53 protein-coding genes (2 of these 53 running past the window's edge) are annotated in these 57,671 nt (G+C 53.2%); 31 read left to right on the forward strand and 22 right to left on the reverse strand.

Features of this window, described 5'->3' with window-relative positions:
• The 4 genes from ABD931_RS15290 to ABD931_RS15305 form a co-directional block, all read left to right on the forward strand.
• Positions 1-102 carry the final stretch of an XdhC family protein gene (locus ABD931_RS15290; protein WP_345268593.1) on the forward strand. It extends 1,020 nt beyond the left edge of the window, so only the last 102 of its 1,122 coding nucleotides appear in the window; its start codon lies beyond the left edge, outside the window; it ends in the stop codon at positions 100-102.
• Between the two features lie 218 nt (positions 103-320).
• Positions 321-1,472: a DNA cytosine methyltransferase gene (locus ABD931_RS15295; protein ID WP_345268595.1), complete on the forward strand. Its 1,152-nt coding sequence runs from the start codon at positions 321-323 to the stop codon at positions 1,470-1,472.
• Positions 1,465-1,869 carry a very short patch repair endonuclease gene (locus tag ABD931_RS15300; RefSeq protein WP_345268597.1) on the forward strand — a complete coding sequence of 135 codons (405 nt, stop codon included), beginning with the start codon at positions 1,465-1,467 and terminating at the stop codon, positions 1,867-1,869. The genes ABD931_RS15295 and ABD931_RS15300 overlap by 8 nt, the downstream gene beginning before the upstream one ends.
• A gap of 1 nt (position 1,870) precedes the next feature.
• Positions 1,871-2,848 (forward strand): HNH endonuclease, encoded by a 978-nt coding sequence (locus ABD931_RS15305; protein ID WP_345268599.1) that lies wholly within the window; start codon positions 1,871-1,873, stop codon positions 2,846-2,848.
• A 73-nt stretch (positions 2,849-2,921) separates the two neighbouring features.
• Here the strand turns inward: ABD931_RS15305 and ABD931_RS15310 are convergent, their stop codons facing one another.
• Together ABD931_RS15310 and ABD931_RS15315 are read right to left on the reverse strand one after the other, a co-directional pair.
• Positions 2,922-4,928: an alpha/beta hydrolase domain-containing protein gene (locus tag ABD931_RS15310; protein ID WP_345268601.1), complete on the reverse strand. Its 2,007-nt coding sequence runs from the start codon at positions 4,926-4,928 to the stop codon at positions 2,922-2,924.
• 238 nt (positions 4,929-5,166) lie between these two features.
• The gene (locus tag ABD931_RS15315; RefSeq protein ID WP_345268603.1) at positions 5,167-6,741 is read right to left on the reverse strand and encodes a PAS domain-containing sensor histidine kinase; all 1,575 of its coding nucleotides are present in this window, start codon (positions 6,739-6,741) and stop codon (positions 5,167-5,169) included.
• Positions 6,742-6,982: 241 nt separating this feature from the next.
• On the opposite strand from ABD931_RS15315, the gene ABD931_RS15320 reads away from it, so the two are divergent.
• The 4 genes from ABD931_RS15320 (at position 6,983) to ABD931_RS15335 (ending at position 12,758) form a co-directional block, all read left to right on the forward strand.
• Positions 6,983-7,654 (forward strand): response regulator, encoded by a 672-nt coding sequence (locus tag ABD931_RS15320; RefSeq protein WP_345268605.1) that lies wholly within the window; start codon positions 6,983-6,985, stop codon positions 7,652-7,654.
• A gap of 78 nt (positions 7,655-7,732) precedes the next feature.
• A complete protein-coding gene (locus ABD931_RS15325) occupies positions 7,733-9,088 on the forward strand; it encodes a HAMP domain-containing sensor histidine kinase (protein WP_345268607.1) in 1,356 nt (451 codons plus the stop codon).
• A 75-nt stretch (positions 9,089-9,163) separates the two neighbouring features.
• Positions 9,164-10,729, forward strand: coding sequence for a M81 family metallopeptidase (locus ABD931_RS15330; protein WP_345268609.1), 1,566 nt, complete (start codon positions 9,164-9,166; stop codon positions 10,727-10,729).
• A 130-nt stretch (positions 10,730-10,859) separates the two neighbouring features.
• On the forward strand, positions 10,860-12,758 hold the full coding sequence (locus tag ABD931_RS15335) for an AAA domain-containing protein (protein WP_345268611.1): 1,899 nt from the start codon (positions 10,860-10,862) through the stop codon (positions 12,756-12,758).
• A 26-nt stretch (positions 12,759-12,784) separates the two neighbouring features.
• Here the strand turns inward: ABD931_RS15335 and ABD931_RS15340 are convergent, their stop codons facing one another.
• Positions 12,785-13,624, reverse strand: coding sequence for a ceramidase domain-containing protein (locus tag ABD931_RS15340; RefSeq protein WP_345268613.1), 840 nt, complete (start codon positions 13,622-13,624; stop codon positions 12,785-12,787).
• Positions 13,625-13,817: 193 nt separating this feature from the next.
• On the opposite strand from ABD931_RS15340, the gene ABD931_RS15345 reads away from it, so the two are divergent.
• The 4 genes from ABD931_RS15345 (at position 13,818) to ABD931_RS15360 (ending at position 19,978) form a co-directional block, all read left to right on the forward strand.
• A complete protein-coding gene (locus tag ABD931_RS15345; protein WP_345268615.1) occupies positions 13,818-14,123 on the forward strand; it encodes a hypothetical protein in 306 nt (101 codons plus the stop codon).
• 98 nt (positions 14,124-14,221) lie between these two features.
• Positions 14,222-15,301: an efflux RND transporter periplasmic adaptor subunit gene (locus ABD931_RS15350; protein WP_345268617.1), complete on the forward strand. Its 1,080-nt coding sequence runs from the start codon at positions 14,222-14,224 to the stop codon at positions 15,299-15,301.
• A 17-nt stretch (positions 15,302-15,318) separates the two neighbouring features.
• Entirely contained in the window at positions 15,319-18,540 is a 3,222-nt protein-coding gene (locus ABD931_RS15355) for an efflux RND transporter permease subunit (RefSeq protein WP_345268619.1), read from the forward strand.
• The gene (locus ABD931_RS15360) at positions 18,530-19,978 is read left to right on the forward strand and encodes a TolC family protein (RefSeq protein WP_345268622.1); all 1,449 of its coding nucleotides are present in this window, start codon (positions 18,530-18,532) and stop codon (positions 19,976-19,978) included. The genes ABD931_RS15355 and ABD931_RS15360 overlap by 11 nt, the downstream gene beginning before the upstream one ends.
• A gap of 2 nt (positions 19,979-19,980) precedes the next feature.
• Here ABD931_RS15360 and ABD931_RS15365 read toward each other — a convergent pair whose 3' ends face one another.
• Positions 19,981-21,099 (reverse strand): MBL fold metallo-hydrolase, encoded by a 1,119-nt coding sequence (locus tag ABD931_RS15365; RefSeq protein ID WP_345268624.1) that lies wholly within the window; start codon positions 21,097-21,099, stop codon positions 19,981-19,983.
• A 123-nt stretch (positions 21,100-21,222) separates the two neighbouring features.
• Between ABD931_RS15365 and ABD931_RS15370 the strand changes: the two genes are divergently transcribed.
• The 4 genes from ABD931_RS15370 (at position 21,223) to ABD931_RS15385 (ending at position 24,032) form a co-directional block, all read left to right on the forward strand.
• Positions 21,223-21,801 (forward strand): Crp/Fnr family transcriptional regulator, encoded by a 579-nt coding sequence (locus ABD931_RS15370; RefSeq protein WP_345268625.1) that lies wholly within the window; start codon positions 21,223-21,225, stop codon positions 21,799-21,801.
• Positions 21,802-21,880: 79 nt separating this feature from the next.
• Positions 21,881-22,483 carry a DinB family protein gene (locus ABD931_RS15375; protein ID WP_345268627.1) on the forward strand — a complete coding sequence of 201 codons (603 nt, stop codon included), beginning with the start codon at positions 21,881-21,883 and terminating at the stop codon, positions 22,481-22,483.
• Positions 22,484-22,571: 88 nt separating this feature from the next.
• The gene (locus tag ABD931_RS15380) at positions 22,572-23,054 is read left to right on the forward strand and encodes a GAF domain-containing protein (RefSeq protein WP_345268629.1); all 483 of its coding nucleotides are present in this window, start codon (positions 22,572-22,574) and stop codon (positions 23,052-23,054) included.
• A gap of 138 nt (positions 23,055-23,192) precedes the next feature.
• Complete coding sequence (locus ABD931_RS15385; protein ID WP_345268631.1) at positions 23,193-24,032, forward strand: DUF1206 domain-containing protein; 840 nt, start codon at positions 23,193-23,195, stop codon at positions 24,030-24,032.
• A gap of 82 nt (positions 24,033-24,114) precedes the next feature.
• Here the strand turns inward: ABD931_RS15385 and recG are convergent, their stop codons facing one another.
• From recG to ABD931_RS15415, 6 genes are all read right to left on the reverse strand, one after another.
• The gene (gene recG, locus ABD931_RS15390) at positions 24,115-26,223 is read right to left on the reverse strand and encodes an ATP-dependent DNA helicase RecG (protein ID WP_345268633.1); all 2,109 of its coding nucleotides are present in this window, start codon (positions 26,221-26,223) and stop codon (positions 24,115-24,117) included.
• Positions 26,224-26,304: 81 nt separating this feature from the next.
• Positions 26,305-27,717 (reverse strand): DUF5723 family protein, encoded by a 1,413-nt coding sequence (locus ABD931_RS15395; RefSeq protein ID WP_345268635.1) that lies wholly within the window; start codon positions 27,715-27,717, stop codon positions 26,305-26,307.
• Positions 27,718-27,926: 209 nt separating this feature from the next.
• Positions 27,927-28,529, reverse strand: a complete 603-nt coding sequence (locus ABD931_RS15400; protein ID WP_345268637.1) for a NifU family protein — start codon at positions 28,527-28,529, stop codon at positions 27,927-27,929.
• Between the two features lie 201 nt (positions 28,530-28,730).
• A complete protein-coding gene (gene rpmA / locus ABD931_RS15405; RefSeq protein ID WP_345268639.1) occupies positions 28,731-29,030 on the reverse strand; it encodes a 50S ribosomal protein L27 in 300 nt (99 codons plus the stop codon).
• Positions 29,031-29,115: 85 nt separating this feature from the next.
• Positions 29,116-29,427, reverse strand: coding sequence for a 50S ribosomal protein L21 (gene rplU, locus ABD931_RS15410; RefSeq protein ID WP_345240266.1), 312 nt, complete (start codon positions 29,425-29,427; stop codon positions 29,116-29,118).
• Between the two features lie 150 nt (positions 29,428-29,577).
• On the reverse strand, positions 29,578-30,033 hold the full coding sequence (locus ABD931_RS15415; protein WP_345268641.1) for a PaaI family thioesterase: 456 nt from the start codon (positions 30,031-30,033) through the stop codon (positions 29,578-29,580).
• Between the two features lie 132 nt (positions 30,034-30,165).
• Here ABD931_RS15415 and ABD931_RS15420 point away from each other — a divergent pair, with 132 nt between their 5' ends.
• The 4 genes from ABD931_RS15420 (at position 30,166) to nagA (ending at position 33,644) form a co-directional block, all read left to right on the forward strand.
• On the forward strand, positions 30,166-30,933 hold the full coding sequence (locus ABD931_RS15420; RefSeq protein ID WP_345268643.1) for a phosphosulfolactate synthase: 768 nt from the start codon (positions 30,166-30,168) through the stop codon (positions 30,931-30,933).
• Between the two features lie 95 nt (positions 30,934-31,028).
• Positions 31,029-31,682 carry a DedA family protein gene (locus tag ABD931_RS15425; protein ID WP_345268645.1) on the forward strand — a complete coding sequence of 218 codons (654 nt, stop codon included), beginning with the start codon at positions 31,029-31,031 and terminating at the stop codon, positions 31,680-31,682.
• A gap of 90 nt (positions 31,683-31,772) precedes the next feature.
• Entirely contained in the window at positions 31,773-32,516 is a 744-nt protein-coding gene (locus ABD931_RS15430; RefSeq protein WP_345268647.1) for a shikimate dehydrogenase family protein, read from the forward strand.
• A 12-nt stretch (positions 32,517-32,528) separates the two neighbouring features.
• Positions 32,529-33,644, forward strand: a complete 1,116-nt coding sequence (gene nagA / locus ABD931_RS15435) for an N-acetylglucosamine-6-phosphate deacetylase (RefSeq protein WP_345268649.1) — start codon at positions 32,529-32,531, stop codon at positions 33,642-33,644.
• A gap of 4 nt (positions 33,645-33,648) precedes the next feature.
• Here nagA and ABD931_RS15440 read toward each other — a convergent pair whose 3' ends face one another.
• Both ABD931_RS15440 and ABD931_RS15445 read right to left on the reverse strand, forming a co-directional pair.
• Positions 33,649-33,867 (reverse strand): cysteine-rich CWC family protein, encoded by a 219-nt coding sequence (locus ABD931_RS15440; RefSeq protein WP_345268651.1) that lies wholly within the window; start codon positions 33,865-33,867, stop codon positions 33,649-33,651.
• Positions 33,868-33,905: 38 nt separating this feature from the next.
• Positions 33,906-34,247: a hypothetical protein gene (locus ABD931_RS15445; RefSeq protein WP_345268653.1), complete on the reverse strand. Its 342-nt coding sequence runs from the start codon at positions 34,245-34,247 to the stop codon at positions 33,906-33,908.
• A 185-nt stretch (positions 34,248-34,432) separates the two neighbouring features.
• Between ABD931_RS15445 and ABD931_RS15450 the strand changes: the two genes are divergently transcribed.
• Entirely contained in the window at positions 34,433-35,416 is a 984-nt protein-coding gene (locus ABD931_RS15450; protein ID WP_345268655.1) for an alcohol dehydrogenase catalytic domain-containing protein, read from the forward strand.
• Between the two features lie 4 nt (positions 35,417-35,420).
• Here ABD931_RS15450 and ribD read toward each other — a convergent pair whose 3' ends face one another.
• Complete coding sequence (gene ribD / locus ABD931_RS15455) at positions 35,421-36,470, reverse strand: bifunctional diaminohydroxyphosphoribosylaminopyrimidine deaminase/5-amino-6-(5-phosphoribosylamino)uracil reductase RibD (RefSeq protein ID WP_345268657.1); 1,050 nt, start codon at positions 36,468-36,470, stop codon at positions 35,421-35,423.
• Positions 36,471-36,641: 171 nt separating this feature from the next.
• Here ribD and prmC point away from each other — a divergent pair, with 171 nt between their 5' ends.
• The 4 genes from prmC to ABD931_RS15475 all read left to right on the forward strand — a co-directional run bounded on the left by prmC (position 36,642) and on the right by ABD931_RS15475 (position 39,595).
• Positions 36,642-37,490, forward strand: a complete 849-nt coding sequence (prmC, locus tag ABD931_RS15460; RefSeq protein ID WP_345268659.1) for a peptide chain release factor N(5)-glutamine methyltransferase — start codon at positions 36,642-36,644, stop codon at positions 37,488-37,490.
• A gap of 82 nt (positions 37,491-37,572) precedes the next feature.
• The gene (locus ABD931_RS15465) at positions 37,573-38,547 is read left to right on the forward strand and encodes an AAA family ATPase (RefSeq protein ID WP_345268661.1); all 975 of its coding nucleotides are present in this window, start codon (positions 37,573-37,575) and stop codon (positions 38,545-38,547) included.
• 259 nt (positions 38,548-38,806) lie between these two features.
• A complete protein-coding gene (locus tag ABD931_RS15470) occupies positions 38,807-39,130 on the forward strand; it encodes a thioredoxin family protein (protein ID WP_345268663.1) in 324 nt (107 codons plus the stop codon).
• Between the two features lie 21 nt (positions 39,131-39,151).
• Positions 39,152-39,595 carry a pyridoxamine 5'-phosphate oxidase family protein gene (locus ABD931_RS15475; RefSeq protein WP_345268665.1) on the forward strand — a complete coding sequence of 148 codons (444 nt, stop codon included), beginning with the start codon at positions 39,152-39,154 and terminating at the stop codon, positions 39,593-39,595.
• 6 nt (positions 39,596-39,601) lie between these two features.
• Here the strand turns inward: ABD931_RS15475 and ABD931_RS15480 are convergent, their stop codons facing one another.
• A complete protein-coding gene (locus tag ABD931_RS15480) occupies positions 39,602-41,170 on the reverse strand; it encodes an MBOAT family O-acyltransferase (RefSeq protein ID WP_345268666.1) in 1,569 nt (522 codons plus the stop codon).
• Positions 41,171-41,394: 224 nt separating this feature from the next.
• Between ABD931_RS15480 and ABD931_RS15485 the strand changes: the two genes are divergently transcribed.
• Together ABD931_RS15485 and ABD931_RS15490 are read left to right on the forward strand one after the other, a co-directional pair.
• On the forward strand, positions 41,395-42,741 hold the full coding sequence (locus ABD931_RS15485) for a DUF58 domain-containing protein (protein WP_345268748.1): 1,347 nt from the start codon (positions 41,395-41,397) through the stop codon (positions 42,739-42,741).
• A 24-nt stretch (positions 42,742-42,765) separates the two neighbouring features.
• Complete coding sequence (locus ABD931_RS15490; RefSeq protein WP_345268667.1) at positions 42,766-44,223, forward strand: M20 family peptidase; 1,458 nt, start codon at positions 42,766-42,768, stop codon at positions 44,221-44,223.
• 68 nt (positions 44,224-44,291) lie between these two features.
• On the opposite strand, the gene ABD931_RS15495 is transcribed toward ABD931_RS15490, so the two are convergent.
• From ABD931_RS15495 to ABD931_RS15510, 4 genes are all read right to left on the reverse strand, one after another.
• Complete coding sequence (locus ABD931_RS15495; protein ID WP_345268749.1) at positions 44,292-44,510, reverse strand: hypothetical protein; 219 nt, start codon at positions 44,508-44,510, stop codon at positions 44,292-44,294.
• A 1-nt stretch (position 44,511) separates the two neighbouring features.
• Positions 44,512-45,381 carry a twin-arginine translocase subunit TatC gene (tatC, locus tag ABD931_RS15500; RefSeq protein ID WP_345268668.1) on the reverse strand — a complete coding sequence of 290 codons (870 nt, stop codon included), beginning with the start codon at positions 45,379-45,381 and terminating at the stop codon, positions 44,512-44,514.
• 96 nt (positions 45,382-45,477) lie between these two features.
• Positions 45,478-46,770, reverse strand: a complete 1,293-nt coding sequence (glyA, locus tag ABD931_RS15505; protein ID WP_345268669.1) for a serine hydroxymethyltransferase — start codon at positions 46,768-46,770, stop codon at positions 45,478-45,480.
• 90 nt (positions 46,771-46,860) lie between these two features.
• Positions 46,861-47,715 carry an AraC family transcriptional regulator gene (locus ABD931_RS15510; RefSeq protein ID WP_345268670.1) on the reverse strand — a complete coding sequence of 285 codons (855 nt, stop codon included), beginning with the start codon at positions 47,713-47,715 and terminating at the stop codon, positions 46,861-46,863.
• A 169-nt stretch (positions 47,716-47,884) separates the two neighbouring features.
• On the opposite strand from ABD931_RS15510, the gene ABD931_RS15515 reads away from it, so the two are divergent.
• Positions 47,885-48,718 (forward strand): phytanoyl-CoA dioxygenase family protein, encoded by an 834-nt coding sequence (locus tag ABD931_RS15515; RefSeq protein ID WP_345268671.1) that lies wholly within the window; start codon positions 47,885-47,887, stop codon positions 48,716-48,718.
• A gap of 154 nt (positions 48,719-48,872) precedes the next feature.
• Positions 48,873-51,017 carry a protein-disulfide reductase DsbD family protein gene (locus tag ABD931_RS15520; RefSeq protein ID WP_345268672.1) on the forward strand — a complete coding sequence of 715 codons (2,145 nt, stop codon included), beginning with the start codon at positions 48,873-48,875 and terminating at the stop codon, positions 51,015-51,017.
• Positions 51,018-51,170: 153 nt separating this feature from the next.
• On the opposite strand, the gene ABD931_RS15525 is transcribed toward ABD931_RS15520, so the two are convergent.
• Positions 51,171-51,863, reverse strand: a complete 693-nt coding sequence (locus ABD931_RS15525; protein ID WP_345268673.1) for a porin family protein — start codon at positions 51,861-51,863, stop codon at positions 51,171-51,173.
• A gap of 341 nt (positions 51,864-52,204) precedes the next feature.
• On the opposite strand from ABD931_RS15525, the gene ABD931_RS15530 reads away from it, so the two are divergent.
• A complete protein-coding gene (locus ABD931_RS15530; protein ID WP_345268674.1) occupies positions 52,205-53,017 on the forward strand; it encodes a lysophospholipid acyltransferase family protein in 813 nt (270 codons plus the stop codon).
• A 63-nt stretch (positions 53,018-53,080) separates the two neighbouring features.
• Here ABD931_RS15530 and ABD931_RS15535 read toward each other — a convergent pair whose 3' ends face one another.
• The 3 genes from ABD931_RS15535 to ABD931_RS15545 all read right to left on the reverse strand — a co-directional run bounded on the left by ABD931_RS15535 (position 53,081) and on the right by ABD931_RS15545 (position 56,804).
• Entirely contained in the window at positions 53,081-54,691 is a 1,611-nt protein-coding gene (locus ABD931_RS15535) for an acyl-CoA carboxylase subunit beta (RefSeq protein ID WP_345268676.1), read from the reverse strand.
• A gap of 139 nt (positions 54,692-54,830) precedes the next feature.
• Entirely contained in the window at positions 54,831-55,859 is a 1,029-nt protein-coding gene (locus tag ABD931_RS15540) for an MlaD family protein (protein ID WP_345268678.1), read from the reverse strand.
• Between the two features lie 108 nt (positions 55,860-55,967).
• A complete protein-coding gene (locus ABD931_RS15545) occupies positions 55,968-56,804 on the reverse strand; it encodes an N-acetylmuramoyl-L-alanine amidase family protein (protein ID WP_370469324.1) in 837 nt (278 codons plus the stop codon).
• A gap of 115 nt (positions 56,805-56,919) precedes the next feature.
• On the opposite strand from ABD931_RS15545, the gene ABD931_RS15550 reads away from it, so the two are divergent.
• Positions 56,920-57,671 carry the 5' portion of a putative LPS assembly protein LptD gene (locus tag ABD931_RS15550; RefSeq protein ID WP_345268679.1) on the forward strand. 2,227 nt of this gene lie beyond the right edge of the window, so 752 of the gene's 2,979 nt are visible here — the first part of the coding sequence; the start codon lies at positions 56,920-56,922; its stop codon lies beyond the right edge, outside the window.

A 57,671-nucleotide genomic window follows, 5' to 3' on the forward strand; every position in this document is an offset into this window, starting at 1 on the left:
GAGATCGCCCTATCCCTAGCCGCCGAAATCCGCGCCGATTTCTCGAATCGGGATGGCTCGTTTCTGCGATTAAGGCAGAGTCCGATACATGTGCGGGAGTAGGTAACCGGCTAATGAATAGTCCGGCAACGCTGACAAACTTGGCAATGCTGTCCATAGTGGTAATATAACGTATTATTCCACTCACTACGAATCAAAAGCGGAGCGTCCGAAAATCACGGCATAAGTGCACGAATATCGGCCAGTTGGTGTTTGTTCAGGTACCGAATAAACCTTAAATTCGCTTACTTCACAAAGTGATTGCTACTTCAAGAGACGACATGCCGTTGAAATTAATCGATTTATTTGCAGGAGCAGGCGGCTTCACGCTAGGCTTTGTGCAATACACCAAACGTACCGGAGAGAAAATTTTTGAGCCAGTCTGGGCTAATGATTTTAACAAATATGCCGCCAATACGTATAATGCTAATTTTGGTCACCATTGTCATTCAGGCGATATTGTCGATATTCTTGAAGATCCGGCCACTGTTATACCCAAAGCAGACGTTGTAATTGGAGGCCCCCCCTGTCAGGGCTTTAGTCTTCTCAATAAGAATAGAACGCTGGACCCCCGCAAGCAACTATGGCTGCCGTATATGGATGTAGTTGAGCGGTCAGGGGCTTCCATGTTCGTGATGGAGAATGTCCCTGAGTTGCTGGCCTCGGAAGAATTCATACAAATTCGGGAAGTAGCCAAAGAAATGGGGTTCACCCTGCGGTGGGCAAAGCTGGTAGCCGCCGATTATGGGGTACCGCAAGTGCGTACGCGGGCATTTGTTATGGGTTCTCGCCTAGCTGATCCTATCGATGTATTTCCCCCCTTACGTACGCACCGTGACCCCCAAAACAAAAAACCGCTGGATTTCTCTCTTTATCATCCGGATGTACGCCCCTGGGTGACGCTCCGCACCGCCATTGGGGATTTACCTGCTCCTGTCGGTACGGAGATTAGAGGTGAGCGAGGCACGGAGGCCCTACATTTCGGTCGAACTCCCACCCAAATGAGTCTGGAACGTTACCGCGCCGTTCCGGAAGAAGGAATGAATCGTTTTGACCTCCAGCGAAGAGCGCCACACCTTACGCCTAAATGCTGGATTAATAAAAAGAACGGAGGCACGGATCTATTCGGTCGGCTTTGGTGGGATCGACCCTCCGTAACGATACGAACCGAATTTTTCAAACCGGAGAAGGGGCGCTATTTACACCCGGTCCAACACCGGCCAATCACGCACCGGGAAGCAGCACGCATTCAGGGCTTTCCGGATGATTTCATTTTCAAGGGCAGTAAAATTGAAATTGCCCGCCAAATCGGTAATGCGGTTGCTGTAGGAATCGCCGGGCGAATCGCTGATGCTGTTTGGCGACATTACAACTATCATTTTATGGAGAAGGAACCCATAGTTGGTTCAATTGAGGAGATTTATAATGGATAAGCTCACCCCGGATGAGCGAAGCCGGGTAATGGCGAAAGTCAAAAATGCAAATACCACTCCTGAGCTGCTCGTCAGACGATTGTTGCACAGGATGGGTTACAGATTTAAACTGAACGACAAAAAGCTGGCCGGTTCGCCCGACATTGTACTCCCTCGACACCGTAAAGTCATATTTGTGCATGGCTGCTTTTGGCATGGACATGATTGTGTTCGTGGTAAACGCCCAACCACCCGAGTAGAGTTCTGGAACGCCAAAATAGATCGAAACATCGAAAGAGATCGGTTAGCTTTAGACACATTAGCGACTGCCGGTTGGAAAGTTCTCATCATTTGGGAGTGCTGGACAAAATCATCTCAGCAGTTGCAGCAACTCCTTTCCGACTTTATGCAAAGCTGATATGGCAAAGCGCAGAGCGTTTAATGTTGAAGAAGCAAGGAATCAGTTAATTGATTTGCTGGATAACTTCGTTACGCTTTCCTCAACCTCAGATTTGAGGTCGAAGGTGCTTACGTTAATTCCGGCCTTCCGACTACTTAGCGAAGTAGGCATGTCCGTAATACCAAATTATAGTGAATATTCAGCTCGTGAACGGATTCTTATCTACTTTCGGCAGAACCTGCTGACCATTATCGATACCGAGGAATTAATGATTGTCTCCGGTATAAGTGAGTATCCCCGTCGGATTCGGGAACTACGTGTTCAGGATGGTTGGCCTATTCTTAGCGGGCAAACTGTAAGAAGTATGCTGGATGCAGGCGAATGGGAAGATGAAGCAATCGATGTGTCCCGTATGAGACCTGACCAGTATATTCTTCTGGAGAACGAACAGGACCGTGATGCTGCTCATCGATGGGGTACGATTAATCGAATCCGAAAACAGAATATTTCTGTTCAGGACAAAATCATCAATTATCTTCGACTTAATGTGGGTCGTCACATAACCGGAGAGGAGTTGGCTTATCTCGCCAATGGCGCAACCGATTGGGCACGCCGGGTTCGGGAGCTACGTACTGAGAAAGGTTGGCCGGTCAGAACAAAAACCTCGGGAAGACCTGATCTACCAGTAGGCGTTTATTTACTGGAAGAAGATAAGCAGGCACAGGAGCACGACCGTAAAATTGATGATAGTGTGCGGGCAGCGGTTTTAGAGCGAGATGAATTCCGCTGTCGAAAGTGTGGCTGGAATCGCAATCAAAAACGACCCGAAGACCCCAGACGGCTGCTTGAACTCCATCATTTAGAGTATCATGCGGCAGGAGGTAAAAATGAAGAGGGAAATCTGATTACCCTGTGTAATGTAGATCATGATGTTGTTCACCGCGACCATATGAATAAAGAACAGGTATTCTATTGGATTGGCATAAATAGTTTGTAATATACAGTCAAAGGGAGCAGGAATGATTCATAACCAAGATTCAGGTCCTGGTCTTGTTCAGCCCAATTTCCATTTACTTCAACACGTCACTGGCCTCAGCCTCCTGAATATACTTCTGCACATCTTCATCGAGCAACAGGCGTTGGCGGGCCAGCGTTTGTGCGGTTTGCCGAACAGCCTTCATATAGCCCTGGTGTGTTTTGTAGCGTTCCTCCAGGGACAAACGGGGGTCAATTAATCCGGAACTTGATACAGACAACCGTTCGGCTTTAGTCTTTTTGAACGGTATATACTGACCGGCTGATTCACAACCGTCGTTTTCGCCGAAGCCTTCCCGGCGCAGGGCCCAGCCCGTTGTGGTGGCAACCGGGGCAGCTACCGGCGGCAGCCGGATACCCGCTATTTCGTTTCCATCCCGGTCTACTTTCGACACAAAATTGGGGTATACGGGTCGACCCGCCAGACTGGGCGGATAATTTGTCAGGATGCCTTTGTCAAACTGAGGGCCAAAGTCGAGTTGGTACCGGGTGGTGATGGTGCCGGTATAAGTAACACCCGGAATGTCCGGCCAGCCGAGAGCCGCCGGGGGAACCATGCCGGTTGGGGAGCCGGGTTGGGCAACGGCCATGACGGCGGTGCCGTCGGACCGCCGGGGTACCCGACTGGCGGGCGGTTCAATGCCTTTGGTAACCCATTCGTCCAGGGCAACAAACAACGCCCGCAGCACGGGTTCCGCATTGGTCGGGTTCTGCAACTGCCGGCATATACCCCGGCTCGTGGCGTTACCCGTGCCGTGCTGGGCTCCGGCAATCAGGAAGAACCGCACATTCTCCGGGTCGGGCAGGTCGTTTCCCCACAAATCGGTATGCAGGAGCGATGCGGCCTTGACCCAGTATTCGTTGGCCGAATTAATCTCGAACACCTTTGGACAGGTGTTGCCGGCCTGACAACGGGCCAGGCGACCGGCCGTTTTACCGGTCAACGGATCAGTCAGCACGGGGTACGCAAACGGGAAAACGGCTTCGGGGTACAAGTGATTCTGCCGGTTCCGCTCGGTCCGCGACGGCTGCGCAAACCGGTAATTAACAGCCACACCGCTGCTGCCTCCCAGCCAGTTCTCCATTCCGTCGATTACCCGACGGCCCTGCTCATCGGCGTTGAATCCCAGCGTCTGGAAATCGTTCAGGTACCGGCCGGGTTGGGAGAGGGTGTACGAAAACGTATACCTTACATCACCCGCGAGCGGATTCGGATTACCGAAATCGTCGGCGGTGGCGTAGCGCATAAATGATACAAAATCGCGCGTAGCGGCTAACCCCAGGCCCGCTACCAGCGGGTCTTTCGCCGTATACGTAAACTCATAGATGGCGCTCTGCCGAAAGGGAGTGCCGGCCGGCAGCAACCGGATCGCACGCTCGTTGACGTACTCCCAGCCGCCCGGCGGTACGGTCACAGGCGTATCGGTCAACCGGTCCCGCACCGTCAGGGTAGCCCCGGCTTTATCGAGGGTAGCCGCCGGGTAAGCCAGGGTGTAGGTCTGCGCTCCCGGATTATCAAACACGATATACTCATACGAGGGTCCGGTTATGGGAGAGCCGTCTGGATTGGCAGCTACCGGAACCGTTATAGTCAGGTTATTGTTGCCGGGCGCTGCCGATATATCCCATCCGTTCCAGACCAGGGTATAGCCCCGGTTCATCAGAAAGCCTTCGCCGGCATCGGCCGCCGTGGTCGGATCATTGCCGCCTTTACTGTTATTCAGACCGCCAAACAGTTTACCACCCCGGTTGTTGACTTCCAGAAAAAGCTTATGGTTACCGTTACCCAGCGCTATGGGCTTCAGAATGTAAATATCCATGGCGTATTCCACCAGGCCTTTTGTATTTCGGGGGGCCAGGGTTATATCGGTAATCAGGGCATTTTGCGGATGATTGGGATCAATTTCGCCATAGGCCCGGCCTCGCAGTTTTTCGTAAGCCCCTACCCGCCCGAATACCCGGCCATCGAATGTGGGGGATTGCCGGCCGGTAATATCAATGCGCACAATTCGTGCCCAGGCGGGAGTGATGGCGATAAGCATACCTGCCCAAAGCGGTAAGGCAATGGCAAAACAAGCCGAAATAGATATTTTGGGGGAACACCGTAAGCGAAAAGTATACATAGCCCTGTAGGTTGTGCGTCCTGACAGCCAGAAAGAATTTATTACTCGCTGGAGGCACTATCAGGAGAATACCAGTCAGCCAGCTTATCCGCTATTTACGTTTTTATGCATGATAAAGCCGGAACGTCAGTGAATCTTGTTCTGGCCTTAACTATTCCTATACAGGAAGATACACGCTGAAGGTGGCACCCTGGTCGGGATGCCCCGTGGCGGTAACCACTCCCCCGTGGTTGGCTACTACTTTCTCCACAATGGCTAAACCTATACCTGTGCCGGAGAATTCCTGCTTACCGTGCAGGCGCTGAAACACGCCAAAAATGAGTTCGGCATGTCTGGGATCAAAGCCAATGCCATTGTCACTTACTTCAATAAGCTGATAGGCTTCGGCCTGCCGGGCTGCGGGTAACGGAACCGGCATTTCACTCCGCAGCAGTCGTTTGGTGCGCACCTTTACCTGTGGGATTACGGCTTCCCCCGAATGGGTCTTCCGGCGGAACTTTAACGCATTCGACAGCAGATTCTGAACAAGCTGCATCAGTTGCAGGGCATCTCCCGGCACGGTGGGTAAGTCATCCACGTCAATTTGAGCCCCACTCTCCTCGATGGCCACCGATAAGTTGTCGATCGCCTGGCTCACCACATTGGCCAGGGCCACCGGCTGAGCATTAACCTGCGAGGTGGAGATGCGGGAGTACGTCAGGAGATCCTGAATCAGCAGCGACATGCGGCCGGCGGCCTGCTGCATGCGCTGCACGTAATTCAGCCCCTGCTCCAGGTTCTGCCCGTAATTCTGTCTCAGCAGGTCCCCGAACTGCTGGATCTTCCGCAAGGGTTCCTGCAAATCATGCGAGGCCACATAGGCAAACCGACTCAGATTCTCGTTGGAGCGGTTCAATTCGTCAATCTTCCGTTCGAGCTGGCGTTGTAACTGCCGTAAGTGCGTAAAATCAGTAAAGTGGATAATGACCTCATCATCCAGCCGGGCCGTGCTCATCAGATTATAGAGATCCAGCCCGTCCTGATCATAGTGAATTTCGAAGGTAAGCGGCTGACCCGTCAGGTAGGTTTCAACCGGCCGGGTAAAGCTTAGCGTTTGAAAATAACCGGGAAATATGTCACCCACGCGTTTACCCTGAAGTTGTTCCGGCGTCGAGTTGGCGTAGCTGGCGTAGGCCTGGTTAGTCAGCTTGAAGCGAAAGTCTACGATAGTGCCGTTTTCGAAAACGGGTTGCAACACCTGCAGGGGTTCTTTAAACCCATTGATGATGGTTTGCAGATACCGGTTGGCCTGGGTGGCCTCTACAAGTTGTACGGAGTTAGTAATATCCTCGATGCTGTGAATGATAGCGGAAAGCTCCCCGCCGGGGTTCAACACCGGCTTATTGACCGGTCGCCAGACCCGCCACTCCAGTTCACCCGTTTTGGCGTTGGGCCATTGGTGTGACTGGTCGGCCATAGGATGGACCTTTTTGGTTTGGATTACCTCAGTCAACGAGTGCCGCAGGTGCCGGGCAACGGCATCGTTGCGCCCATCGGTAAAGAACACCTCGAAAACACTACAGCCCAACAGGTTCTCCCGCTGCAGCTCAAAAGCGGCCAGGTACTCGTCGGATACGGCGGCAATAGTAAACATCGGCGCATCGGGTAAGAGCACCAGATGCTTGCCCGGTATAGCGTTAAGTAGTAGCGACTGAAAAGCCAAGCTATGGCTGCTGGTAGCAGGTGTGGTCATCCTTAAAGCCCTGGCTGGAATAACGTTGTGAAAATCAAAAACAGGTGGCTGGTGTGTAAACCAGCCGGGCACGGCCGTAGCCTTTACCAGTTTAAGCCAGGCAGAGGATAAAATTAGAGCGGATCGTTCTAAGATACAAGACTTCTTTAGTTTGAGGTTAACCGGAGGTTGGTAACGGATCGAAAAATAGTATTTTCCAAATCAATACCACCGAACGCAATAATTAACCAATTTCGTTTTCATGAAAGTGCTGTTAGTTGAAGACGAAGAGCGGGTGGTCTCCTTTATTCGCAAAGGCATATCGGCCGAAGGCTACGAGGTTACCGTCGCGTACGACGGACGAACCGGCCTGTCGCTGTTCCGCAAGGATGTGTATGACATCGTCATTCTGGATGTCAACCTGCCGCAAATGAACGGTTTTGAACTATGCCGGTTGATCCGATTGGAGAATGAGGATGTGCCCGTGCTGATGCTGACCGCCCTGGACAGTCTGGCCGATAAGGCGGATGGCTTCAACGCCGGGGCCGACGATTATCTGGTTAAACCCTTCGAGTTTCAGGAACTGCTGTTACGACTCCGGGCCCTGACGCGCCGGCATGGCCCCAAACAGAAGCAGATACTCCGGCTGGCCGATCTGGAACTGAACCTGGATACCAAAACCGTAACCCGCGCCGGCCAGCGCATCGACCTCACCACCCGTGAATACTCCCTGATGGAATACCTGATGCTCAACAAGGGGAAAATTATTTCGCGAGTAGACATCAGCGAACGGGTCTGGAACCTGAATTTCGACAGCAACACCAACATCATCGACGTATATGTCAGCTACCTTCGCAAAAAAATAGACAAAGGATTTTCGCCCAAGCTGCTGCACACCATTGTGGGCATGGGGTACGTCCTGCGGGAAGGGTAGTTGGTTGAGTGGTTGATTGGTTAACTGGTTGGCTGGTTAACTAATCAACCAATTAACCACTGAACTAATCAACCAGCCATGCTGATTCGCAATCGCCTGACGCTCATATTTACGTTGCTGGCAACGGCTATCCAGATCACGCTCTCGCTGCTGGTGTGGTATTTTTATTCGCTGTTCCGGCAGGAAGAATTTTATAGCCGGCTGGAGTCAAAAGCCCGCGTGGCCGGACGGGTACTGATTTCCCGGCGGCACCTGCACGATGACTTTTTTAAGAACATGGTGCGTACCGACCTGCTTACCATCGTGGAGGAACAAATCAGTATTTTCGACAGCCGGCATAAACTGGTATTTACGAACCGCAACCTGAAGGAATCTGATTTTTATAAAGAAAAAATACCGCTGCTGACCAACCAATCGCTGTTTGAATTCAGAAGCGGTCACCTCGAATCGATTGTCTTACCGTATCAGGACCGGGGGCAACAGTTTTATATTTTTGCCTCCGGCTATGACCGCATCGGTCTGGCCAAATTGGGTACACTACAGCAGATTCTGGTGCTGGCGAATCTGTTCGGCTTTGCGCTGATTATGCTGGCCGGCTGGTATTTTTCCGGACGAGTGCTGAAACCTATTTCCCAGATCGTGGAGGAGGTAGAGCAGATTACCGCCCGGGACCTGCACAAGCGGGTACATGAAGGCAACCGGCGCGATGAAATTGCCCAGCTCGCCATGACCTTCAACCAGATGCTCTTCCGACTGGAAGATGCCTTTGTGTCCCAGCGCAGCTTTGTCTCCCACGCATCCCACGAACTGCGCACCCCACTCACCAATACCCTGGGTACGCTGGAAACATCGCTGCGGTACGACCAAAACCCGGCCGACTGGCGCGAGAGCATGGAGGTAGCCGTGGACGAACTCAAAAAAGTAATTGCCCTGACCAACGGCCTGCTGGGTTTGGCCAAAGTCACCGACGGCACCGTGGCGCTGGCAGATGTTCAGGTTGACGATTGCCTGCTCACCGCGATCGAGCAGGTGCAGACCAAATATCCGGGCCGGAACCTGCCGCTCCAGTTTATGACGAGTGAAGACCAGCCGTTTACGGTGAAAGGCAATGCGACCTTGCTGACAACGGCGTTCCTGAACGTACTGGATAATGCCTGCAAATATTCCGGCGAAGCGGTGGCCGTGCAACTACAAGCGACAGACAGCCAGATCGATGTAATCGTAACCGATCAGGGACAGGGCATCACCAAAACCGATGCCGCCTTTATTCTCAATCCGCTTTACCGGGGAGAAAATGCGGAGGGCGTGCCCGGCTATGGTATTGGTCTGGCCGTGACGCAGAAAATCATTGACCTGCATCAGGGTACATTGCAGATCACCTCTACAGTAGGCCAGGGCACTACGGTTACCATTAGTTTGCCCAGTCTGGTGTAGAGCAACGCCGGCAAAGAATACCCTGATCGGCCCACAGCCGGTTGGCTGTCTTGGGAGAATGCATTATTTTACGCCATGAAACAGTTTTTCCTCTGCCTTACCGCCAGCTTATGCCTCATTGGCGGTGCCTGGTCGCAGCCCACAAATTCTGCCTTACCGCGTATTGCTATTGCCGGGTTGGGTATTGAATCGAGCACGTTTTCGCCCGCCGTTACGCTGGAGCCGGCTTTTCACGCCCGCTACAGTGGCGAGGTCTTCAACGCGTATCCGTTCATGATGGGTACGGCCCCGCTCCGGAAGCAGGCCCGCTGGGTGCCGACGGTCGTGGGCAAATCCCTGCCGGGTGGTATTGTAAGCCGGCAGGCGTACGAATCGCTGGTGGGTAAGATGCTGGATTCGCTTAAAAAATACGCCCCTTATGATGGCTTGTATTTCGATATTCACGGGGCGATGAGTGTGCAGGGACTCGATGACCCTGAAGGCGATCTGCTGGCACGAATCCGGCAGGTGATCGGCTACAAAACCCTCGTGTCGACCTCGATGGATTTGCACGGGAATGTCTCGGAACGGCTGGCGCAGAACACCGACCTGATGACCTGTTACCGCATGGCACCCCACGAAGACGCCATGCAAACCAAAGAACGGGCCGTGGTCAACCTGCTCAACCGGCTTAAAAGCGGCAAAGGCAAACCCGCCTACAAGGCCTTGATTACCGTGCCCATTTTGCTACCGGGCGAAAAAACCAGCACCCGGATTGAGCCGGGCAAAAGCCTTTACCAGCAGGTTACCCCGCTGGCCGATCAGCAGCCGGGCGTTGTGGATGCCGGCATCTGGATCGGGTACGCCTGGGCCGACGAGCCACGTAACCACGCGGCCGTGATGGTGGTAGGCGACGATCGAAGCAAGGTGACGCAGACCGCCGAAAAACTGGCCCGCGACTTCTGGAACGCCCGCCACCAGTTCGATTTTGTGGCCCCCACCGGTACGCTGAACGAGGTATTAACCAAAGCCATTGCCAGCCCCAAACGGCCGTTCTACATCAGCGATACGGGCGATAACCCTACGGCTGGAGGTGCCGGCGACGTAACCTGGACGATTACGGAAATCCTCAAACGCCCCGAATTTAAAAAACCGGACGGTCCAACGCTGATTTATGCGTCCCTGCCCGACCCGGCGTTTGTCGGCAAAGCGATGGTGGCCGGCATTGGGGGCCACGTAGACGGAACCGCCGGGGGGCTGGTCGATCACCGGTTTGCCCCGCCCGTTCGGCTCAGCGGTACCATAACGGCCATTCATGAAGGCGACAAAGACGCGGAAGCAGAAGTGGTGGTGAAGGTAGGCAGCGCCCACGTTATTGTAACCCGGAAACGCAAACCCTACCACGAAGAAAAAGATTTTACCCGCCTGGGCCTCAACCCCCGCACCGCCGACATTGTTGTGGTGAAGATCGGCTATCTCCAGCCCGAACTCTACGAAATGCAAAAAGACTGGATCATGGCCCTGACGCCCGGCGGTGTCGATCAGGATTTGTTCCGCCTGCCCTACAAGCGGATTCAGCGCCCCATGTTCCCCTTCGACAAAGACATGAAAACGCCGGACTTATCGGCCAAACTGATACCCGTTTCCGGCACGGTGAAGTAGTGGAATCTGGACGTTAGACATTGGACGTTAGACGTTAGACGCTGGACATTAGCTATTAGCCGTCTAACATCTAATGTCTAACGTCCAACGTCTGACTAACGTCCAACGTCTAACATCATCCACACCTCACATGGATTACTTTAGAAACCTGCTTCAGTTACTGAAGCGCGAACGGGAAGAAGACCGGATTCAATACCAGAAACTGACCGAAACCACCTCGATTACCGAGCGCCGGGCCAACGGCCTCACCTGGTACCCCATTGCCATCCGTGGTTCTGAACTGGGCCGGGGCGATTATCTGACTGTGGAGGTGGAACGCACCACGCATCAGGATACTCCCCACCAATTCCGGTTTGGTGTTCCGGCCGTACTGTTCAGCAACCATGACCCCAAAAACGACCGGGTCGAAGGCACCATCTCGCACCAGAGTGGCGACCGGCTCAAACTCAGCCTGCGGGTCGATGAGTTACCCGACTGGTCGCGGGATGGCAAGCTGGGCGTTGAGCTGCTGTTCGACGACAACAGCTACGACGAGATGGAGCAGGCTCTTAAAACGGCGGATGCCCTGAGCCAAAAAGCGAATCACCGGCTCATCAAAATCCTGACGGGCGAACAATCTCCCACCTTTCACTCCGAGCAGCCTGAGTTGTTCATGCCGCAGCTCAACCCCAGTCAGGTAGCCGCCGTGCAGATGATTATGTCGGCCAACGAGCTGGCGATTGTGCACGGGCCGCCGGGCACGGGTAAAACCACCACGCTGGTGCAGGCCATTAAAGCCCTCATCCGGCAAAATAACCAGAAACTGCTGGTGGTCGCGCCCAGCAACACAGCCGTCGACCTGCTGAGCGAAAAACTCCACGAGCAGGGTCTGAATGTGCTCCGGATCGGGAACCCGGCCCGGGTGTCGGAACGGCTCACGGCGCTCACGCTGGATTATAAAGTGAGCCAGCATCCGCACATGAAGGAAGCCAGAAAGCTGAAAAAGCAGGCCAATGAGTTCCGGACGATGGCGCATAAATACAAACGCAATTTCGGTAAAGCCGAACGCGACCAGCGCAAAGCCTTATTTGATGAAGCCCACCGCCTGTTGAAAGACGTGGCTGCTTCGGAGCAGTACGTCACCGACGACCTGATCGCTAAAGCGCAGGTGATTACCGCTACGCTGGTGGGTGCCAATCACTATACCGTTCGGGGTCTGACCTATCATACCGTCGTTATCGACGAAGCCGGGCAGGCCCTCGAACCCGCCTGCTGGATTCCGATTCTGAAAGCGCAGAAAGTGGTACTGGCCGGCGATCACTGCCAACTGCCGCCAACCATCAAATCGACCGAAGCAGCCCGGCAGGGCCTGAACACGACCCTGCTGGAAAAAGGCGTAGCCCTGCACCCCCAAGCGGTTTCGCTCCTCAATGAGCAGTATCGAATGCACGAGCACATCATGGGCTATTCATCGCAGGTGTTTTACCAGAACAACCTGAAGGCGCATACGTCGGTGGCCCGCCATGCTTTGTTCGAAGGGGATCCCTCGCTGGTGTTTGTGGATACGGCCGGTTGCGGCTTCGAGGAAAAGCCTGACGGCACCAGCTCTACCAACCCCGAAGAAGCAGCCCTGCTGGTCAGGCATCTGACCCAACTGGTAGCCGGCCTCAGCCAGTACTATGCCCCGCCGGACTTTCCGACCATTGCCGTTATCTCACCCTACAAACAGCAGATTGCCATCCTGAAAGACCAGATACAGCACACCCCGGAGCTACAGCCGTATCGAGCTAGCCTTTCGGTAAACACCATCGACAGCTTTCAGGGGCAGGAGCGCGATATTGTGTACATCTCCCTGGTGCGCAGCAACACCGAAGGCGAGATCGGTTTTCTGGCAGACATCCGGCGCATGAACGTAGCCATGACGCGGGCCCGCAAAAAACTGGTTATTGTTGGCGATAGCGCTACGCTGGCCGGTCTCCCGTTCTATGCCGACTTCGTTACCTATGCCGAAGCGCTGAACACCTACTATAGCGCCTGGGAATGGCTATGAGGGTAACCCCGTTGGGCAAACGGCTATTAACCGAGTTGGGGGGGCCGGCGTTTTGTAAACCGGAAGAACCAATAACTGCAAAAACTGCTCAGGGCGGTCAGCAGGTGCCAGAGTGCATGGCCCTGAAAGAACGAGTACGGATCGCAGCCCACCTTTTGTACATCCAGCGTACGGATGTAAATGGCCAGGACAACCAGCGTCAGGCTGAGCAGCACCAGCCCGATGGAGCGCTGCGCCCTGAACTGCACAAAGTGCATCACCATTCCGGCGTTCAGCAGCAGAATCAGGGCGGGCACCAGCCGGGAGCTGGGTACCAGGAGTGCAAGCGGCAAAAACAAGCCGATAACGGCCACCAAGGCAGCCACCCACAGCCTTTGCTGAAGCCGGCTCAACCGAATGCGGTAGACCAGGTGATACAGCGTAATGCCCAGCAGCGTAATCAGGATGCTATAGGTGGCGTTCATGTCGACGCGCTGACCGACATACGTAAGCGACGCATGAAAAAACGCGCTGCCGATACTCAGGTACACAAAGCAACTGCCCATCAGCACGGAAAGCAGCGGAAAGTCTGCCAGGCGGTTGGCCTGGCGATTGACCCGGTTTCGGTAATCATGCCTGGCAATGAGCAGGATGAGTATGCCGAAAAAGAAGTAGGCTAAATTGGAATACGTATTGATGGGTTGGTGAAAGAAGCGCTGCGGGTGATTAAACTCGCAATACTCCACCGTCAGGGCCGATTTGCTGATGGTCATGACCGACCAGACCGTTCCCGGTAGGCTGGCATCCAGCCCAATCCAAAGCATAAGCATCAGCAGCGTGGCTAAAGCCGCCTGCAGGAGTAGTTTAACCAAAATAGGGGTAGGCATTCAAAGATCTACTGGTAAACGCACCAAACGTTGTTCAATAAAGACAAATAATATGATTTTTCTAACCGGCAGGCCTGTTTTAATTAAGCAGTTTAAGCACAGACTGGTACCTTTCTAATGTTTTCTAATTTCCCTCTCACACCGTTCTAATGTCCTGAGGCTTGCTTTGTGTCACTAAATGAAGACACAAGGTATGCAACATCGGAATTTCTCCGCCCGTCGGTCCGAATCGATTTTGCTCTACGGCTTTGGACTAACACTGACCCTCTCTCTGATGTTCAACGGCTTTTTGCTGTACGAACAAAGCCGGCAGCCCAGCCTTAATGACTACGAATCAGGTAATTCAATCTATATAGTAGACCGGGCGGCTTACCAGCAGCAGCTCTCGGAATGCATAAAAGCCAACGAAGAGAAAGACAGCCTGATACGCCAGCTGGAGCAGGCACCGAACGCCCCGCCGGGTAAAGCAGTCGCCGTTCAGCACGGCGGTTCACCCTGATTATCAACGCACCAAACCATCTCCAGATTGCCAAAACCGCCTAACGCATGGCCATTTACAATATATCCAATTCAACTCGTCCGAAAACGAACATTCCCATGAAGCAAATTCTCATCGTCATCAGCTTGTGCGCCATGTGGGGCTGCACAAGCTATGCCAATAAAGAAGAAACGAAGGAAGAAGAAACCGAATTTCTGGTGACCAGTCCGCTGCAAAAAGACACGACCGTTACCAAAGATTACGTAGCGCAGATTCACTCCATCCAGCACATCGAACTCAGGGCGCTGGAGAAAGGCTACCTGCAAAAGATTTATGTAGACGAAGGGCAGTACGTCCAGAAAGGACAACTCATGTTCCAGATTATGCCCATGATGTACCAGGCCGAACGCCAGAAAGCGGAGGCTGAAGTCAATTTTGTGGGTATTGAGTTCCAGAACACCAAAAAACTGGCCGACAGCAATATCGTATCCAGAAATGAACTCGCGCTGGCCAAGGCTAAACTGGACAAGGCCAAAGCCGAATTAGCCCTGGCGCAGACCCATCTGCAGTTCACCCAGATCAGAGCGCCTTTCTCCGGCATCATGGACCATTTCCAGGTTCGGTTGGGTAGTTTGCTCGATGAGGGCGATTTGCTGACGACACTGTCGGACAACAGCAAAATGTGGGTGTACTACAACGTACCGGAAGCCGAATACCTGGATTATAAAGCCACGGCAAACAACAGCCCCATTAAAGTAAATCTGCTCATGGCCAATAATAAGCTGTTCCCCTACCCCGGTCTCGTAGAAACTATTGAAGCAGACTTTAACAACGAAACCGGTAATATCGCTTTCCGGGCCACCTTCCCCAACCCCAAAGGGCTGTTACGGCACGGCGAAACCGGTAATATCCAGATGACGGTGCCGCTGAGCAATGCGCTGATTATTCCGCAGAAAGCCACCTTTGAGGTCCTGGAAAAGAAGTATGTCTACGTGGTAGACAAAGACAATACGATTCGGTCCCGGGAAATCACTATAGCCGCCGAATTGCCGCACATTTTTGTGGTCAAATCCGGTCTGAAAAAAGACGATAAGATCCTGCTGGAAGGCTTACGTCAGGTACGGGAAAATCAGAAAATCCACTACAGGTTCCAGCAGCCTGACGCTGTTATCTCTCACCTGGATCTATATGCCGAATAGGCCAAAAAGCAGAACCCATGTTTAGTAAATTCATACGCAGACCGGTATTCGCGATTGTCATATCCATTATGATCATCTTCGTCGGAGTACTGGCCATCAAGAAGTTACCTATTTCTCAATTCCCGGATATTGCCCCCACCACCGTCAATATCTTTATTGCCTATCCCGGGTCCAGTGCCGATGTGCTGGTTAAATCCACACTGATTACCCTGGAACAGGCCATCAACGGGGTACAGGACATGCGGTATATCGCAACCGATGCTACCAGTGCGGGTGAGGCTACCCTCCGGATCATTTTTGAACCGGGTACTGACCCCAACGATGCCGTGATCCGGGTAAAAACCCGGGTAGACCAGGTGATGCCGCTCCTGCCCGAACTGGTGCAGCGGGAAGGGGTTATTATTACGCCGATCCAGCCCAGTATGCTGATGTACGTCAACCTCTATTCCAAGAATAAGAGCATCGACGAAAAATTCCTGTTCAACTACGCTACGGTGAAGATGATCCCCGAGATCCAGCGGACCCGCGGGATTGCCAGGGCTCAGATATTGGGTAGCCGCCGGTATGCCATGCGCGTCTGGCTGAATCCTGAGCGTATGAGGGCCTATAACATCTCCACGGAAGAAGTGATGAAGGCCATTGGCGAACAAAGCATTATTGGGCGGCCGGGCCGGCTTGGTCAAAGCTCCGGTATTGCGGCTCAGTCGCTGGAGTATGTGCTTACGTACAAAGGCCGGTACAATAAGCCGGAAGAGTACGAAGGCATTATTATCCGGGCAAATTCAGAAGGGGAAAGTATCCATTTACGGGATATTGCCAAGGTGGAGCTAGGCAGTGAGTTTTTCGATATCTACTCGAACCTGGATGGCCAGGCGTCGGCGGCTATTGTTCTGCGGCAAAACTATGGCAGTAATGCCAGTGACGTCATTGACGAGGTTAAAGAGAAGCTGGAGGTTATGAAAGCGTCCTTCCCGCCGGGTATGGACTATAAAATCAGCTACGACGTATCGCAGTTTCTGGATGCCTCCATCGAGCAGGTAATCGATACGTTGCGCGACGCGTTTATTCTGGTGGCCCTGGTTGTATTCATCTTCCTTGGCGACTGGCGATCGACCCTAATTCCGATTCTGGCGGTTCCAGTATCGTTGGTCGGGGCCTTCTTTGTGATACAGGCATTTGGCCTGTCCATCAACCTGATTACCCTCTTCGCACTGGTACTAGCCATCGGTATTGTGGTCGACGACGCGATTGTGGTGGTGGAAGCGGTACACGCCAAGATGGAAGAAGAGCCGCATCTTTCTCCCTACGGAGCAGTAAAAAAGGTGCTGGGTGAGATTAGTGGGGCTATTATTGCCATTACGCTGGTGATGGTATCGGTGTTCCTGCCCATTTCGTTCATGTCGGGGCCGGTCGGTACATTCTATCGCCAATTCTCGATCACGATGGCCAGCTCTATTGTGATCTCAGCCCTGATCGCCCTGACGCTTACCCCGGTTCTGTGCGCCATGTTGCTGAAAAATCATCTGGGCGGCACTCCGCACGGCCACGCTAAGAAGAAAAACCTGTTTACTAGGGCGCTTGATAGTTTCAACAGCGCTTTTGAAAAAATGACCGGTCGTTACGTAGGCTTGTTGAAACTCATCGTCAACCGCCGGGTGGTAACGTTCCTCGTCCTGGGCGCTTTCTGTGCCGGCATCGCCTACGAGAATGAAATTCTGCCGGCCGGCTTTATTCCGAACGAAGATCAGAGTACCATTTACGGGATCATCCAGACTCCTCCGGGTTCTACGCTGGAAAAAACCAATGAAGTGTCCCGACGACTACAGAAAATCTGCGAAGAGGTTCCCGGAATCGAATCGGTATCCTCACTGGCTGGTTACGAGATCATGACGGAAGGGCGGGGCTCCAATGCGGGTACCTGTCTGATCAACCTCAAACCCTGGTCGGAGCGGGAAAAGAACGTGAAGGAAATCATGGAAGAACTGGAAGAGAAATCGAGAGGGCTCGGAGCGACGGTCGAGTTCTTCGAACCACCGGCCATTCCTGGATTTGGTACCTCGGGCGGTTTTTCGATGCGTTTGCTGGATAAAAACACCGAAACGGATTATCATGAATTTGATAATATTCAGAAGGAGTTCATGGATAATCTGGCCAAACGGAAAGAGCTGACCGCCTTATTCTCCTTCTTTGCCGCCAATTATCCACAGTATGAGCTGGAGATTGATAATAACCTGGCTATGCAGAAGGGCGTATCGATCGGAAAAGCGATGGATAACCTCAACATCATGATTGGTAGTACATACGAACAGGGCTTTATTAAGTTCAACCAGTTCTTTAAAGTGTACGTACAGTCTGATCCGAGTTTCAGACGACTGCCCTCCGATCTGTTGAACCTGTTTGTCAAAAACGATGCGGGTGAAATGGTGTCGTACTCGGCATTCATGAAGCTCAAAAAAGGCCAGGGCCCGAACGAGATTACCCGGTTCAACCTGTACAATTCGGCTGCTATTCAGGGCCAGCCGGCTAAGGGGTATACCACGGCCGAAGCGATTCAGGCCATTCGGGAAGTGGCCGCCAAGACGTTGCCTAAAGGCTATGACATTGCCTTCGAAGGGCTTTCGTATGACGAGTCGATCCGGGGTAACGAGAGCTTGTATGTTTTCCTAATCGTGGTTGCCTTCGTGTACCTGGTGCTGGCCGCCCAATACGAAAGCTTTATCATTCCGCTGGCGGTATTAACGTCGTTGCCGGTCGGGATATTTGGTTCGTTTTTCCTGCTGAAAGCTATGGGGCTGGAAAACAACATCTACGCCCAGATCGGTCTGATCATGCTGGTTGGTCTGTTGGGGAAAAACGCCGTACTGATCGTTGAGTTTGCCGTCCAGAAACGCCAGCAGGGCGAAACCATTCTGAACGCGGCTATTGAAGGAGCCAAAGTGCGTTTCCGGCCGATCCTGATGACCTCCTTCGCCTTTGTGGCCGGTCTGATTCCGTTGATTCTGGCCAGGGGCGCTGGTGCTATCGGGAACCGTACCATTGGGGCTTCTGCCATGGGGGGTATGTTGTTCGGAACCATTTTCGGGGTCATCATCATCCCTGGCTTGTATTACATATTTGGCAACCTGGCCGATGGCCGGAAGATGATCAAAGGCGAAGAAGATGAGCCGCTGAGCGAAAACTTCGTCCACCAGGTAGACGCTTTTCCTGTAACCGAAGAAAGTACGAACCATGTCCAATAAATTCATCTACAAGCGCCTGGGCCGCGTCGGCGTACCGGTAGTCGGCCTGTGCCTCGCGCTTGCTGCCTGCAAAACCCCGGCTATAATTTCCAGAACCGAGAACCGGACGGTCCCGGCGCAGTTTAGCAGCGCGTCGGACTCTACCAACACGGGGAAAGTCAGTTGGCGGGCCTTCTTTACCGATCCTAATCTGGTAGCCCTGATTGATACGGCCCTGCGCAACAACCAGGAGCTGAATATTACGCAGCAGGAACTCCAGATTGCCCAAAATGAGATCAGAGCCCGGCAAGGGGAATACCAGCCCTTTGTGGGCCTGCGGGGCGGGGCCGGTGTCGACAAGGTGGGCCGCTACACGCTGCCGGGTGCCACGGTAGAAGCTACCGAAATCAAGCCGGGCAAAAGCACGCCCGATCCGCTGCCCAACCTGTACGGGGGCGCGTATGCCACCTGGGAGATCGATATCTGGCATAAGCTGCGCAACGCCAAAAAAGCGGCCGTACACCGGTACCTGGCCAGCGTAGAAGGGCGAAACTTTACGATTACCAACCTGATTGCCGAAATCGCCAACTCGTATTATGAATTGCTGGCGATGGATAATGAGCTGGAAATTGTGAGGCAGAATATCGAGATCCAGAACAACGCCCTGAAGATAGTCCGGATACAAAAAGAAGCGACCCGCGTAACTGAACTGGCCGTGCGCCGGTTTGAAGCGCAGGTGCTGAATACCCAGAACCTCCAGTACGGCATTCAGCAGCGCATTATCGAAACCGAGAACCGGATCAACTTCCTGGTAGGTCGCTACCCGCAGCCCGTTGCCCGGAATTCACAGGATTTCAACAACCTGGTACCCGCTACCATGTATGTCGGCCTGCCCTCGCAGCTGCTGGCCAACCGTCCGGACATCCGGCAGGCCGAACAGGATCTGGCAGCCGCCAAGCTGGATGTTCAGGTGGCCAAAGCCCGGTTCTATCCATCGCTGGGCATTTCGGCTAACCTCGGCTATATGGCTTTTAATCCGGCTTATTTGCTAAAAACGCCCGAATCGCTGATTTTTTCGCTGGCGGGCGATCTGGCCGGGCCGCTGATCAACAAAAACGCGATCATCGCCACTTACAACAGCGCCAACGCCCGGCAGATCCAGGCCGTTTTCAACTATGAGCGGACCATCCTGAACGCGTATATCGAGGTGGCTAATCAGTTGGCCAAGATCGGTAACCTGGAAAAGAGTTACGATGTGAAGTCGAGGGAAGTGCAGGCGCTTACGCAGTCGATCGGGATTTCAAACAGCCTGTTCAACTCGGCCAGGGCCGACTATATGGAAGTCCTGCTGACCCAGCGCGATGCGCAGGAATCCCGGTTTGACCTGGTAGAAACCAAAATGCAGCAACTGAATGCCGTGGTAAATATCTACCGGGCATTGGGTGGCGGCTGGAATTAATCTTACCGATACTCCTCCCACCAGCGCCCTTGAGGCAGAGGCTGGTTAAGCACCACCATTTCACCAATGCGGGGAGTAGTCAGGGTCAGGCCGAGTGCCTGACCCTTTTTTGTTACGCGCCGGATGGGGTCGCGCCAGGCGTGCAGCGCCAGATTAAACTTGCCCCAGTGGATGGGCATCATCACGTTCGCTTTTACATCCACGGCGGCCTGGGCGGTTTCTTCCGGCATCATATGGATATTGGCCCAGTCTTCGTTATAGGCACCGCACTCCAGCAGCGCCAGGTCAAACGGGCCATACTTCTCCCCAATCTGTCCGAAACCGTGGTAGTAGCCTGAATCAGCCCCGTAGTACACTCGTTTTTCTTTGCCTTTCAGTACCCACGAGGCCCAGAGGGTTGTGTTGCGGTTGGTAAGCGCCCGCCCCGAAAAGTGCCGGGCGGGGGTGCAAATCAGGGTGATATTTTCGTCGAAGGTGATGGCATTCCACCAGTCCAGTTCGGTAATGGTCTTATGTGGAATACCCCACTTGATAAGGTGAGCGCCTACGCCCAGCGGGACATAAAACCGGCTTACCTTATCTTTCAGTTGGAGCATGGTCTGGTAATCGAGGTGGTCATAATGGTCGTGCGACAGGATTACAGCATCAATCGGCGGCAGCTCGTCAACCCGGATGTGGTGGTCGTAGTCGAAGCGCTTTGGCCCGATAAACGAGAACATCGACGCCCGCTCGCCAACCAGTACCGGATCGGTCAGGAAGGTCTTGCCGTGCATCCGGATCAACAGCGACGAGTGGCCAAACCAGCAGACGGCTACCTCCTCCGGCCTCAGGCTCGCAAACCGTTTCGCGTCGAAGGGCACGGTTTTCAGCGTTTCGGCAGGTTCGGTGTCCTCACCTCCGCGCAGGAAGCGCCACATCACGCTCAGCATCTTGCTACCGGGTATATCCATGGTGGTCTCTACCAGGTTCTGGAACTTACCGTTACGGTAGTTGGGCGAGGCTTCGATGCGGCTCAGCCGGTCGTCGGCGGGGTTGCTGCCCACCTGGGGCGCCAGTTGGATAAAGGAATAGCCTACCAGAACCAGGAGGAGAATAGCGGAGATCAGGACGAGAACGGTCATTTTTACGATGCGTTTCACAGGAACAGGAGCAGAATAAGACGTTTACACGGTTTGTCAGCCGGTTAAAGGTACAAGTTAACGCTGAATCATTAGTTTTAAACCCTGAATTACACGAACGGCAGCTTGGAAACAGACGCCTTACAACAACTGGTTTTTAAAACGATACCGCTGGCAGCGCCCGAATGGCAGGCCTTTGCCGCCTGCTGGCATCCGGTCGAGTTTAAGCGAAAGACCGTCATGACCGCAGCCGGAGAGATTGAGCGGTACCTGTACTTTGTGCTGGACGGCGTGCAGCGGGCCTACTACCTGGGCGAAGGCAACAAAGAAGTAACGCTGATTTTCTCCTATACCGGCTCCTTTTCCGGGATTGCCAACTCGTTTCAGCTCCAGCAACCCTCCCGCTATTGCCTTGAAACTTTGACGGCCAGTCGGTTCCTCCGGATGACGTATACTGATTTTGCCCGCCTGATTGATACTTATCCCGCTATTTGCCGATGGGCCCACTTAGCCACGGCCCAGGCCATGTCGGGACTGATGGACCGGTACATTGAGATTGCTACCTACTCCGCCGAAGAGAAGTTTCGGGTGTTACTAACCCGCAGCCCGCACGTGCTGCAACTGATTCCCCACAAGTACCTTGCCTCCTATCTGGGCCTTGACCCCACCACGTTCAGCAAACTGATGGCGTCGGTGAAATTATGAGGAGTGCAGAAAATCTTGGTCTGCACCAAGATTTTTGCGGAACGGCTCCGGTACTTTTGTCTTAAAAATCACTCAGGCTATGAAATACGTTGACAGCCAACGCTTGCTTCACGAACTGAAACACGAAGTAGACGAGCTTATCCAAACGGTAGAGGCCGAATTTGCCCCTTTAACCAACGATCAGCTGCTACAGGCACCCGCAGCCGGACACTGGAGCATTGCCCAGTGCTTTGAACACCTGAACACCTACGGGTACTACTACCTGCCCCTGATGGAGCAGGCCATCCGGCAGGGAGAAACCCGGCAGTTAACCGCAACCCGTACCTTCCGGAGCAGTTGGCTGGGCGATTATTTTACCAGGGCCATGCTCCCCAAGCCCGACGGCTCTATCGGCTACAAAGCCAAAGCGTTTAAGAACCACCGGCCGGAGCCCCAACTAGATGCCCAGGCTGTGCTGGCCGAATTTCTCCGGCAGCAACATCATCTGATCCAATTACTACAGCAGGCCCAGGCGGTCGACATGGGCCGGTTGAAAATACCCATTTCCATTGCCCGCTGGATAAAACTGTCGCTAGGCGATACCTTCCGGTTTTTCGTCGCCCATGAGATCCGTCATGTGTTACAGGCGCAGAAAGCCCGGCAAGCCATTGCGGCCAACGCGCCCTGGCTGGTTGAACGGTAAATCGGCCATAAGGTATGATCTTGCTCAGTTTTTCTTGACGGAATCGCCGGGTTCGGCGTTATTTGCCCTGAACCTGACGACGACAACAATGCCGATAAATACCACCCCTATTTTTACGCTGGTAGACAGCCAAACCAAAACCGTTGACTGGAATCAGCTCTTAACTGAGATCCTGACCGCATTCGACTGTACTACCGGCACCATTCATACCCTCGACCCCAATACCAATCTGCTTCATCTGAAGGCTTATCAGGGTATCCCTGAGTTTCTGCTGACTAAGATGGCCGTTATCCCGGTTGGTAAAGGCATGGCCGGTGTAGCCGCCGAACGCCGGCAACCGGTGCAGATCTGCAACCTGCAAACCGACGAATCCGGCGTAGCCCGCCCCTCAGCCCGCGACACGAAAGTAGAGGGCTCTATGACTGCCCCGCTGATGCTGGACGGAGAGCTGTACGGCACACTCGGCATTGCCAAATCTATACCCTATGATTTTACGGACGAAGAGACCGATGCACTGATGCAGATTGGCGAAGCCATCAGCCGGAAACTGGTGGTTCAACCAAACGCCTGAGCAGCTTTCACATTCACTACAGGCTGACTGTCAGATCAAACCTCCAGAATAGAACGACTAAACATTCATCGCCTTAAATCTATTTTGTTGTTTAATAGGTCCTCTACTCAACGACAACAGATAATAACGATTTAGACGATGGCTTTTTCAGCAATTTCCTCCACTATCTCATCCTCGCGTCCCGAGTGGGTACAGCGTTTCGCCCGCTTTGGCCTCGCTGCCAAAGGTATTGTCTACTGTCTGGTGGGAATCCTGGCCTTCATGGCTGCTTTTGAACTCGGCGGTAATTCGGAGCAGAACCTGAATAAGCAGGATATATTCCGGTTTATACTACAGCAGCCATTCGGGCAGGTTCTGCTGGCGCTGGTAGCGATTGGCCTGGTTTGTTACGCCCTTTGGCGGCTGACGCAGGCGATTATGGATACTGAACAAAAAGGGACTGATGCCAAAGGCATCGCCCGCCGGATCGGTTATGCCTTCAGCGGCCTGGTTTATGGATCATTGGCTTTCTACGCGGCTAAGATGGTCCTGGGCAGCTCTTCCGGTTCAGGAGGGGGTAACAGCCGGCAAACCCTGGCCCGTAAACTTCTCGAACAGCCGTTTGGTCAATGGCTGGCGGGGGCTGTCGCGCTGGGCATAATCGGTGTGGGTATATACCAGATCTACCGGGCTTATTCGGAAAAGTATCTGAAAAAAATTCAGTCGTCACGGCTGCCATCCGATAAGCAACATCTGCTCATTCAGACTGGCAAAATAGGCTATACTGCGCGTGGTATTGTCTGGGGTATTATTGGTTTTCTGTTTATGAAAGCGGCCATCAACGCCAATGCTCAGGAAGCGGGTGGCAGCAGCAGTGCCTTTGTTTTTCTGGAAAACTCCAGCTATGGCTCGTTTCTGTTAGGGGCAGTAGCCATTGGGTTGCTTTGCTATGGTATCTTTATGTTTGTGCGGGCCAAGGCGGAAGTTATTAATACATAGTCGTAAGTAAATACCCTGGATCTGCCGTCCGGGTGCGGCTGCGTAGTTCGGCTTGCGCCGGCCGGATGGCAAATCCGGGGTACTAGCTGATCCGGCTCCAGTTGGTTTCTTCTTTGCGCAGAGCATCCAGGTGATTCCTGATAGGCGCGTGCTGCGGTAGCACCAGGTGCGGGTCGTCGTCCAGAATTTTCTGGGCCGACTCGCGGGCAACCGTCAGAATGGCCCCATCCTTGGCCAGGTCGGCAATCATCAGGTCCATGACGCCACTTTGCTGGGTGCCGGTCAGGTCGCCGGGGCCACGGAGCTGGAGGTCTACGTCGGCAATCTCGAAGCCGTTGTTGGTCTTCACCATGGTTTCGATGCGGGTGCGCGTATCTTTGCTAAGCTTGTAGCCGGTCATCAGCACGCAGTACGACTGGTCGGCCCCCCGGCCTACGCGACCCCGCAACTGATGCAACTGGGCCAGACCAAACCGCTCGGCGCTTTCGATGACCATTACGCTGGCATTAGGTACATTTACCCCTACCTCGATAACCGTAGTGGCAACCATGATGTGCGTTTCCCGTTTCTGAAAGCGCTTCATCTCGTCGTCTTTCTCGTAGGGCAGCATCCGGCCGTGCAGAATGCCCACCTCATACTTCGGCCGGGGAAACGCCCGCTGAATGCTCTCAAAACCGTCCATCAGGTCTTTGTAATCCAGCTTCTCCGACTCTTCAATCAGTGGGTACACCACATAGACCTGCCGGCCCAGCTCAATCTGCTGGCGCATAAAACCAAACACTTCCGACCGGTGCTTATCAAACTTATGTACTGTTTTAATGGGTTTCCGGCCGGCCGGCAGTTCGTCAATAATGGAAATATCCAGGTTGCCGTAGAGCGTCATGGCCAGCGTGCGCGGAATGGGCGTAGCCGTCATGACCAGGATGTGCGGGGGTGTCTCTTCGTTCTTCGCCCACATTTTAGCCCGCTGCGCCACCCCAAAGCGGTGCTGCTCATCGATGATGCACAAGCCAAGGTTCTGGAACTGCACGGTATCTTCCAGCAGCGCGTGCGTACCTACAATGATCTGCATCTTACCCGTCTGCAACTCCTCGTGCAGCACCCGCCGACGCTTGGTGGTGGTGGAACCCGTCAGAATACCGATGTTCAGGCCCAGGACGTCAGCAAACAGTTTTAGCCCCTCGTAATGCTGGTCGGCCAGGATTTCGGTGGGGGCCATCATACAGGCCTGGGCACCGTTCGACAGCGCCATGAGCATGGCGATGAAAGCCACAATGGTTTTACCGCTACCGACATCGCCCTGCAGCAGCCGGTTCATCTGTTTGCCACTGACAAAATCGGCATGAATTTCCTTTAGCACCCGCTTCTGCGCGTTGGTGAGGTCGAAGGGCAAATGGTCTTTGTAGAACGCCGTTACCAGTCCGGTATTCCGGAATACCTGCCCCGGATTTTCGTTTTTCTGGAGCAGTTTATTCTTGATGAGCCGGAGCTGATTATAAAACAACTCTTCGAACTTCAGCCGCCGTTGTGCCTGCACCAGCCAGGCCTGATTCTGGGGCAGGTGGATATTCCACAGGGCATCGCGCTTCGACACCAGCCGGAACTGCTGCACGAGTGAGTCGGGCAGGGTTTCGCGGATGTGCGGATACGCGCCCTCCAGCAAGTTCCGCATAATGGTGCCGATGGCCTTGCTGTCGAGGTGGCGCTTGCGAAGTTTTTCGGTGAGGCTGTAAACGGGATAAAAGCCCCGCGGAATCTCCGTATCCGGGCTGATATTGTCCATTTCGGGATGTACAATGCTGAACTGCCCGCCAAAGGGCTGTGGTTTGCCGTAAGCAATGTATTCGCCGTTCCGGCGCAGGTTCTTTTCCAGCCAGGTCAGCCCCTGAAACCACACCAGGTTCATAGTGCCGGTGCCGTCGGTAAACGTACCGACCATGCGTTTTTTGGGTCCTTCTCCTTCAAAATACCAGTCGCGCAGACGGCCGCGTACCTGCGCAGCCGGCAGACTTTCGTCCAGTTCGCTGATGGTATGGAAGCGGGTACGGTCGTCGTACCGGAACGGATAGTACTGGATCAGGTCGCCGTAGGTGAAGATATTGAGTTCTTTGTTCAATAGCTCCGCCCGTTGCGGCCCAACGCCTTTCAGAAATTCAATGCGGGTGTCAAAAAAGGTGGTTCGTTCGGTCATACGTGCCTGGTCATGCGCCCGAAACTAGTCCTGTGTTTACTGCTAACCCCCAAATCTACATAATTTAGAGAAATTTGCGTACTACAAGGTTTTTCGGTTCAGGCCAAAAGCGACGCCACCGTACACATCAACACCACGAGGGGCAAAGCCGTTTTGGCCGCTACCAATCAGCCCCACTATATTGTCTGACCCCAGCCAGAATGGTCCCAGCCTACCAGCCAACCCAACCAGTAATCCACGATTCAGGTAGGAAACCGGAATCGATAATTCAATAAGCCGGGTCGTAAAGCGAGGGGTCACGGCGATCAGCGTAGGCTGGTGCATCGATATGGCCTTCAGCCCCCGCATATCCTGAAACCACATAACACTTACTGCCAGACCAGAAGGAGCCTGCCATTCGGCCGCCAGGTTCAGGGCCGTGGGTAAGCCCGACCGAAAATTTCGTCGGCCGGTTGCTGGTTCTACACCCAGTTTCTGCCGGAGCACGCCCGCAATATCTTCACTACCACTGACCTGGTCAAAATCAGACGGGTAGAACCGGACATTTTGCCGCTGCACATCATAGGCCTCCCCCTCATAGCGAATGCTGCCTACATCCATGAGTGAACCGCTTAGCCGAAGCAACGGCGCGTCTTCATCCACCTGGGCTATATACGAAACCCCAAGGTCGAAACCCCAGCCGCTGCCCGGAGCATCGGTGTTGATTAATGTACGGGGTGAGAGGGTACGGCCTTGCAAGTACGTAGTGTAACCCAGATCGGCATCGACGCGGTTTACCTGAAGGTATCCTTCATCACGGGCTGTCTGGTCAAACGCAATCTGATAATCGAGCCCCCGGTTAATCAGGTATCCGGAGGTATAGCCAAACAGCCGTTTCACTGTAACACCGCCCAATAGCTTCTGCCCATTGCCATCCAGTAAGGTGTACGCAAAAGTGAGCGCCACCTCGGAATACGTGTTGGTATTAATGCTGAATTGGTTATCCCGGCTGGGTATACTGAAGAAAGCAGAGTCGCGGAGGCTGGCCCGGATCGCCGACAACAACCGCTCCGAGGCACCCGACACCTGCGCGGCCGCCCGCAACCGCGACGAAAACCCGACGGCTCCCCTCGGGCCGGTCTTGAACTGCAGGGCCGGACCCCGTACTTCGCCCCAAAGTGTACCATTTTTGGGCTTTCCATTCAGAATTTCACGGGTATAATCCATCTGAAACTGGAGCGATCCATCCGGTCTACGAAACCGGTTGGGAACGTTCCGGGCCAGCAAGGTCAGCAGCGAGTACGGCGCACTGTAGCCCACATAGTTATTGTCGACGTGGACATTAGCCGTAAACAAATTAACATCGTAGGCGAGCGGAGAATCGGCTGCCAGGGCCGGATTGAGGTAGGTGCGGTGGGTTCCACCATACGGACTGGTGGTAATGCCCAGCAGATTTTGCGCCTGTCCGGCCACCGACAGCAGCCCGACCGACACAACCAACAGGATATGCTTCATGCAAGGATGTGGTTGAAAACAGCGTGAATTTGCTAATTAAACGCTATTTTACCACCTGCGTTGGCAGAAGCGAAGATATTTTAGTTAATGGCAGGTTGCAGTGGCAGAATAGGATAAGCAACCTACAAAAGCAAAAGGCCCCTCTCAAAGGGGCCTCGCTGCTAAATTTTGTAGTCTGCCTGCTGCAACCTGCCTGCGGCCCACTAACCTTAAACGCCTTCGGCTTCTACCTGCTTCACCTCGGGAACCAGGCGGGTCAGCAGGTTTTCGATGCCGGCTTTCAGCGTGAGTGTGGAGGACGGGCAGCCGCTGCATGAACCCTGCAGGAGCACTTTAACGGTGCCGGAATTTTCGTCGAAGGAATAGAAGTTGATGGCTCCACCGTCTGATTCTACCGCCGGTCGCACGTACTGGTCGAGCACCGCTTTAATCTTTTGAACCGTCTCGGAGTCAGCGTCTACTTTGGTGGAGTTAGTCTCCATGGTGCGCTGGGTAAAAACCGGCTTCTGCTCTTCAAAATACTGCTTGATGTAGAGTTTCAGTTCAAACAGCACATCGTTCCAGTCGGTCGCGTCGTCTTTGGTAACCGTAATGAAGTTGCTGGAGATGAACACCCGGCGGACAAATTCGAAACCGAAGAGGGCTACCGCCAGCGGAGAGTTTTTGCCTTCCAGCAGGGCATCGCCCGGCTCGGCATAATCGAAAGACAAGCCTTCAGGTACCAGCGGGAAGTTCAGCACAAACTTCATGGAGTTCGGGTTCGGACTCGACTCCGTGTACAACATGACGGGGGGACGCAGTAGTGAGTTCATATAATCTGCTTAGTTAAATCGTCTGAGTAGCTCCTTTGTATCGCTTAGAGGAGTATGCTGGTTTAACAGACTGCAAAAACTTTTAGTTTACGGCAAACAAAAAACCTGTTCCCGCAGGTGCCGGAACAGGTTTTTACTTGCTTACGCTTTACGGTCAGACCAAAACCCACATTTAGTAAACCGCAACGTTTTTGTTTCTGCTTACTCAGCCGCTACGGGAGCGGGAGCTTCAGCCGTGGTGGTCGTTTCGAACGGTACGATGCTCACGTAAGAGCGGTTATCACGACCTTTCCGGAACTGAACCGTACCGTCGACCAACGCAAACAGCGTATGGTCTCTGCCCAGGCCTACATGCTGGCCGGGGTGATGCTTTGTGCCACGCTGGCGAATAATGATATTGCCGGCGATTGCTTTCTGGCCACCGAACAGCTTCACGCCTAACCGTTTGCTGATCGAGTCACGGCCGTTTTTGGAACTACCTACACCTTTCTTATGTGCCATTTTCTGTAAAAGAGTTTATGGTTTCAAGTTTCAAGTTTCAGGTTGTCTTTGACAACTTGAAACATTGAAACGCTAAACTTGAAACTTAAAGGGTGATGTCTTCGATAAGCACCTTAGTCAGGTACTGACGGTGACCATTTTTCTTTTTGTAGCCTTTTCTACGCTTCTTTTTAAAGACGATTACTTTTTCGCCTTTCAGGTGTTCGACGATCTTGGCTGAGATCGACGCACCTTCAACGAGCGGAGCCCCTACGGTTATGCTTCCGTCGTTATCAACAAGGAGTACCTTGTCGAACACAAGTGCAGCGTCCGCGTCGCCTTCCAACCGGTGGGTGTAGACGGTACGGCCCTTCTCTACTTTAAATTGCTGACCTGCGATCTCTACGATTGCGTACATGATTTTAGACCTATAATTTGGAAATGAGGGGCAAAAATACGGAATCTTTAACCGATAGTCAATAGGCTGTTAGTCAATAATTAGGCGTCGATAGTAAATAGTCGTCATTCGTTGGTAAATACTGGCGGAGCGACTATCGGCTACATATCCTTATAACGGCAGCTTCACCGAGGTCTGAATTAGGTTGGTGGAACATTTGGCGATGATTTTACCGTCGGCGGCCTCAATCACACCTGTCACGTGAATGATGTTCCTGCCGGCTCGTATAATCTCGGCGGTAGCGGTAATGACCTCGCCAAGTCGGGCGCTATGCAGAAAATCCAGGGTCAGGTTAACGGAAGTGTAGCCGTATTCGCGGCCGAGGGCAAAAACCAGCGAGCCGGCAATATCATCCAGAATGGCGGCTGCGGCTCCGCCGTGGAGTACCCCCAGCGGATTGGTCATATCTTCATGAATGGTGTATTCGACCACCAACATACGCAAATCGACTGCCCTGATGGTTCCGTTCAGCCACCGGCCCAGGGGTGATGGACTTTGGCTCATGTTCTGCCCGATCTGCGAACGGAAAAACTCCAGCCGGGGGTTTGTGGGTGTAGTCTCGTTCATACGCTCGTAAAAATAGCATTTAACTAAGTCGCTGCTGGTTCAGATGCTATATTTTGTGGACTTTCCTGTGAGGTTTTATCGACTTGTGTTAGCTTTGGGGGATTTTTGGAATAGCTTACTCATGACAAGCGAATGAATTACACGCTTACTCAGATACCCGACCGTACTGTAAAACCTCGTCAGAATGGCCTTACTATGGCGATGGATAAAGGCTTGAGCCTCCGTCAGGTTGAGGATTTTCTGTCTACTTCTGCCGATTACGTTGACTTAGTAAAGCTGGGCTGGGCCACTTCTTTTGTTACCCCGAACCTGAAAGAAAAACTGGCTATTTATAAGGCAGCCGGCGTTCCGGTGTATTTTGGCGGCACCCTGTTTGAAGCCTTTGTTGTCCGGGATCAGTTTGACGACTACCGGCGGCTGATCGATACCTACGATTTGGCCTACGCCGAAGTCTCGGACGGGTCGATCGAGATGCAGCAGGATACCAAATGCGAATACATCCGCCAACTGGCGCAGCAGGTAACGGTTCTTTCTGAAGTGGGTTCTAAAGACGAGGCCAAAATCATTCCGCCCTATAAGTGGATTCAGTTGATGAGGGCCGAACTGGAAGCCGGAGCCTGGAAAGTAATCGGCGAAGCCCGCGAGGGTGGCACCGTCGGCCTGTTCCGCGCCAGTGGCGAAGTGCGGCAGGGGCTGGTCGAAGAAATTCTGACTCAGATACCCTCGGAAAGCATTATCTGGGAAGCTCCGCAGAAAGAACAGCAGGTCTGGTTTGTGAAGCTGCTGGGTGCCAATGTGAACCTCGGCAACATTGCTCCCCACGAAATCATTCCCCTCGAAACCATCCGGCTCGGCCTGCGTGGCGATACTTTTACTCACTTTTTAAACGGAAAACATTAAGGTCGTTTGAGGTTTAACGTTTGAAGTTTGACGTTAGAAGCTGCTATAACGTAAACATTAAACCTTAAACCTCAAACCTTAAACCTCAAACGTTCATGGAACTCATACATTCGCTCCTCGACTTTCTGTTGCACCTGGATCGTTACCTGGATACCTGGGCAAACGAATATGGTGTGCTGTTATACGGTATCCTGTTTCTGATCGTGTTTACGGAAACGGGGCTTATTGTGATGCCGCTGCTGCCGGGCGATTCGCTGCTGTTTGCGGCCGGAGCCCTGGCTGCCCGTCCCACCAATGATCTTAGCGTCTGGGTAATTATTCCGCTGCTGATCGGGGCAGCCCTGCTGGGCGACAACGTTAACTACTTTGTCGGCAAGTTTCTGGGCAACAAGATCAAAATGCGGGAACGTATCCTGTTTTTCAAACGGGAATACATTTCAGAGACGGAGAAGTTCTACGCCAAGCATGGTGGTCGCACGGTGATCATCGCCCGGTTTATTCCCATTGTGCGCACCATTGCGCCCTTCGTAGCTGGTGCCGGTAGTATGGAATACGGCCGCTACATTCGTTTCTGTATCGTGGGTGCCATCGTGTGGGTGGTTAGTATTTCTATGCTTGGCTACTTCCTGGGTAATATTCCGTTTGTACAAAAGAACTTTGAGTTCGTCGTCTTCGGCATTGTGGGAATATCGGTTGTGCCAATGATAGTTGAGGCCTTGAAGCGGAAAATGGGCCGGGCAGCCGTTTAATCCGTTCGTTTTGCTGAATAATTAGTAGCTCTGCTCCGCTAAACCCGCAGCAGGGCTATTTTTGTATCGGAAGCAACCCCATTCCATCTGATGAAACAATTTGGCCTGATTGGCTACCCGCTGACCCACTCCTTTTCCAAAAAATACTTTGCCGATAAATTCGAGCGCGAAGGCATCACCGACTGCCGTTATGATCTTTTCGAGCTACCCGACATTACCCGGTTGCCGGACGTGCTGCAAACGCCCAACCTGCGCGGCCTGAACGTTACCATTCCGCACAAACAGGCCGTCTTCCCCTACCTCGACCGGCTGGACAGCTCGGCCCAGAAAGTAGGCGCGGTGAACGTAATTCGCCTGGAGGACGACGGTACCCGCACCGGCTTCAACTCCGATTACTACGGCTTCCGGCAGTCGCTGGAAGAATGGTTCCGAAACCTTGATGTGAATACCGAAGGGTTGCAGGCGCTGGTGCTGGGTACCGGTGGAGCCGCCAAAGCCGTAACTGTGGTGCTAACCGACCTGGGCATTCCCTACCGGCTGGTATCCCGCACCCCATCTGCCGATAGGCTTACCTATGAGGAGTTACCCCGGGTTATCGCTGATTACCGGCTCATCATCAACACCTCACCCGTGGGCACCTACCCGCATACGGACGAATGTCCTAATCTGCCTTACGACCAACTCACAGCCCAGCACCTGTTGTATGACCTGATTTATAACCCCGCCGAAACGCTGTTCATGCGCCAGGGCCGCGAGCGCGGAGCCGCCACCCACAACGGCCACCGGATGCTGGTGCTACAGGCTGAAAAATCGTGGGAGATTTGGAATGGTTAAGGCGGCACAACTATGCAAACCACATTCCGAAACGCCACCATTTTTACCGGCAGCGAGTTGTTGCCGAACCTGTCTGTTTCTATCGCCAACGGCCGTATTCAGGAAATGTCGGCCGCACCGCTAGACGGTGATGAGGTTGTTGACCTGCAAGGTAACTACCTGCTACCCGGTTTTGTGGACCTGCAACTGTACGGCGGCTCAGCGCACTACCTGAATGAACACCCAACAGCAGAGACGGTCCGGCATATCTACGAAACCCACCGAAAAAACGGCACCACCTCGGTCGTGCCGACGCTGTATTCAACCTCGCATCAGGTGATTTTACAGGCGATTGACGCCGTACGGACCGTGCAGCAGGAGAATCCGCTGGGTGTACTGGGCCTGCACGTGGAGGGGCCGTACATCAATCCGGAAAAACGGGGAGCGCACAGTCTGAACTACGTGCGCCGGCCGAATGAGGCCGAGCTGGAGGAGCTATTTGCCAAAGGCGGGGATGTTATCAAACTGCTCACCATTGCCCCTGAGATCTTCACGGAAGAACAACTTGACAAACTGATAAATGCCGGAACGCTACTATCCCTTGGTCACAGCAACGCCACCTATCAGCAGGCCACCGACGCCTTTAACAACGGCGTTCCATTAGCCACGCACCTCTACAACGCCATGCGGGGGTTTGAAAGCCGGGAGCCGGGCACCGTTGGGGCAATTTTCGACCACTCCAGCGTCCGGGCCAGCCTGATTGCCGATGGTTTCCACTGCGACCCGGTAGCCATCCGGATTGCGCACCAGCAACTGGGCAACCGCCTGTTCCTGATCTCCGACGCCACCTTTGCTAACCCGCCCCGGCCGGAACTAGCCTACGAAGACTTCATTATTCGGTACGAGAACGGGCGCTACACCAATCAGGAAGGTAAACTGGCCGGCTCATCCATCACCCTTCTTGATGCCGTAAAGGTGTGTGTAGAAAAAGCAGGATTGCCGCTACCGGAAGCGTTACGCATGGCATCGACGACACCGGCGGAGATCATTGGCCTGGGTGATACGCTGGGCAAAGTGCAGACCGGCTATGCAGCAAATCTGGTGGTGCTTGACCAGGCGCTAAGAGTGCGGCAAGTGCTGACGGCTTGATCCGCTAGTTGGGTAAAGGCTGCTGAGCGGGTAGATCGGTCGTTTGGCTTTCCTGCAAACACTGGCGGCACAGGCAGCCTTCGTACTGTTCACTAATGTACTGGCGCTGGGCATTGGAGAGCTGAATACCCGCGCATTGGCATTCGTGGATACGCTCCGGCTGGCAGGCAAAGGCTTTGCCGCAACGGGGGCATCGTTTTGTATGGCTGGGCGCTATAGTCATTCTCCTGGCTTTTCTGCTTTAGCCTTTATATCATCGGGCTATTTCTGGCTTGCCCTTTCAATTAGTGCTTTCACTCTTGGCCTAAAGTAAAAGGTATCCGTGGCAAGAACCACTAACGTTGCAATAGCGATTATTAGCATGACCCAAACCATCCGCTTGTATCGACGCTTTATCTCTTCGGGTGCGAGCTGCTTCGGAATCAGATTGTATATAATGGCATTAACAATAGCTAATCCTACCAAGATTAGAATCACCAATTGCTTATCGTTTGCGTCCATAGAGGCTGGCGCAAACAAATTAAGTGTAAACAGCAGTATAAGAAACACATAAGTGATATACTTGGCATTCTTCAGATAGAGTTCTGTTAGATTATGCTTCATAGTCGATTTCTTGCAGATCGTATCATATGTTACGCTACTGTACAAATTTTAGTCATACATATTGTTATTCTTCCACCATGTGTAGCGTCAAGGTAAACGTTAAAATTACAAAAGCTTATTTTTACCGCCATATGTAAGGTGGAAAACTTTCCGCCCTACGCTTAATCCACATAGCCAGACCAGCAATGATGAACGTCGTTGTATTCGACCCGTCTACGGATAACTTTCAGCTTCAGCAGGTATCCGTACCACAACCAGGTGCCCACGATGTACTCGTTCGGGTAGAGGCCTGCGGACTGAACCCGGTTGATGCCAAGATAAACCGACGCAAAAAGTCGCTGCCCAACAACGGAGCCGGCTGGATTATGGGCCTGGACGTTTCCGGCTACGTCGAAGCCGTTGGCCCTGAGGTGCAGGGCTGGCAAGTGGGCGACCGCGTGCTGTACCACGGCAATCTGCAACGGCCCCACGGGGGTTTTGCCGAATACGCCCTGCACAAGGCCGCTACCCTGATACCGCATCCGCATGTAGATGCCGCTACGGCAGCCGCTACCCCCTGCGCCGGCTGGACTGCCTGGCGGGCACTGGTCGACAAGCTGCGAATTACCAGCGACGATTCGATTTTTATTGCCGGGGGTGCCGGTGGAGTAGGCAGCTTTGCCCTTCAGGTAGCTAAACACTTCGGTCTGTTCCCAATTATCACCACCTGTTCACCGGAGAACGAGGAGTACGTGCGGAAACTGGGCGCTACGCATGTGATCGACTACCACGAGGGCCATGTAGCCGAACAGGTTTTGGCTATTACCGAAGGGCGGGGAGTATCGAAAGGTCTGGATGCCGTTGGTCCTGACAATGACATTGATGTGGCTAACGCCCTGCGCTTTGAAGGTGAGATGGTGGCCCTTGTCGGTCTGGTCCGTCCGGACAAATACAAAAATTCGTTTGGACGAGGCCTAGGCTTTCATCAGTTTTCGCTGGGTTCAGCGCATCAGGCAGGGGAGCGAGGGGAAGCCCTGCTCCGGCAAGTGGGCGAAACGTTTTCCAAATTGATAGAAGAAGGCACCATCAGGGTTCCCGTAACTAAAGTAGTTTCGATGGAAGAGGTAGGCCAACTGCTGGTTGGCATGCGTATCCAGGGTGGCCGGGGTAAGATTGTGATGAAAATCTGACACCTCAGGCCGGCCGGAAATGCCGGAGTTCATCTTCCCCAACCGATTCCTGAGCAACTAACCGGCCCTGCACCGCCGGGGCTTTTATACCGACTCCCAACGAGGTCCGGCTGCGGAACACCCGTATTTCGTCCCACAGCCCGGCATCCATGAACGACTGTAGCAGCACCGTGCCCCCTTCGACCAGCACCGACTGTATCCGGCGCTGATACAGATCTGCCACCAACTGAGGGAGGAATTCGGTTTCGGCAGCCAGCCGTACATAGGTGGTCAGATCCGTCACCTCCGATTTCTGCAAATTATACACCAGTGTGGTTTGCGAATTATCGAACAGGTGCAAGGACGAGGGTAGCGCGAGTTGCTTATCAATGACCACCCGCACCGGATTACGGCCCTGCCAGAGCCTGACATTTAGCTGCGGGTTATCGTGGCGGGCGGTGTTAGTGCCGACCATAATGGCGTCTTCTTCGGCCCGCCAGCGGTGTACCAGTCGCCGGGAAAGGGAGCCACTAATAGCTAAGGGTTGATAATCCGGTCCGGCAATGTAGCCGTCGGCGGTTTCGGCCCATTTCAGGATGATATACGGCCGTTGCTTTTCCACGAAGGTGAAGAAGCGCTGATTTAGCTCGCGGCCCTGTTTGGCCAGCATGCCTGTTTCTACGGCAATGCCGGCGGCACGAAGTTTGTCAAGTCCTTTGCCGGCCACCAGCGGAAAGGGATCGTCGTTGCAAACAACAACGCGTTTCACCTGTTTAGCCACCAGCAGGTCGGCGCAGGGCGGTGTTTTGCCGAAATGAGCGCAGGGTTCCAGGGTGACATAAACGGTAGCGTCCGGCAGCAGAATTTCGTCGTAGGGAGCCACCGACCGCATGGCGTTTACCTCCGCATGAGGCTCGCCATACCGCTGGTGCCAGCCTTCACCGATGATGCGCGGCCCGGTCTCCGGCGCTTCGTGTACGATCACGCAGCCCACCAGCGGGTTCGGACTAACCGCCCCCCGCCCGAGCGTTGCCAGCTCCAGCGCACGCTGCATGAAATTTGTTTCAGGTTCCATGTTTCAGAACGAGTGTTTCAGGTTCCAAGTTTCAAGTCTAAAGTTGGTGTCTGCCAGTGAATTTGGCATTAACGTATACAACCCGAAACCTGAAACTTGGAACCTGAAACTTTTTATGCTTGAAACTTCTATTATAAACAACCAGATTTACGCAAAATTAAGCGCACACTGATGGCTACTGCCAGACCAATATATCAACAACTATCGAAAAACATTACGGCCTACCCGCCCGAAGAAGCCCGCGAGATGGCCTTTATGCTGCTGGAACACTACTTCGGCCTGCGCAAAGCCGACGTACTGGCCGACAAAACCCTGCCGCCGAACCGGACCGAACCGGACTGGTTCCGGATTATCGAACGCCTGAACCGGCAGGAACCGATTCAGCACGTGATTGGCACCACCATTTTCTGCGGCCTCGAATTTGAGGTATCACCCGACGTGCTGATTCCCCGACCCGAAACAGAAGACCTGGTGCGGCTCATCATGCACGATTTTGCCGACCGCGAAGAAGTGGTGCGGGTGCTGGACATCGGTACCGGTAGCGGCTGTCTGGCCGTTACGCTGGCCCGTTTTCTGCCGCAATCGGACGTAACCGGCTGGGATGTCTCAGAAGAGGCTCTGGCTATGGCGCAGCGCAATGCCGACAACCTCAAAGCCGATGTTACGTTTGAGCGACAGGACATTTTGAACGTTCCTGCCTCTGAAACCCGACGGTTCGATTGCGTAGTGAGCAACCCGCCGTACGTCACCCGCTCCGAAGCAGCCGATATGGACCGCAATGTGCTGGACTATGAACCCGAGGTGGCCTTATTCGTGGACGACAACGATCCCCTGATTTTCTACAAGGCCGTCGCCAATTTTTGTACGCAGCATCTGACGAAAGACGGAGCCTGTTACGTTGAAATAAACGAACGCTTCGGCGAAGCTACCCGTCAGGTCTTTGAAGAACGTGGTTTCCGCCACATTCAGGTTTACAAGGATATTCACGGCAAAGACCGCAGCATCCGGGCGACGTTTTAACTATCGTTTCAGGTTCCAAGTCTCACGTTAAGGGACTCACTATTAAATTTGAAACCTGAAACCTGAAACCTGAAACTACTAAATGCAATCAGCAACGATAAATTATAACACCAAAATCCGGGATGTCTTTAACGAGATGGGCAAGGTGGTGGTGGGGCAGCAGAAGCTGCTGAACCGCCTGCTCATCGGCCTCTTCACCGGCGGGCATATCCTGCTGGAAGGTGTTCCGGGCCTGGCCAAGACGCTGACCATCAATACGCTGGCCAAAGCCATGCAACTTGACTTTCAGCGAATTCAGTTTACGCCCGATCTACTGCCCGCCGACCTGATCGGCACCATGATTTTTAACCAGAAAACGGCTGAATTTGAGGTAAAACAAGGCCCGATCTTCGCCAATCTGATTCTGGCCGATGAGGTGAACCGCTCACCGGCGAAGGTGCAGTCGGCCCTGCTGGAAGCTATGCAGGAAAAGCAGGTAACCATTGGCGAGGAGACTTTTGTGCTGGACCGGCCGTTTCTGGTACTGGCGACGCAAAACCCAGTGGAACAGGAAGGAACCTACCCGCTACCCGAAGCGCAGGTAGACCGCTTTATGATGAAAGTCTTTGTGGATTACCTGAGTAAGGAAGACGAACTGGAAGTGATGCGCCGGATGTCGAACATGGATTTTGATTACGAGGTACAGCCCATTCTCGACAAGGAAGACATTACCGATATCCGCAACGAGATCAACAAGATCAACATCTCCGAAACGCTCGAACAGTACATCATCGAACTGGTGTTTGCCACCCGCCGGCCGCTGGAATCCAACCTCCGCGACGAAGCCCGGTATATCCAGTTCGGCGTATCACCCCGCGCCAGTATCCACCTGAATCTGGCCGCCAAAGCCCTCGCCTACTTCGACCAGCGCGATTATGTCTTGCCGGAAGACATCAAGGAGGTAGCTCCCGACGTATTCAACCACCGCATCATGCTCAACTACGAAGCAGAGGCCGACGGCGTAACTACCCTACAGGTAATCGACTCCATCCTCCGAAAAGTAGCCATTGGCCGCTAAGTACAACGGTTTTGTAAACCGTTCTCCGAAAGCCCCCCGAAAAACGGTTTACAAAACCGTTGTACTAGGGAACACCTCATCACTCCCGACGTTTTGCAAACCACTTTCCCAAACCAGCGTCAGCAGAACGGTTTGGAAATTCAAATTCCGATCAGGTGACACGCTGACCAAAGTCATGGAATACCGTCCGCCAACCCCGTAATTTTGATTTATTGATACGGAGGGGTTAGCTACGGCCTCTGTTTAGCAAGTAAAAAGTATGGAATCGGTAAAAAAGGCTATACAACGCCCATACCCTCTTCCTGTGGTCCTGCTGGTTTTTCCCTTTGGGCAACCACAGAGCATAGGCGGTAAACCGGCTTCATCACCTGTGGTGGAGGGGTTGAAAAAAGCGGTAGGCAATTACGTTCAGATTACGAAAGTGGATACCGACGCACAGCCGGAAATTACCCGAACATTTAACGTTCAGCAGTTGCCGGCCTTTATCCTGTTCAATCAGGGATTGGAAATCTGGCGGCACGAAGGGGTTATTGACGGACAGACCCTGAATCAGTTGATCCAGCAGAAGGTAGCGAGTTTATAACCTGTTTAAACCCTATACGCCATGTTACGTGAACTTACTTCCGAGGTAGTCGATTCAATCCTCCGCCAGCAGTATTTTGGCCGCATTGCCTGTGCAGCCGACGGACGGGTGCTCATCGAGCCTATTACCTACCTGTTCGACGGCTATTACATTTACGGCCAGACCCGCGAAGGCACCAAAATAGACATGCTGCGCAAAAATCCGGCGGTTTGCTTTGAGGTCGACGAGATGGTCGCGCCCGACATTTGGCGCAGTGTTGTTGTTCAGGGTACATACGAAGAGTTAGCCGGCGACGAACGGGCGTACGTGGAGCAGCGCCTGGGCACCCGCACGCCCCCCCTTTACGCCCACGAAATGCCCCAGTACAACAACGGTCGTAGCGAAGCCGTAGCGCCACCGAAGCACGTAGTGTACCGAATTCACATTGCTACCAAGACCGGCCGCAGCGTTAACCGCAACGAGTAAGCGACCTCAGAACTGGAAGTAAATAAACTGATTCGACGTAAATACCCCGAAGAAGTAGCACAGCAACGCGATGAGTGTAATCACCACATAGAAGCGCAGGGTATTACGCGTCGGAATATACAGGTAATAGTACTCCTTCACCATCAGCGCGGCAATCAGGAAGACGCTGAACCACATTTCGGTTGTGTTCAGAGGTGTGCTAACAGTACTGCTGAGCGACAGCCCGGCTATTTTTCGCAGAATCAGAAAGGCGTCCGACGTGTTCGCGGCCCGGAAGAAAACCCAGGTCAGCATCACCAGCACAAACGTAAACAGGGTATTGCCGATAATCCGCACGATAGCAGGGGGAGCGGCCATAGCACCGGGCGTAGCGGCAAAACCCAGCCGGGCCACTTTAGGGGCTGGGGTTGCGGTAGCCGGTCCGCCTGGTGGGTTGCCGCCGAAACGGTTCAAGAGCTTATCGCGCAGGGTAGCCGCTATCTGGTAAAAGCCGTTCAACCCTCCCCAGATCACATAGGTCCAGTTGGCCCCGTGCCACAGACCGCTGGCCAGAAACACCAGCATCAGGTTCGCGTATTTGCGCCCTTCGCCTACCCGGTTCCCTCCCAGCGGAATATACAGGTAGTCCCGAAACCAGGTCGAGAGCGAAATATGCCAGCGTCGCCAGAATTCGGAGATGGATTGGGCAAAGTAAGGCGCTTTGAAATTCTCCATCAGCGTAAAGCCCATAACGCGGGCCGCTCCGATGGCGATGTCGGAGTAGCCGGAGAAGTCGCAGTAAATCTGGAACGTAAAGAAAAAGGTGGCAATCAGCAGCGTCAGGCCGTTGTGTTGGGCCGGGTCATTGTAGGCGTGGTTCACCACCAGCGCCAGCCGGTCGGCAATGACCACCTTCTTGAAAAACCCGAACGCCATCTGCATCAGCCCCGCCTTTACATTCTCAAAATTGTACGGAAAATAGGTATGAAACTGGTGCAGTACATTCTGCGGCCGTTCAATAGGACCCGCCACCAATTGGGGGTAAAACATAACGTAGAGCGCGTAGATGCCGAAATGCCGCTCGGCTTTCTGGTGGCCCCGGTACACCTCAATGGTATAGCTCATGGCCTGAAACGTATGGAACGACAGACCAATGGGCAGAATACTCATGTTATCCTTGAATGACGAAATACCGCTCTGCCCGAATACGTGCAGCACCTTCACAAAGACCCGGTTCACCAGTGAGGTGATCTCCTGCGCCAGGTGGGGCATACCCAGCCAATCGAATATGCCCGATATGTTTTCGGTGAAAAAGCCGAGGTATTTAAAAAAAGCCAGAATGCCAATGTTGGAGATCAGCGAGATAATCAGCAACCACTTGCGGGTGCGCCCCTCCGTCTTCTCAATCCAGATTCCGGCAATGTAGTCGATCAAGATGGTGAGCAGCAGGATCAGCAGGTACGGCGGCTGAAACACCATGTAGAAATAACAACTGGCCGTCAGCAGCAACACCCACCGGCCCCGCCAGGGAAGGCTGAAGTACGTCAGCGTTACGACAACAAAATAGAGAAGAAACTGAAGCGAATTAAACAGCATGGGGTACAGTAAAGGGCAGTACGCTACCCGTTTCAGCAGGTGATTGCCGGCACCCAAACCGGGGTTTGCCTCCGACCCTAGGCCGGAAAAAACGCTAAGATAACCGGATTTGAAACCGCTTTTACCGAATACCGGACAGAATTGATTAAATGAGCAGCGTCTTCTATCGAATCTGCTCATTCCTCAACAATCTGTTGTATTTTAGCTCCGTTTGCGTGTCGACCCTGTATTGCTTGAAAGCGCTTTATTTCTCCCTCCGCTTCTGGTTGGCCCTGATCGGGCTGGTGCTGCTGTTTGTGGCCGCTTATGCCCTGCCGTTTCTGTTTCCGGTTGCCAGGATAGCCCTGTTTGTCTTTGTGGCCCTGTGCCTGATCGAAGGCGTTATTCTGTTCCGGCACCGAAAGGGCATATTTGCCCGGCGCGACGTCACCGACCGCCTGTCGAACGGAGATGAGAACCCGGTAACCATTTACCTCGAAAACCGCTATACGCTTCCGGTCTACCTGGAGATTATCGACGAAATTCCGTTTCAGTTTCAACGGCGCGATGTGCTGTTCCGCGCCGGCCTGAAACCAAACGAAACAAAGGCCATACGCTACGAGCTGCGGCCCACGCGCCGGGGCGAATACAGTTTTGGGGCGGTAAACGTGTACGCGATGAGTCCGCTGCAACTGGTGAAGCGCCGGTACCAGTTTTCGCAGGATAAACAGGTTGCGGTGTATCCCTCTTACCTGCAAATGCGCCAGTATGAGCTGCTGGCCGCTACCAACCGCCTGAGCGAACTGGGCATCAAGCGCGTCCGGCGGCTGGGACACAGCATGGAGTTTGAGCAGGTGCGGCCGTATACGCGGGGCGACGATGTTCGGACCATGAACTGGAAAGCCACCGCCCGCCGTTCCGGTGCCCGTGGCACCGATCTGATGGTGAATGCCTATCAGGACGAACGCTCGCAGGCCGTTTACTGCCTCATCGACAAGGGTCGGATGATGAAATCGCCATTTGAGGGCCTGACCCTGCTCGACTACGCCATTAATGCCTCGCTGGTGTTGAGCAACATCGCCCTGCTGAAACAGGACCGCGCCGGCCTCCTGACCTTCTCCAACCGCATCGGCCAGCTACTGCCCGCTGAGCGCCGGCCGGGGCATATGCTGAAAATTCTTGAACTGCTGTACCGGCAGAAAACGCGCTTTCTGGAGTCGGACTACGAGGCCCTGTACGCCACCGTGCGGGCGCATATTCGTCAGCGGAGCCTGTTGCTGCTGTTTACCAATTTTGAAACCGTAAATGGGCTGCACCGCCAGTTGCCGTTTCTGCGCCGGCTGGCCAAAGACCATTTGCTGCTGGTGATTTTTTTCGAGAATACCGAGATGGCTGCCCTGCTCAACCAACCGGCCACCAACACCGAAGATGTGTACCAGAAAACGATTGCCGAGAAGTTTGCCTACGAGAAAAAGCAGATCGTCAAAGAACTACAGCAGTACGGCATTCAGACGATCCTGACCGCCCCCCGCAACCTGACGGCCAATACCATCAACAAATACCTGGAGCTAAAAGCCAGGGGCATGATTTAACGCCATCCGTAACAAACCTGATTGATGAAACGCCTGCTTCGCCTGCTGCTATCGGCTCTTTTGGTGCTGATCGTAGTTTTACTGGTCCGAACCATCCTCTTCACGTCCAAACAGCCGGCCAATGTTTCCCCGGCTGCAGCCGTACCCGTCAGTGACTCCGCCGTTGCCCGCCTGGCGCAGGCGTTGCGGCTACGCACCGTTTCTTACGCGGATTACTCCCTGGTAGATACCACGCAGTTCGATCAATTTATCCGGTTTCTGGAGCGCTCCTATCCATTGGTCCACAGCCGGCTTAAGCGCGAGACGTTCAACCAATACGGGTTGCTATACCTGTGGCCTGGCCGTAATCCGGCGTTGAAACCGGTTTTGCTGATGGGGCATTACGACGTAGTGCCCGTTATCCAGGGCACCGAACGCATGTGGAAGCGCCCACCGTTTGCCGGCCTGGTGGAGAACGGCTACATTTACGGCCGGGGTACGCTGGACGATAAAACGACCGTGCTGGGTATTCTGGAGGCCACCGAGTTTCTGCTGCAGTCCGGTTTTCAGCCCGAGCGCACCATCTATCTGGCCTTTGGGCAAGACGAAGAAGCCAGCGGTAATCGGGGTGCCCGCACCATTGCCCAGGCCCTTAGGAGCCGGAATCTCACCTTTGAGTACGTGCTGGATGAAGGCGGCACCATCAAGACAGATGGCATGCCGGGCCTCATCCGGCCAGTTGCCTTAATAGGCATTGCGGAGAAGGGTTATGTGAGCCTGGAACTAAGTGCAGTAGGCAAAGGGGGGCACTCGTCTATGCCTCCTCCACGTACCAGTATCGGGCTGGTAGCCGAAGCGGTAGCCACACTGGAGAAGAACCCGTTTCCGGCCCGGCTGGATGCGGGAGCGAATCACCTGTTCAGCTACGTCGGTCCGGAAATGTCGTTCGGGCAGCGGCTGGTGTTTGCCAACCGGTGGCTGTTTGGTCCGGTTATCAAGCAGATTCTGGCCAAGGGCAACTCCAGCAACGCCATGATTCGCACAACAACCGCACCTACTATTTTTCAGGCCGGGGTCAAAGACAATGTGCTGCCCATCGAGGCAAAAGCCACCATCAATTTTCGGATTCTGCCGGGTGAGACACCGGCCACTGTCGCCAATCGGGTAAGGGAGGTGATTAACAATGAAGAGGTAACCGTTACCGAATTAGGCGTTTTCTCCAGCAACCCATCGCCGGTATCGGACCCCAGGGCGCCGGCTTTTCAACGCTTGAGCCAAACCATCAAAAGCGTTTTTCCGGACGTGATCGTTACCCCTTACCTGGTGGTTGGCGCTACCGACTCGCGGTTCTTCACCGGCTTATCACCTAATGTGTACCGCTTCTTGCCAACCCGGATGAACGACGAAGAAATTAAAAGCGTACACGGCACCAACGAACGCATCCCCATCAGCGACTACAAACAGATCATTCGGTTTTACGCTACGCTGCTGAAAAACAGCTAAACGATTTGGGAGTGGGGATATCGGATTTAACTAGGTCCCACCAAAAATCCGACATCCCCACTCCCAAATCAATTGTCTCCAAAGCCCCCGCTGATAGACTCGTAGTCGGATTTGAGCCGGCCCATTTCGCGGGCCAGAAAGGTTTGAAGCTGTTTATTGAACTCCGCTTTCTCGTTCTCCGGTAGGGAGGCATACAAGTCCTTCAGTTCCTGATTGATAGCGGCCCGCTCCTGCGCATTAGCCGCGTTGATGGAGCGGTAGTGGTATTTCTTAAAATCGTATGGCATGTTAATCATTCAGCAGCTCCCGCTCTTCTTTCAGCCGCTGCCGCTGCACTGAGCCGGAGACCAGAATACTTACTTCGTACAACATCGCCAGCGGAAAAGCAACCAGAATCTGGCTATAGATATCGGGCGAGGGCGTAATGATACCCGCCACCACCAGAATCACAATCCAGGCGTGTTTCCGGTACTCCCGCATAAAGGCTGGTGTCAGCACACCTACTTTTGAGAGCACAAAGGCCACAATGGGCATCTGGAACATTAGGGCACACCCCAGCGACAGCGTAATCAGAATCGAGATATACGAGGTGATATCAAACTGATTTTTGATCTGATCGGAGACCGTGTAATTAGCCAGGAAATTGATAGCTAATGGAGAAGCAATGTAGTACCCGAAAAATAAACCCATCAGGAACAGCATCGATACAAAGAACACCGCCCCCCTGGCCGCTTTTTTCTCCGTACTGCGCAGACCCGGCTTAATAAAGCGCCAAATCTCCCAGAATGTATACGGGAAAGCAAAACACAGACCAATGATGACGGAAGACGTAAGCGACATGGTAAACTGATCGGCTACCCCCAGCGCCTGTAGCTCAAAGTCGAGCTTCTTCACGCACAGATCGGCATAACCCGTAAAATCGGCCAGCTTACACATCTGGCGGTAGGTCCAGAAATCAGGCCGGGCCGGTGCCAGAATTACGTGCTCAAAAATATCCCGGATAAAAATAAACGCGGTAATGGCGAATACCAGAATAGAGGCCACTGCCCGGATGATGTGCCAGCGAAGCTCTTCCAGGTGTTCCAGGAAGGTCATCTCTTTGCCACTATCATCAATTAACTCTTCCTCTTCTTCCTCAAACGATTGATCTAAAGGCATCTTTACATAAATTGAGTGAAAGAGTGAAAGACCGAAAGAGTGATTGTTCCTGCGACAGCAATTCACGCTTTCATTCTTTCGCTCTTTCGCAATTGATTATGCGTATAACGGAAAAGTTTTCATCCAGGAGTTGATGTCGTCTTTAACAGCCGCAATTTTGGCGTCATTGTCGTGGTTCATCAGCACAGTATCCATATAGTCGACAATGCGTTCCATATCGGTTTCTTTCAGGCCCCGGGTAGTCATGGCCGGCGTACCCACGCGGATACCCGAGGTGACCATCGGTGATCGGTCATCAAACGGCACCATGTTTTTGTTGATGGTAATGTCGGCTTTGATCAGCGTATTTTCGGCCAGTTTTCCGGTTAGCCCTTTCGAGCGGAGGTCGATCAGCATCAGGTGATTGTCGGTGCCGCCCGAGATAATCTGGTAACCACGATCCAGCAGGGCTTTGGCCATAGCCTGGGCGTTTTTCTTTACCTGCAGGGCGTAGTCGGCAAAATCGTCGGACAAGGCCTCACCGAAAGCCACGGCTTTGGCGGCAATGATATGCTCCAGCGGACCGCCCTGCGTGCCGGGAAATACGCCCGAATCAAGCAGCGACGACATCATCCGGATATCACCCTTGGGCGTTTTAATGCCGAAGGGGTTTTCAAAATCATTGCGCATCATGATCAGACCACCGCGTGGACCGCGCAGGGTTTTATGCGTGGTGGTGGTCACGATGTGACACTGCTCCAGCGGATCGTTCAGCAGGCCTTTGGCGATCAGGCCGGCCGGGTGCGAGATGTCGGCCAGCAGCAGGGCCCCTACCTGATCGGCAATGGCCCGCAGGCGCACGTAATCCCAATCGCGGCTGTAGGCTGATGCTCCGCAGATCATCATCTTCGGACGCTCCCGCATCGCCGTTTCTTCAACTTTATCGTAATTGATAACACCCGTCTCTTTCTCTACGCCGTAAAACGTCGGGCGAAAGTATTTACCGGAGATGTTCACCGGCGAACCGTGCGTCAGGTGGCCGCCGTGCGACAGATCGAAGCCCAGAATAGTATCACCCGGTTGCAGGCAGGCCAGGAACACGGCCGTGTTGGCCTGCGCCCCGGAGTGCGGCTGCACGTTGGCCCAGGTAGCGCCAAACAGTTCTTTGATCCGGTCAATGGCCAGTTGTTCGATCTCGTCTACCACTTCGCAGCCGCCATAGTAGCGTTTACCCGGCAAACCTTCGGCGTATTTGTTGGTCAGTACGCTGCCGGCGGCTTCCATCACCTGGGGCGATGTAAAGTTTTCGGAAGCGATGAGTTCAATACCCGACTCCTGCCGATGTTTCTCTTTGGCAATCAGGTCAAAAACCTGGGTGTCGCGGGCAATAGTGGTCGTTGCGGTTGACATAGTACGAATAATCGTGATTACCGATAAAATAAGCCACAAAGGTACAGCTTTAACCAATACAGCGGGTAAGTTTTTTAAGCCTGCACGCCCTTAGCCGGCCCGGTAAGCGGCCTGGTATTTCAGGGGAGTTGTACCAGTCTGTAGCTTGAACTGCCGGTGAAAATGCGAAATATTGTTAAACCCACATTCCAGCCCAACCTGCCCCACGCTGAGGTCGGCCTGCGTCAGCAGTTTCCGGGCGTGGCTGATGCGCAGCTCGGTAAGGTATTCAATAAACGATTTGCCCGTACGTCGCCGGAAATACCGGCAGAAAGCCGCCGTAGCCATACCGGCTACCGACGCAACATCATCTACCCGCATCTCGTCCCGAAAATAGGTAAGGGTATAGTCCAGTACCCGCTTCATCCGCTCGGTATCGGCCTCGCTGGCTGAGAATTCGTAGCCGTCGCTCGCCAGCAGCACAAAGTCCGGATCGGCCGACAGATCATTCAATATACTGAGCATATCCAGAATCCGCTCCATACCGCTGCGGTTGGCCAGCCGCTCCATCCGCCGACCGATAAGCTGGCTAAGGATCGGATTAAACTGGATGCCATATTGAGAACGACTCATCAGTTGCCGGATGCGCTCCGCTTCAGGCAGTGTATTAAACAACGTTTCTCCAATCGCGGCCGGAAACTGCACCACCACCGCTTCGGCCGGCACCGTAATACCGTCGTCATTGCGGTAAGAATGGGGCAGGTTGGGACCAATCAGGATCAGATCACCCGTATCAAAGCTACCAATATGATCACCAACAAACCGCTTACCGGTACTGCGTATAATATAGGTCAGTTCGTACTCAGGATGATAATGCCAGGGAGCATCAAAGGCCACCATCCGCAACCGCTTTACCAACAGCGAATTCTGCTCTCCGATTGTGACTTTCTCAAAAAGTGCTTTCAAAACATTTATTATTTTAACTGCTTTTTTCCTAAAAGAGGCTAGTAAAGTCAAAATACTACACAAATCTGAAAAAAATATAGCATTTATCAGATACTTTCTATTCTAATTTTGTGACATCTGATTGTTCCTAAGCCCAAGACCTTTTAAAACTACCTTAACCTACCCCTATATGGAGGTCCAACTTGATAAGAGTCTTCTTCTTCGAGAACTGGATGAACCCTATACTGTAAGTCCTGAAGCGCTTGCCTGTTACCGGGAGAACGGCTATGTCAAACTAAAAGATGTCTTAAGCCCTGCTGTTCTCGATTATTACGGTACCCTCATCACAGACTTAGTTTTTAAACTCAATACCCTAACCAAACCCATGGAGGAGCGCACGACGTATGAGCGTGCGTTTCTCCAGATTATGAATCTTTGGCGGGAAAACGATGAAGCCAAAGAGTTTGTCTTTTCGCGAAGGCTGGCGAAGATAGCCACTGATCTGATGGACGTGGAGGGCGTTCGGCTTTACCACGACCAGGCGTTGTACAAGGAGCCGTCGGGCGGCTTTACCCCCTGGCACGCCGATCAGTTTTACTGGCCGCTGGCTACACCAAAAACCATTACGGTCTGGATTCCCTTCCAGTATACGCCAATGGAGATGGGTCCGCTGGCCTTTGCCGAAAAGAGTCAGAACGTTGAAATCGGCCGTGATGTGGAGATCAGCGACGAAAGCGAGCAACTGCTGGCCGAAAAGCTGGCGGAGCTTAATTTCTCCATGAACGACACTCCCTTTGATCTCGGCGAAGTAAGCTACCATGCCGGCTGGACCTTTCACCGCGCCGGACCGAATTTGTCCGATAAGCCGCGGAAGGTGATGACAATGATTTATATGGACAAAGACCAGACAATTATTAAGCCGCGCAACAGCTATCAGCAGAATGACCTGACTACCTGGCTGGCCAGTTACCCGGTCGGCTCTAAACCCGAAAGTACCCTAAACCCTATTCTTTTCTCTTATTGATCTTACTTCAATCATAGGTTGGTTGTTGTTACACCGTCCCGACAGTTGTCCGGGACGGTGTTTTTTTACAGGGTTTTATCCTTATTCATCCGTTCGGGAAATAATTTTGCGCAAAACGTGTTAATCGGTAAACTACCATTTTGGATGTCATCCTATGAAAAACCTGTCTGCGCTCCTGGCATTGCTGTTGGTGAGCTTTGCTACTGTCGCTCAGATACTAAAGCCGACTACCTGGTCGTACTCGACCACCCAGCCGACCGTCAAAGTCGGGGATGTGATTGAACTGCGTTTTACGGCTACCATCGACGATAACTGGTATCTCTACTCCTCCGACATTGATCCGAATCTGGGACCGATTCCGACCACCTTTGCCTTTAAGCCGAACGATACATATCAGTTGGTTGGAGGTATCAAACCGGTCGGGGCCAAGAAAAAATTTGATGAGATCTGGCAGGGCGATATTACCTACTTCACCCACAAAGGTCTTTTTACGCAAAAAGTAAAGATCCTGAAGGCTAACCCAATCATCTCGGGTAGTATTGATTACCAAACCTGTACACTAAAGGACGGGCAGTGTGTGCCCGGTAACCACGACTTTTCAATTACCGATATAAAAGCAGCTTCTTCGGCTCAAGTCGTTGCCACTCCACCGGTTCCGGCACCTACTGCGGTGGCGGCTAATGTTCCAGCGTCGGGCACCCCGTTAGCGGCACCGTCAACTTCTGTAACAAACGATTCCGTTGCCGTTGCCTCGGCGGTGGCTCCGTCGGCCGTAGCCAGTACAAGTAACACGGCCACGGCCGCCCAAACTGTTGTGACAAACCCAGCCGGTTCGAATGTGGATACCATTCAGGAAGCAGAAGCGCCGGAAGAGTCATTAACCGGTTTTATCATTGCAGCTTTCCTGTCGGGGCTGGTGGCGCTGCTAACGCCCTGCGTGTTCCCGATTATTCCGATGACCGTGAGCTATTTTACCAAACAGAGCCACGGTGCCATGAAGGCGCTGCTATACGGCGTATCCATCATTGCCATTTATGTGCTCATCGGTACGGTGGTGTCGCGCATCAACGGCCCGGCCTTTGCCAACTTCGTCAGTACCCACTGGCTGCCTAACCTGCTGTTTTTTGCCATTTTCTTTGTTTTTGGGCTTTCCTTCCTGGGCCTGTTTGAAATTGTCTTACCCAGTTCGCTGGTCAACAGTGCCGATGCGCAGGCGGAGCGAGGTGGCGTGTTAGGCATAATTTTCATGGCCTTTACGCTGGTATTGGTCTCGTTCTCCTGCACGGGACCTATTGTGGGCAGTCTGCTGGTAGCCTCGGCAGGTGGCGAGGTGATGAAACCGATTATAGGCATGGTTGCTTTTTCGTCGGCGTTTGCCATTCCGTTCTCCCTGTTTGCGGCCTTTCCGCAGTGGCTCAAAAGCCTGCCAAAATCGGGTGGCTGGCTGAACTCCGTGAAGGTGGTCCTGGGCTTTCTTGAATTGGCACTGGCACTGAAGTTCCTGAGCATTGCCGATCAGGTGTACCATTGGGGCCTGCTGGACCGCGAGGTCTTCCTGTCGTTCTGGATTGTAATCTTTTCTCTGATCGGCTTTTACTTTCTGGGCAAGATCCGGTTGTCGCACGATAGCGACGTTAAGCACGTAAGCATTCCCCGGCTGCTGCTGGCTATTATCACCTTTGCCTTTGTGGTATATATGGTTCCGGGCCTGTGGGGCGCTCCGCTGAAAGCGCTGGCGGGCTACCTGCCGCCGGAAACGTCGCAGGACTTTAACATCAGCGGGGGCATGGCATCTGGTACGCGAGATAATCAGCCGGACACCCTTGGCGAGAAACCTAAGTATGCCAGCTTATTTAAGCTACCGCACGGCCTCCAGGGCTTTTTCGATTACCAGCAAGCATTGGATTACGCGAAGAAAGTAAACAAGCCGTTATTTATTGATTTCACCGGACACGGCTGCGTCAACTGCCGCGAAATGGAAGCCCGCGTCTGGTCAGACCCTCAGGTTCTGGAGCGGTTACGCAACGATTTTGTGGTAGCGGCTCTGTACGTCGACGATAAAACCGAACTGCCGGAGTCACAGTGGTATATCTCTACCTACGACAATAAGCAGAAGACGACCATTGGGGCCCAGAATGCCGATTTGCAGATTGTGAAGTACAACAACAATGCCCAGCCGCATTACTGTATTGTTGGATCGCAGGGTAATTTACTGGTCAAGCCCAAGAATTATGATCTGAACGTCAGCAATTTTGTTGAGTTTCTGGACAAGGGCAAAGCCGTATTTGCGGCTCTGTAAAACGGAATTATATTCCGTTTTACAAACAAAGCCCGGTGTCAACATGCACCGGGCTTTTGTGTACCTACAGCGTTACGGTAAAAAAATGGTTACGGCGGGTGGCAAGGTTAAACGGTGGATACGTATTCACCCTACAGATACTACTTTGTTATCTTACTGCCCGATCGGAAAGGAATACCCTACTGATACGTTGACACCCCGGTTACGGACCGGCAGGTTCACCACCGGCACCTGAATCTGCCGCGTAAAGCCATGCTCGTAGCGGGCTTCGGCAAAGAGCTTACCGGCTCCGGCATCGACCGACATGCCCAGTCCGGCAATGCCGCTGACGTCCCACTTATTCATCCAGCCGCCAAAATCGGCATCCAGGTTAATGGGCTTCGTGCGGAACAGCGCCGTACCACGGGCCTGCACCCGACTATCAGCCATGTAGCTTACCGCCGGCCCGGCAAAAAAGTACGGCCTAACGGGTCCATCGCTCAGGTTTACTTTCATCAGCAGGGGAACTTCTATATTTTGTGACTGGTAGGCAATGCGAGCCCCAAGTGGCAGGCTGAAACCGCCCAGGCTGACATTATAGCTCTCTTTAAACATAAAGCCCTTCTGCACATAGGCAATCTCAGGGCGAATAGAGACCCGCTCACTCACCGGCACTTCCAGGAACAAAGCTCCGGTTGGACCGGGCGACAGCCGGAAGGTTGGTGTCATACTTTCGAAAACGCCAGGTTTCGAGACGGTTCCCCAGTGCGCTCCGCCCCGGAGACCCACCTGAACCTGAGCAAATGTTACGGTGCTAACGGCAATAAATCCGAGGGTAGCGATGCCAGTGAGAAAAAAACGTTTCATGGTTGTTGCAATTACAGCGTGAAAAGTGAAAAATTTAGTGTACAACGTCGGACATAGGCACTCGCTAAAAATCAGTTTATGTTCTTTATGGGAATCTGTTTCTTTGACAGACCGGCCGGACAAAGGATTAATGGAATGGTAAATATTTTTCAGGAAGATGCGCACGCTGCTGAAAATCAGCTTCACATTTTTCTGACCCCTATTGAGCAAGTCAACAGAATGAGACGAAAAGACGGCAAATCGGTAAATAGGGGAATAACAGGCCGCAACTTTTGTATTATTTATTGAAAACATTGCAGGCAAATTGTAGCTTTACCTTTTGCGTCTCATCTGATGGTACGATGAAATACATCAAACCCACAAAATATAGCTACTTACCCAAACCACTGGCCGCGCTCGATGTGCTGGGTCTGTTCGAACGAGATCCGTTCGGTAACTCACTGCTGGTGCGCCGGATTCTGATTTGCCTTATTGGCTGGTTTACCTACTTCCGCTACACAGTCGTAAATCGTATCCAGATCGAGGGAACTGAGCATCTGGAGAATCTGCCCATCAATAACGTGCTGTTTCTGTCGAATCACCAGACGTACTTCGCCGACGTTATTGCGTTTTTTCACATCTTCTGCGCGGTCAAGTGGGGCTTCAAAAACACCATTCTACCGCCTATGTATTTGTTTGCCCCCCGTGCCCGCAACTACTACGTGGCGGCCTCAGAAACCATGAAGAAAGGGGTTGTGCCACGTATGTTTGCTATGGGCGGTGCCCTCACGGTTGAGCGTTCCTGGCGGGCCGAGGGGCGGGAGGTGAAACGGGAGGTAGATACCTCTGCCAACGAGAAGATTGGCACGGCGCTGCAGCACGGCTGGGTTGTTAGTTTTCCGCAGGGTACTACCAGCCCTTACGCGCCGGTTCGGAAGGGCACCGCGCATATTATCAAACACAACGAACCTATAGTTGTTCCCGTAGTCATTAATGGCTTCCGCCGGGCCTTTGATAAAAAAGGGCTTCGGTTTAAAAAACGGAATACCCTGCTCACCGTTCGCTTTAAACCACCAATGGCCTATAGTTTAGAAGAACCCGTAGAAGCGATTGTCGAGCGGGTCCGGCAGGCCATTGAGCAGGATATTCCGGAGAAGATGACATGGATGAAGTGACCGCGTACCCCGGAATGTAATTCCGGTATACAAACAGCCGGAATTACATTCCGGGGTACAGAACTACGTCTGAATTACCCCCACATTAAACGCCTTTGTAATGGGTGCCTGATTGGCAGCCTCAATGCCCATAGCGATCACCTTACGGGTTTCCAGTGGGTCAATTACGGCGTCGACCCACAGCCGGGCGGCTGCGTAGTAGGGCGATAGCTGAGCGTTGTACTGGTCGGTGATTTTCTGCAACTGGGCCTGCTCCTGCTCCGGGGTTAAAGGCTGCCCTTTGGCTTTCATGGCCGCTACCTGAATCTGGAGCAACGTTTTGGCGGCCGAGTTACCGCTCATCACGGCCATTTGCGCCGTGGGCCAGGAAACGATTAGCCGGGGATCGTAGGCTTTGCCGCACATGGCGTAATTGCCGGCTCCATAGGAGTTACCCACCACCACGGTAAACTTGGGTACGACTGAATTGGCCATGGCATTAACCATCTTGGCACCATCTTTAATAATTCCCCCCTGCTCGGCCCGGCTGCCCACCATAAAACCGGTAACATCCTGCAAAAACACCAGCGGAATGCGCTTCTGGTTGCAGTTCATAATAAACCGGGCCGCTTTGTCGGCGGCATCTCCGTAGATAACCCCGCCCATCTGCATCTCGCTGGGTGTGCCGGTGCGGCCTTTGGCTTTGACCACTTTCCGTTGATTCGCCACAATACCCACGGCCCAGCCATCCATGCGGGCGTAGCCGCACAGCAGCGATTTGCCGTAGCCGTCTTTGTACTCGTCGAACTCCGACTTATCCACCAGGCGTTCTATAATCTCCCGCATATCGTAGGGCTTCACGCGGTCAATGGGGAGAATCTGGTATATCTCTTCGGGCGCTTTGGCGGGAGCAGCCGGAGAAACCCGGTCGAAACCGGCGATTTCGCGGTGGCCGGTCTTATCCATAATGCGCTTGATGGCATCCAGGCAGCTCTTATCGTCCGGGTATTTATTGTCGGTCACGCCCGAAATCTCGCAGTGGGTATCGGCACCGCCCAGTGTTTCGGCGTCGACATCTTCGCCAATCGACGCTTTCACCAGATACGGGCCGGCCAGGAAAATAGAACCGGTACCTTCTACAATCAGGGCTTCGTCTGACATAATGGGCAGGTAAGCGCCACCGGCCACGCAGCTACCCATAATGGCGGCAATCTGCAAAATACCCATAGACGACATATGGGCGTTGTTACGAAACATCCGGCCGAAATGCTCCTTATCCGCAAAAACCTCGTTCTGGAGGGGCAGATATACCCCGGCACTATCGACGAGGTAAATGATCGGCAGGCGGTTTTCCATCGCAATCTCCTGCGCCCGCAGGTTTTTCTTGGCTGTGATGGGGAACCAGGCGCCGGCTTTTACGGTAGCATCGTTCGCCACAAGCACACACTGCCGCCCCGACACATACCCGATGCCGGTGACGACCCCGCCCGACGGGCAGCCGCCGTGTTCGGCATACATCTCCTCACCGGCAAAGAGGCCAATCTCCAGAAATTCCGAACCGGCGTCGGTCAGGTAGTCGATGCGCTCGCGGGCGGTGAGTTTGCCTTTGCGGTGCTGATCGTCTATTTTCTTCGGGCCTCCGCCCAATTGAGTTTGTTGTTTGCGGTGGTGCAGTTCGTCCAGAAGGGCTTGCATGGGGGTGTTGGTTGCTACCATGACAATAATTTGTTAGGTGTTGATGAAGTGGGCCCGAAGTAGGGCAGGAAATCCGAAAAAACAAAACCCCAGCCTAAGCCGGGGATTGGTTCTGTCCAGGGGTATTCTTTGCCGGCTGCTACTCCTGGTCAGCCGCTTTCCGTGTAGTATCTACCCGGATCGACGTTGTTGTGGTTACTGTTGTTGTTGACGAAGTCGGCGGCACGGGTGGGGCCTGTTTGTTCTTATCTTTTCCGCCAAACAGTGAAAAATGAACATAACGCTTCGGATTTTCGCGCAGGTCCGTCAGCAGCCGGTCCAGGCTAGCCGTCGTATTGGTCATGTTCACATACAGTATCTGATCGTTAGCCAGGCGTCCGAGGGTACCCTGACCGCGTTCAATATCGGCCAGCATACCTTTCATATTGTTAATAGTACCGTTGAGGTTTGCCAGCGTCTGCCGCAGTTGCAGGGCATTCAGCGAATCGACAAACGTGCTGGTTTTGGTCAGCAGTGGTCTGACCTGACGCTCTGTTTCGATCAGATCCGCCGACAGGCGGTTCATTGTGGTCAGCAATGTGCGGATATTCGCCCGGTTTTCGGCAATCGTTAACTGCACCGTACCTGTAGCGGCCTCGGCAGCCTGTAACGTTCGGTTCAGCACTATGCCGGTCTGGTCAAACTGCAGGAGAATACGGTTCATGTTATGTGTCATCGAATCGATGTTGTTAAGAACGGGTAGCGTTTTTTCCCGGACCATATCTGCGATTCCCGACTCTTGAGTACCCCGGAGTGTATCGCCATTTTCCAGTTCCCGTCCGGTCTGGCTTACCTCCAGCCGGATGACTTTCCCTCCTAATATACCTCCATCCGCCAGAATCGCTCTTGTTCCTTCGTTGAGCCGGATTTTATTCTGCACATCAAGGGTAACCAGCAGTTTGTTATTCTGCTTCTGGAGGATTTCTATTTTCTTGACGCGCCCTACGGATAACCCATTAATCAGGACGGAATTAGACGGGGCCAGCCCGTCGATACTGTTGTAAATGACCACGTATTGCCGGTTTCCGGAGAAGAAGTCGGAACCTTTCAGGTAATTAAAACCGAAATAAAGCATTGCCAGCGTAACAACCGCCAGAACGCCAACCTTGGATTCCCTGGATAATTTCATGTAAAGCTGTGCGGAAAAACTACGGACTGTCGGCTACCGTCGCCGTGCCGGTTACTGCTTATAACCATTATTACGGCCGGATTGTCCCGCGAAACTACAACATTCGGTTTAATTGGCCGCTTCGATTTCGTGTTTGTACTGCCGGAAAGCCTTGACAATTGCGGTAGAAATCTGATCCTGACCCGTATCCGAGATCAGGTACTGCTCCTCGGTGGGGTTGGTCAGGTAACCCGTTTCGATCAGCACGCTGGGCATTGTGGTCCGCCAGAGCACCAGAAAACCGGCCTGTTTCACACCATTACTAAGGCGGTCGGCATTGGTCCGGAAGCTACGCTCTACTTTCTGGGCAAAGTTGATACTGCTGCCCATAAACGCATGCTGGTAATTGGCCAGCATGATATGCGCCAGCGGAGAATCCGGATTAAAGCCTTTATAGGTCTGCTGGTAGTTGGCTTCCTGTAAAATAACGGCGTTTTCGCGTTTGGCTACCTCCAGGTTACCTTCCGTTTTGTGAAGTCCCATGGTGTAGGTTTCCGTGCCGTACACCCGCGACGAATGCGGGTTGGCGTTGCAATGAATAGAAATAAACAAATCGGCTTTGTTCCGGTTCGCAATGCTCGACCGCTCGGCCAGCTCGATAAATTTGTCGGTAGTGCGGGTATAAATGACCCGCACGTCGGGATGCTGGCTTTTAATCTTCTGGCCAATTAACAGAGCCAGTTGCAGGTTTATCCGGGCTTCGCGGGAGTTACGGCCCATGGCCCCCGGATCTTTTCCGCCATGACCGGCATCCAGCACCACGGTCCGGAGCCGGTTTGGCGATTCGCCATAGCCCGTTGCGGTGGTATCCTGAACTACATCCTGAAGCGTGGGTTTTGGTAGAAACGTCAACGCCAGCAGGGGCAGAATCGCTACCAATTGCATAAAGCGACCTACATGCGTCATCTTCACAGATTTAATAATTTTTAACAAGGAATTACGTTTCAAGGCAGTAATCGGTAAAAAGTTAGAAATAACTTTGTATATCCGGCCACAGCCGCTTATCCACAAATGTAATTTTTTGATAAAACTGGAAAATATCAAGTTTATTTTACGGAAAATATCCATTCCGCCATTTATCCTATGGACAGGTGCGAATATACTGCTTTTCTGCCTGTTAGCGATACCGGTCCTGGCTCAGCAACCAACTCCACGCACCAATCCGGTAGCGCCTAATACGCAATACGGCCCCGGACGCGTCAACAGCAATCCGGCATCAACTAAGCAGAATGCGCCGTTAATTGACAAAAATGCACCGGTTACCCTGCCGGCTAATCCGCTTACCGGAAAAGATTCGGTGAGCCGCGATTCGGTGCAGGCCGCCAGTGACTTCCAGACTACAGTTAAATACTCATCCAGAGACTCCAGCTTTTTCGACAATAATACCCAAACGCTGGAGCTTTTTGGGGATGCCCAGGTAACATACGGCGATATTTCGCTGAAAGCCGATTACATCCGGCTCAACTATACCACCAATGAGGTGTTTGCCAGGGGCCGCTACGACTCAACCGCGAAGAAAATGGTGGGCCTGCCCGTCTTTAAAGACGGAGAAGGCCAGTACGATACCAAAGAAATCCGGTACAATTTCAAAACTAAGAAAGGACTTATTCGGGGCGTGGTCACCAGTCAGGGTGAAGGCAATATCCGGGGTACCAACGTGAAGAAAGATGCCGAAGATAACCTCTATATCCGGGGGGCTATTTATACCACCTGTAATCTGGCTACCCCGCACTTTCACATTAACGCCGGCAAGATCAAGGTTGTCCATAACAA

It is taken from the genome of Nibrella viscosa, assembly GCF_039541875.1.
Lineage (GTDB): Bacteria > Bacteroidota > Bacteroidia > Cytophagales > Spirosomataceae > Nibrella > Nibrella viscosa.

Bases quoted from the DNA above. Each gene is read 5' to 3' on its own strand.
- ABD931_RS15415 (WP_345268641.1), bottom strand. From the start codon at position 30,033: ATGAACGAGACTACACCCACAAACCCCCGGCTGGAGTTTTTCCGTTCG.
- ABD931_RS15520 (WP_345268672.1), top strand. From the start codon at position 48,873: ATGAAAAACCTGTCTGCGCTCCTGGCATTGCTGTTGGTGAGCTTTGCT.
- ABD931_RS15425 (WP_345268645.1), top strand. From the start codon at position 31,029: ATGGAACTCATACATTCGCTCCTCGACTTTCTGTTGCACCTGGATCGT.
- rpmA (WP_345268639.1), bottom strand. From the start codon at position 29,030: ATGGCACATAAGAAAGGTGTAGGTAGTTCCAAAAACGGCCGTGACTCG.
- ABD931_RS15325 (WP_345268607.1), top strand. From the start codon at position 7,733: ATGCTGATTCGCAATCGCCTGACGCTCATATTTACGTTGCTGGCAACG.
- ABD931_RS15465 (WP_345268661.1), top strand. From the start codon at position 37,573: ATGCAATCAGCAACGATAAATTATAACACCAAAATCCGGGATGTCTTT.
- ABD931_RS15375 (WP_345268627.1), top strand. From the start codon at position 21,881: ATGAAATACGTTGACAGCCAACGCTTGCTTCACGAACTGAAACACGAA.
- ABD931_RS15305 (WP_345268599.1), top strand. From the start codon at position 1,871: ATGGCAAAGCGCAGAGCGTTTAATGTTGAAGAAGCAAGGAATCAGTTA.
- ABD931_RS15420 (WP_345268643.1), top strand. From the start codon at position 30,166: ATGAATTACACGCTTACTCAGATACCCGACCGTACTGTAAAACCTCGT.
- ABD931_RS15530 (WP_345268674.1), top strand. From the start codon at position 52,205: ATGAAATACATCAAACCCACAAAATATAGCTACTTACCCAAACCACTG.
- ABD931_RS15440 (WP_345268651.1), bottom strand. From the start codon at position 33,867: ATGACTATAGCGCCCAGCCATACAAAACGATGCCCCCGTTGCGGCAAA.
- ABD931_RS15335 (WP_345268611.1), top strand. From the start codon at position 10,860: ATGGATTACTTTAGAAACCTGCTTCAGTTACTGAAGCGCGAACGGGAA.
- ABD931_RS15350 (WP_345268617.1), top strand. From the start codon at position 14,222: ATGAAGCAAATTCTCATCGTCATCAGCTTGTGCGCCATGTGGGGCTGC.
- ABD931_RS15490 (WP_345268667.1), top strand. From the start codon at position 42,766: ATGAAACGCCTGCTTCGCCTGCTGCTATCGGCTCTTTTGGTGCTGATC.
- tatC (WP_345268668.1), bottom strand. From the start codon at position 45,381: ATGCCTTTAGATCAATCGTTTGAGGAAGAAGAGGAAGAGTTAATTGAT.
- ABD931_RS15330 (WP_345268609.1), top strand. From the start codon at position 9,164: ATGAAACAGTTTTTCCTCTGCCTTACCGCCAGCTTATGCCTCATTGGC.
- ABD931_RS15495 (WP_345268749.1), bottom strand. From the start codon at position 44,510: ATGCCATACGATTTTAAGAAATACCACTACCGCTCCATCAACGCGGCT.
- ABD931_RS15310 (WP_345268601.1), bottom strand. From the start codon at position 4,928: ATGCTTATCGCCATCACTCCCGCCTGGGCACGAATTGTGCGCATTGAT.
- ABD931_RS15315 (WP_345268603.1), bottom strand. From the start codon at position 6,741: ATGACCACACCTGCTACCAGCAGCCATAGCTTGGCTTTTCAGTCGCTA.
- ABD931_RS15345 (WP_345268615.1), top strand. From the start codon at position 13,818: ATGCAACATCGGAATTTCTCCGCCCGTCGGTCCGAATCGATTTTGCTC.
- ABD931_RS15480 (WP_345268666.1), bottom strand. From the start codon at position 41,170: ATGCTGTTTAATTCGCTTCAGTTTCTTCTCTATTTTGTTGTCGTAACG.
- recG (WP_345268633.1), bottom strand. From the start codon at position 26,223: ATGACCGAACGAACCACCTTTTTTGACACCCGCATTGAATTTCTGAAA.
- ABD931_RS15450 (WP_345268655.1), top strand. From the start codon at position 34,433: ATGATGAACGTCGTTGTATTCGACCCGTCTACGGATAACTTTCAGCTT.
- ABD931_RS15430 (WP_345268647.1), top strand. From the start codon at position 31,773: ATGAAACAATTTGGCCTGATTGGCTACCCGCTGACCCACTCCTTTTCC.
- ABD931_RS15295 (WP_345268595.1), top strand. From the start codon at position 321: ATGCCGTTGAAATTAATCGATTTATTTGCAGGAGCAGGCGGCTTCACG.
- ABD931_RS15360 (WP_345268622.1), top strand. From the start codon at position 18,530: ATGTCCAATAAATTCATCTACAAGCGCCTGGGCCGCGTCGGCGTACCG.
- ABD931_RS15470 (WP_345268663.1), top strand. From the start codon at position 38,807: ATGGAATCGGTAAAAAAGGCTATACAACGCCCATACCCTCTTCCTGTG.
- ABD931_RS15445 (WP_345268653.1), bottom strand. From the start codon at position 34,247: ATGAAGCATAATCTAACAGAACTCTATCTGAAGAATGCCAAGTATATC.
- ABD931_RS15365 (WP_345268624.1), bottom strand. From the start codon at position 21,099: ATGACCGTTCTCGTCCTGATCTCCGCTATTCTCCTCCTGGTTCTGGTA.
- ribD (WP_345268657.1), bottom strand. From the start codon at position 36,470: ATGGAACCTGAAACAAATTTCATGCAGCGTGCGCTGGAGCTGGCAACG.
- nagA (WP_345268649.1), top strand. From the start codon at position 32,529: ATGCAAACCACATTCCGAAACGCCACCATTTTTACCGGCAGCGAGTTG.
- ABD931_RS15400 (WP_345268637.1), bottom strand. From the start codon at position 28,529: ATGAACTCACTACTGCGTCCCCCCGTCATGTTGTACACGGAGTCGAGT.
- ABD931_RS15515 (WP_345268671.1), top strand. From the start codon at position 47,885: ATGGAGGTCCAACTTGATAAGAGTCTTCTTCTTCGAGAACTGGATGAA.
- ABD931_RS15380 (WP_345268629.1), top strand. From the start codon at position 22,572: ATGCCGATAAATACCACCCCTATTTTTACGCTGGTAGACAGCCAAACC.
- ABD931_RS15545 (WP_370469324.1), bottom strand. From the start codon at position 56,804: ATGACGCATGTAGGTCGCTTTATGCAATTGGTAGCGATTCTGCCCCTG.
- ABD931_RS15525 (WP_345268673.1), bottom strand. From the start codon at position 51,863: ATGAAACGTTTTTTTCTCACTGGCATCGCTACCCTCGGATTTATTGCC.
- ABD931_RS15300 (WP_345268597.1), top strand. From the start codon at position 1,465: ATGGATAAGCTCACCCCGGATGAGCGAAGCCGGGTAATGGCGAAAGTC.
- glyA (WP_345268669.1), bottom strand. From the start codon at position 46,770: ATGTCAACCGCAACGACCACTATTGCCCGCGACACCCAGGTTTTTGAC.
- ABD931_RS15340 (WP_345268613.1), bottom strand. From the start codon at position 13,624: ATGCCTACCCCTATTTTGGTTAAACTACTCCTGCAGGCGGCTTTAGCC.
- ABD931_RS15320 (WP_345268605.1), top strand. From the start codon at position 6,983: ATGAAAGTGCTGTTAGTTGAAGACGAAGAGCGGGTGGTCTCCTTTATT.
- ABD931_RS15540 (WP_345268678.1), bottom strand. From the start codon at position 55,859: ATGAAATTATCCAGGGAATCCAAGGTTGGCGTTCTGGCGGTTGTTACG.
- ABD931_RS15475 (WP_345268665.1), top strand. From the start codon at position 39,152: ATGTTACGTGAACTTACTTCCGAGGTAGTCGATTCAATCCTCCGCCAG.
- ABD931_RS15535 (WP_345268676.1), bottom strand. From the start codon at position 54,691: ATGCAAGCCCTTCTGGACGAACTGCACCACCGCAAACAACAAACTCAA.
- ABD931_RS15355 (WP_345268619.1), top strand. From the start codon at position 15,319: ATGTTTAGTAAATTCATACGCAGACCGGTATTCGCGATTGTCATATCC.
- ABD931_RS15395 (WP_345268635.1), bottom strand. From the start codon at position 27,717: ATGAAGCATATCCTGTTGGTTGTGTCGGTCGGGCTGCTGTCGGTGGCC.
- prmC (WP_345268659.1), top strand. From the start codon at position 36,642: ATGGCTACTGCCAGACCAATATATCAACAACTATCGAAAAACATTACG.
- ABD931_RS15385 (WP_345268631.1), top strand. From the start codon at position 23,193: ATGGCTTTTTCAGCAATTTCCTCCACTATCTCATCCTCGCGTCCCGAG.
- rplU (WP_345240266.1), bottom strand. From the start codon at position 29,427: ATGTACGCAATCGTAGAGATCGCAGGTCAGCAATTTAAAGTAGAGAAG.